This window comes from Alphaproteobacteria bacterium, from assembly GCA_015231795.1.
In the GTDB taxonomy this organism is placed as follows: Bacteria; Pseudomonadota; Alphaproteobacteria; order Rhodospirillales; family WMHbin7; genus WMHbin7.
Genome location: JADGAX010000011.1, coordinates 1 through 54502 on the forward strand (window position 1 = coordinate 1; position 54502 = coordinate 54502).

At 61.3% G+C, this 54502-nt stretch carries 57 protein-coding genes and 2 tRNA genes (1 of these 59 cut by a window edge); 23 read left to right on the top strand and 36 right to left on the bottom strand.

From position 1 onward, the window contains the following. From HQL44_16200 to HQL44_16215, 4 genes are all read right to left on the bottom strand, one after another. Positions 1-592, bottom strand: a 592-nt coding sequence (locus HQL44_16200; protein MBF0270127.1) for a hypothetical protein, incomplete at its 3' end; no start/stop codon positions are given. A gap of 84 nt (positions 593-676) precedes the next feature. Continuing rightward, positions 677-769, bottom strand: a tRNA-Ser gene (locus HQL44_16205). 119 nt (positions 770-888) lie between these two features. Further along, a complete protein-coding gene (locus HQL44_16210) occupies positions 889-2340 on the bottom strand; it encodes a CBS domain-containing protein (protein ID MBF0270128.1) in 1452 nt (483 codons plus the stop codon). Positions 2341-2354: 14 nt separating this feature from the next. Then, positions 2355-2777, bottom strand: coding sequence for a hypothetical protein (locus HQL44_16215; protein ID MBF0270129.1), 423 nt, complete (start codon positions 2775-2777; stop codon positions 2355-2357). A gap of 468 nt (positions 2778-3245) precedes the next feature. On the opposite strand from HQL44_16215, the gene HQL44_16220 reads away from it, so the two are divergent. The 4 genes from HQL44_16220 to HQL44_16235 all read left to right on the top strand — a co-directional run bounded on the left by HQL44_16220 (position 3246) and on the right by HQL44_16235 (position 6056). Continuing rightward, the gene (locus tag HQL44_16220) at positions 3246-3509 is read left to right on the top strand and encodes a DUF4212 domain-containing protein (protein ID MBF0270130.1); all 264 of its coding nucleotides are present in this window, start codon (positions 3246-3248) and stop codon (positions 3507-3509) included. A gap of 22 nt (positions 3510-3531) precedes the next feature. Continuing rightward, positions 3532-5367 carry a cation acetate symporter gene (locus HQL44_16225; protein MBF0270131.1) on the top strand — a complete coding sequence of 612 codons (1836 nt, stop codon included), beginning with the start codon at positions 3532-3534 and terminating at the stop codon, positions 5365-5367. Positions 5368-5433: 66 nt separating this feature from the next. Continuing rightward, positions 5434-5751 carry a hypothetical protein gene (locus HQL44_16230; GenBank protein MBF0270132.1) on the top strand — a complete coding sequence of 106 codons (318 nt, stop codon included), beginning with the start codon at positions 5434-5436 and terminating at the stop codon, positions 5749-5751. Then, positions 5748-6056, top strand: a complete 309-nt coding sequence (locus HQL44_16235) for a hypothetical protein (GenBank protein ID MBF0270133.1) — start codon at positions 5748-5750, stop codon at positions 6054-6056. The genes HQL44_16230 and HQL44_16235 overlap by 4 nt, the downstream gene beginning before the upstream one ends. A 96-nt stretch (positions 6057-6152) precedes the next feature. Here HQL44_16235 and HQL44_16240 read toward each other — a convergent pair whose 3' ends face one another. Continuing rightward, a complete protein-coding gene (locus HQL44_16240) occupies positions 6153-7304 on the bottom strand; it encodes an Mrp/NBP35 family ATP-binding protein (protein ID MBF0270134.1) in 1152 nt (383 codons plus the stop codon). Between the two features lie 128 nt (positions 7305-7432). Between HQL44_16240 and hflK the strand changes: the two genes are divergently transcribed. From hflK to HQL44_16260, 4 genes are all read left to right on the top strand, one after another. Continuing rightward, positions 7433-8617 (top strand): FtsH protease activity modulator HflK, encoded by a 1185-nt coding sequence (hflK, locus tag HQL44_16245; protein MBF0270135.1) that lies wholly within the window; start codon positions 7433-7435, stop codon positions 8615-8617. Continuing rightward, entirely contained in the window at positions 8614-9492 is an 879-nt protein-coding gene (gene hflC, locus HQL44_16250) for a protease modulator HflC (GenBank protein ID MBF0270136.1), read from the top strand. Before hflK ends, hflC begins: the two co-directional genes overlap by 4 nt. 75 nt (positions 9493-9567) lie before the next feature. Continuing rightward, complete coding sequence (locus HQL44_16255; protein ID MBF0270137.1) at positions 9568-11052, top strand: DegQ family serine endoprotease; 1485 nt, start codon at positions 9568-9570, stop codon at positions 11050-11052. A 150-nt stretch (positions 11053-11202) separates the two neighbouring features. Further along, the gene (locus HQL44_16260; GenBank protein MBF0270138.1) at positions 11203-12018 is read left to right on the top strand and encodes an ATP-binding cassette domain-containing protein; all 816 of its coding nucleotides are present in this window, start codon (positions 11203-11205) and stop codon (positions 12016-12018) included. A gap of 59 nt (positions 12019-12077) precedes the next feature. Here HQL44_16260 and HQL44_16265 read toward each other — a convergent pair whose 3' ends face one another. The 11 genes from HQL44_16265 to ffh all read right to left on the bottom strand — a co-directional run bounded on the left by HQL44_16265 (position 12078) and on the right by ffh (position 20073). Further along, positions 12078-12539 (bottom strand): hypothetical protein, encoded by a 462-nt coding sequence (locus HQL44_16265; GenBank protein MBF0270139.1) that lies wholly within the window; start codon positions 12537-12539, stop codon positions 12078-12080. Between the two features lie 92 nt (positions 12540-12631). Continuing rightward, entirely contained in the window at positions 12632-13036 is a 405-nt protein-coding gene (locus HQL44_16270; GenBank protein ID MBF0270140.1) for a type II toxin-antitoxin system VapC family toxin, read from the bottom strand. After that, on the bottom strand, positions 13036-13296 hold the full coding sequence (locus HQL44_16275) for a type II toxin-antitoxin system Phd/YefM family antitoxin (protein MBF0270141.1): 261 nt from the start codon (positions 13294-13296) through the stop codon (positions 13036-13038). The genes HQL44_16270 and HQL44_16275 overlap by 1 nt, the downstream gene beginning before the upstream one ends. 150 nt (positions 13297-13446) lie before the next feature. Further along, positions 13447-14550, bottom strand: coding sequence for a 3-isopropylmalate dehydrogenase (leuB, locus tag HQL44_16280; protein MBF0270142.1), 1104 nt, complete (start codon positions 14548-14550; stop codon positions 13447-13449). 25 nt (positions 14551-14575) lie between these two features. Then, on the bottom strand, positions 14576-15199 hold the full coding sequence (gene leuD / locus HQL44_16285) for a 3-isopropylmalate dehydratase small subunit (protein MBF0270143.1): 624 nt from the start codon (positions 15197-15199) through the stop codon (positions 14576-14578). Between the two features lie 2 nt (positions 15200-15201). Continuing rightward, positions 15202-16605 carry a 3-isopropylmalate dehydratase large subunit gene (gene leuC / locus HQL44_16290; protein MBF0270144.1) on the bottom strand — a complete coding sequence of 468 codons (1404 nt, stop codon included), beginning with the start codon at positions 16603-16605 and terminating at the stop codon, positions 15202-15204. 9 nt (positions 16606-16614) lie between these two features. Next, entirely contained in the window at positions 16615-17028 is a 414-nt protein-coding gene (gene rplS / locus HQL44_16295; GenBank protein ID MBF0270145.1) for a 50S ribosomal protein L19, read from the bottom strand. A gap of 1 nt (position 17029) precedes the next feature. Next, positions 17030-17695, bottom strand: a complete 666-nt coding sequence (gene trmD / locus HQL44_16300; GenBank protein MBF0270146.1) for a tRNA (guanosine(37)-N1)-methyltransferase TrmD — start codon at positions 17693-17695, stop codon at positions 17030-17032. Between the two features lie 38 nt (positions 17696-17733). After that, on the bottom strand, positions 17734-18285 hold the full coding sequence (rimM, locus tag HQL44_16305; protein ID MBF0270147.1) for a ribosome maturation factor RimM: 552 nt from the start codon (positions 18283-18285) through the stop codon (positions 17734-17736). Continuing rightward, entirely contained in the window at positions 18285-18674 is a 390-nt protein-coding gene (rpsP, locus tag HQL44_16310; protein MBF0270148.1) for a 30S ribosomal protein S16, read from the bottom strand. Before rpsP ends, rimM begins: the two co-directional genes overlap by 1 nt. A gap of 22 nt (positions 18675-18696) precedes the next feature. Continuing rightward, complete coding sequence (gene ffh, locus HQL44_16315; GenBank protein ID MBF0270149.1) at positions 18697-20073, bottom strand: signal recognition particle protein; 1377 nt, start codon at positions 20071-20073, stop codon at positions 18697-18699. Between the two features lie 199 nt (positions 20074-20272). Between ffh and HQL44_16320 the strand changes: the two genes are divergently transcribed. Together HQL44_16320 and HQL44_16325 are read left to right on the top strand one after the other, a co-directional pair. After that, entirely contained in the window at positions 20273-20596 is a 324-nt protein-coding gene (locus HQL44_16320) for a hypothetical protein (protein ID MBF0270150.1), read from the top strand. Positions 20597-20665: 69 nt separating this feature from the next. Continuing rightward, entirely contained in the window at positions 20666-20974 is a 309-nt protein-coding gene (locus tag HQL44_16325) for a 4a-hydroxytetrahydrobiopterin dehydratase (GenBank protein ID MBF0270151.1), read from the top strand. On the opposite strand, the gene HQL44_16330 is transcribed toward HQL44_16325, so the two are convergent. Then, the gene (locus HQL44_16330; GenBank protein ID MBF0270152.1) at positions 20975-21931 is read right to left on the bottom strand and encodes an ABC transporter substrate-binding protein; all 957 of its coding nucleotides are present in this window, start codon (positions 21929-21931) and stop codon (positions 20975-20977) included. Positions 21932-22007: 76 nt separating this feature from the next. Further along, on the bottom strand, positions 22008-23294 hold the full coding sequence (locus HQL44_16335) for a DEAD/DEAH box helicase (GenBank protein MBF0270153.1): 1287 nt from the start codon (positions 23292-23294) through the stop codon (positions 22008-22010). Between the two features lie 312 nt (positions 23295-23606). Between HQL44_16335 and HQL44_16340 the strand changes: the two genes are divergently transcribed. Beyond that, positions 23607-24032, top strand: coding sequence for a hemerythrin domain-containing protein (locus tag HQL44_16340; GenBank protein ID MBF0270154.1), 426 nt, complete (start codon positions 23607-23609; stop codon positions 24030-24032). 15 nt (positions 24033-24047) lie between these two features. Here HQL44_16340 and HQL44_16345 read toward each other — a convergent pair. The 4 genes from HQL44_16345 to HQL44_16360 all read right to left on the bottom strand — a co-directional run bounded on the left by HQL44_16345 (position 24048) and on the right by HQL44_16360 (position 28607). Next, positions 24048-24124, bottom strand: a tRNA-Ile gene (locus HQL44_16345). A 110-nt stretch (positions 24125-24234) separates the two neighbouring features. Next, complete coding sequence (gene rpoD / locus HQL44_16350) at positions 24235-26205, bottom strand: RNA polymerase sigma factor RpoD (GenBank protein ID MBF0270155.1); 1971 nt, start codon at positions 26203-26205, stop codon at positions 24235-24237. A 56-nt stretch (positions 26206-26261) separates the two neighbouring features. Then, on the bottom strand, positions 26262-28076 hold the full coding sequence (locus HQL44_16355) for a DNA primase (GenBank protein ID MBF0270156.1): 1815 nt from the start codon (positions 28074-28076) through the stop codon (positions 26262-26264). A 75-nt stretch (positions 28077-28151) separates the two neighbouring features. Continuing rightward, positions 28152-28607 carry a GatB/YqeY domain-containing protein gene (locus tag HQL44_16360; protein MBF0270157.1) on the bottom strand — a complete coding sequence of 152 codons (456 nt, stop codon included), beginning with the start codon at positions 28605-28607 and terminating at the stop codon, positions 28152-28154. Between the two features lie 255 nt (positions 28608-28862). Between HQL44_16360 and carA the strand changes: the two genes are divergently transcribed. Beyond that, positions 28863-30029, top strand: a complete 1167-nt coding sequence (gene carA / locus HQL44_16365) for a glutamine-hydrolyzing carbamoyl-phosphate synthase small subunit (GenBank protein MBF0270158.1) — start codon at positions 28863-28865, stop codon at positions 30027-30029. 3 nt (positions 30030-30032) lie between these two features. Here the strand turns inward: carA and HQL44_16370 are convergent, their stop codons facing one another. The 3 genes from HQL44_16370 to HQL44_16380 are packed head-to-tail and all read right to left on the bottom strand — an operon-like array spanning position 30033 to position 31690. Beyond that, on the bottom strand, positions 30033-30371 hold the full coding sequence (locus tag HQL44_16370; protein MBF0270159.1) for a HigA family addiction module antidote protein: 339 nt from the start codon (positions 30369-30371) through the stop codon (positions 30033-30035). Between the two features lie 9 nt (positions 30372-30380). Beyond that, positions 30381-30656 carry a type II toxin-antitoxin system RelE/ParE family toxin gene (locus tag HQL44_16375; GenBank protein MBF0270160.1) on the bottom strand — a complete coding sequence of 92 codons (276 nt, stop codon included), beginning with the start codon at positions 30654-30656 and terminating at the stop codon, positions 30381-30383. 44 nt (positions 30657-30700) lie between these two features. Beyond that, positions 30701-31690: a D-glycerate dehydrogenase gene (locus HQL44_16380; protein MBF0270161.1), complete on the bottom strand. Its 990-nt coding sequence runs from the start codon at positions 31688-31690 to the stop codon at positions 30701-30703. Positions 31691-31824: 134 nt separating this feature from the next. On the opposite strand from HQL44_16380, the gene HQL44_16385 reads away from it, so the two are divergent. Then, a complete protein-coding gene (locus HQL44_16385; protein MBF0270162.1) occupies positions 31825-32337 on the top strand; it encodes a hypothetical protein in 513 nt (170 codons plus the stop codon). Positions 32338-32526: 189 nt separating this feature from the next. Here the strand turns inward: HQL44_16385 and HQL44_16390 are convergent, their stop codons facing one another. The 4 genes from HQL44_16390 to elbB form a co-directional block, all read right to left on the bottom strand. Further along, on the bottom strand, positions 32527-32913 hold the full coding sequence (locus HQL44_16390; GenBank protein MBF0270163.1) for a type II toxin-antitoxin system VapC family toxin: 387 nt from the start codon (positions 32911-32913) through the stop codon (positions 32527-32529). Next, positions 32906-33154, bottom strand: coding sequence for an AbrB/MazE/SpoVT family DNA-binding domain-containing protein (locus HQL44_16395; GenBank protein MBF0270164.1), 249 nt, complete (start codon positions 33152-33154; stop codon positions 32906-32908). Before HQL44_16395 ends, HQL44_16390 begins: the two co-directional genes overlap by 8 nt. A 67-nt stretch (positions 33155-33221) precedes the next feature. After that, positions 33222-34103 carry a lauroyl acyltransferase gene (locus HQL44_16400; protein ID MBF0270165.1) on the bottom strand — a complete coding sequence of 294 codons (882 nt, stop codon included), beginning with the start codon at positions 34101-34103 and terminating at the stop codon, positions 33222-33224. Positions 34104-34108: 5 nt separating this feature from the next. Further along, on the bottom strand, positions 34109-34768 hold the full coding sequence (elbB, locus tag HQL44_16405) for an isoprenoid biosynthesis glyoxalase ElbB (protein MBF0270166.1): 660 nt from the start codon (positions 34766-34768) through the stop codon (positions 34109-34111). A 106-nt stretch (positions 34769-34874) separates the two neighbouring features. Here elbB and HQL44_16410 point away from each other — a divergent pair, with 106 nt between their 5' ends. The 8 genes from HQL44_16410 to HQL44_16445 are packed head-to-tail and all read left to right on the top strand — an operon-like array spanning position 34875 to position 43616. Then, a complete protein-coding gene (locus tag HQL44_16410) occupies positions 34875-35900 on the top strand; it encodes a glycosyltransferase (protein ID MBF0270167.1) in 1026 nt (341 codons plus the stop codon). Then, positions 35897-36856, top strand: a complete 960-nt coding sequence (locus HQL44_16415) for a glycosyltransferase family 9 protein (protein MBF0270168.1) — start codon at positions 35897-35899, stop codon at positions 36854-36856. Before HQL44_16410 ends, HQL44_16415 begins: the two co-directional genes overlap by 4 nt. Beyond that, positions 36853-37614, top strand: coding sequence for a glycosyltransferase family 2 protein (locus HQL44_16420; GenBank protein ID MBF0270169.1), 762 nt, complete (start codon positions 36853-36855; stop codon positions 37612-37614). The genes HQL44_16415 and HQL44_16420 overlap by 4 nt, the downstream gene beginning before the upstream one ends. Beyond that, the gene (locus tag HQL44_16425) at positions 37614-38648 is read left to right on the top strand and encodes a glycosyltransferase family 4 protein (GenBank protein ID MBF0270170.1); all 1035 of its coding nucleotides are present in this window, start codon (positions 37614-37616) and stop codon (positions 38646-38648) included. The genes HQL44_16420 and HQL44_16425 overlap by 1 nt, the downstream gene beginning before the upstream one ends. A 15-nt stretch (positions 38649-38663) precedes the next feature. Continuing rightward, complete coding sequence (locus tag HQL44_16430) at positions 38664-39695, top strand: glycosyltransferase (protein ID MBF0270171.1); 1032 nt, start codon at positions 38664-38666, stop codon at positions 39693-39695. After that, on the top strand, positions 39695-41461 hold the full coding sequence (asnB, locus tag HQL44_16435) for an asparagine synthase (glutamine-hydrolyzing) (protein ID MBF0270172.1): 1767 nt from the start codon (positions 39695-39697) through the stop codon (positions 41459-41461). The genes HQL44_16430 and asnB overlap by 1 nt, the downstream gene beginning before the upstream one ends. Then, entirely contained in the window at positions 41449-42771 is a 1323-nt protein-coding gene (locus HQL44_16440) for a dihydroorotase (GenBank protein MBF0270173.1), read from the top strand. The genes asnB and HQL44_16440 overlap by 13 nt, the downstream gene beginning before the upstream one ends. Next, positions 42765-43616, top strand: a complete 852-nt coding sequence (locus tag HQL44_16445) for a glycosyltransferase family 2 protein (protein ID MBF0270174.1) — start codon at positions 42765-42767, stop codon at positions 43614-43616. The genes HQL44_16440 and HQL44_16445 overlap by 7 nt, the downstream gene beginning before the upstream one ends. On the opposite strand, the gene HQL44_16450 is transcribed toward HQL44_16445, so the two are convergent. Genes HQL44_16450 through HQL44_16470 form a run of 5 tightly spaced genes read right to left on the bottom strand, consistent with a single transcriptional unit; the run spans position 43582 to position 50811 of the window. Beyond that, positions 43582-44802, bottom strand: a complete 1221-nt coding sequence (locus HQL44_16450; protein MBF0270175.1) for a tetratricopeptide repeat protein — start codon at positions 44800-44802, stop codon at positions 43582-43584. The genes HQL44_16445 and HQL44_16450 overlap by 35 nt on opposite strands. After that, positions 44795-46549, bottom strand: coding sequence for a tetratricopeptide repeat protein (locus HQL44_16455; protein MBF0270176.1), 1755 nt, complete (start codon positions 46547-46549; stop codon positions 44795-44797). Before HQL44_16455 ends, HQL44_16450 begins: the two co-directional genes overlap by 8 nt. A gap of 10 nt (positions 46550-46559) precedes the next feature. Further along, positions 46560-47414: a 4-(cytidine 5'-diphospho)-2-C-methyl-D-erythritol kinase gene (locus HQL44_16460; GenBank protein ID MBF0270177.1), complete on the bottom strand. Its 855-nt coding sequence runs from the start codon at positions 47412-47414 to the stop codon at positions 46560-46562. A gap of 9 nt (positions 47415-47423) precedes the next feature. Then, on the bottom strand, positions 47424-49136 hold the full coding sequence (locus tag HQL44_16465) for a tetratricopeptide repeat protein (protein MBF0270178.1): 1713 nt from the start codon (positions 49134-49136) through the stop codon (positions 47424-47426). A 31-nt stretch (positions 49137-49167) separates the two neighbouring features. After that, complete coding sequence (locus HQL44_16470; protein MBF0270179.1) at positions 49168-50811, bottom strand: electron transfer flavoprotein-ubiquinone oxidoreductase; 1644 nt, start codon at positions 50809-50811, stop codon at positions 49168-49170. Between the two features lie 101 nt (positions 50812-50912). Between HQL44_16470 and HQL44_16475 the strand changes: the two genes are divergently transcribed. Together HQL44_16475 and HQL44_16480 are read left to right on the top strand one after the other, a co-directional pair. Next, positions 50913-51725, top strand: a complete 813-nt coding sequence (locus tag HQL44_16475; GenBank protein ID MBF0270180.1) for a uracil-DNA glycosylase — start codon at positions 50913-50915, stop codon at positions 51723-51725. Positions 51726-51820: 95 nt separating this feature from the next. Then, positions 51821-53689 (top strand): lytic transglycosylase domain-containing protein, encoded by a 1869-nt coding sequence (locus HQL44_16480; GenBank protein MBF0270181.1) that lies wholly within the window; start codon positions 51821-51823, stop codon positions 53687-53689. On the opposite strand, the gene HQL44_16485 is transcribed toward HQL44_16480, so the two are convergent. Next, entirely contained in the window at positions 53678-54193 is a 516-nt protein-coding gene (locus HQL44_16485; GenBank protein ID MBF0270182.1) for a gamma-glutamylcyclotransferase, read from the bottom strand. The genes HQL44_16480 and HQL44_16485 overlap by 12 nt on opposite strands. A 5-nt stretch (positions 54194-54198) precedes the next feature. Next, positions 54199-54502: the end of a DMT family transporter gene (locus HQL44_16490; GenBank protein MBF0270183.1), read on the bottom strand. The gene runs 581 nt beyond the window's last position; the window shows 304 of its 885 coding nt (coding positions 582-885); the start codon falls outside the window, past its right edge — the gene reads right to left on this strand; the stop codon is at positions 54199-54201.

Below are 54502 nucleotides of genomic sequence, written 5' to 3' on the forward strand. Positions count from 1 at the left end.
CGTTGGAAACCAGTGCTCCAACCCGGATCAGTGGGTCGCTTGGGATATCCCTGAAGTCGCCGCCATCGCGGGCCAGCATGCGTTTATTAGCCTCGATCAGGGCCTGCATGAGGGCTTGGCCGAGCTTGTCGTAGTCTTTGCTGCCCTTGGCAATGTCGAGATTTTCTTCGGCTATCGCAGAATCCAGATATTGCTGCACGAAGCTGTGGTTGCCGTCAGCGATGGCGGCTTTGAACATACCGAGGGCTTGCTGGCGGTTGTCTTTCAGGCCGCCATGGAGGCATTGAGCATAAACCCCGCCCTTTGATCTGGCGCGAACGTCGTCGTCCAGATCCAGGCATTGTTCATAGAAGGCTCGAGCGATCCTTGTAATCTGGTTCGGTTTCAGCATGGGGTTCTCCCGAAGCGTCCTGAACCCGGTATAGGCGATTTGGCGAAGCTGTAAAGCGCGGAATCGGGCTTCCCTTTGGCTTGCCGTTCCCAACGACCGTTTGAGTTCCCGCCGACCGAAAAGGCCGATCAAATCGTCGGGCACCCGGATGCGGAAATAGTAGCGGCTGCCACGTCTGGCGATGTGCGTTTCCAGGCCCATGTGTACCACCTCTGTGTACCAGTGGTGAGGCCGTCCAGGTTTTGTGCCGGAAACGCATTGTAAATCAAGATATTGTGGGTCATTTGGCGGAGAGAGAGGGATTCGAACCCTCGGTACGGGTTTACCCCGTACAACGGTTTAGCAAACCGTCGCCTTCAGCCGCTCGGCCATCTCTCCGCAAGGCCACAGCTTCTAACCGACCCGCCCTTTGCCGTCAATGTCCTTGGTCCCTTTTCCGGGCATCAGGCACGGATAACAGGGGGCGAAAGCGGGAGGCGGGGAGGCGCCCGACCGGCTCAAACCGTCGACAGCGCGTTCTGCATCACCCAGGCCAAGGCATTCAGGCGCTTGAAACCGTCTTTCAGATAGGATCGTTCGGCCCGGCTCATGATCTTGGGATCGACCCGGTTGGAAAGTTCCAGGCCATTGTTGAGATCTGCCAATTGCTGACGAATTTGCAGGCCGATCATGAAGTCGTGCAGGCGCGACAGCGCCGCCGCCTCGTCGTCGCTCATATGCCCGCCCTTGGCAAGAGCGGCCAAACGTTCGCGCGTCGATTGGGCCTCGATGTGGTGTTTGACGGCCAGAACGCGCACGGCGCCCACCAGCAAAAGCAGGCCCGACATCTTGATGTCGAAGCGCCCCTCGACGGTCTTGATTTGCCCGAACAGTCCCAGGGGCGGGCGCATTTCGGCGGCCGAGCCAGCCAGCAGATGCAAGAATGGACCCGGTTTCCCCGCCCGCTCCAGCAGATGGGCGCGCAAGGGGTCGGCCAGATTTTGCGAGCCATAGACCGGCTTGAAATCGATGAAGATATCGATATTCAGAACGTCCTCGCCCTTGGCTTCGCGCATCCAGCGGTCGATTTCGGCCTTCCAGCCGTCGACCGAGCGCCGCCATTGCGTGTTCACGCACATCACGCCGCCCTTGCATTTGGGCACGCCCGCCTCGTCCAGCATGTCGCAGATGCGCCTGCTGATCTCGCCGTACCAGGGATCGGCTTCGGGACCGCCGTCATAGATGATGGCGTTGTCCTGATCCGCCTTGAACAAGGATTCGCCGCGCCCGCCGGACCCCAAAATCAGCAGGCAGCCGGGAACCGGCGGGCCGCCCCAGCCGTCTTCGGCCATGGCCTGCTCCGCCAATTCGGCGGCGCGCGCGGTAATGTCGCGCAGAACGGTGCTGACCACATTGGCGATGCCGGTCGGCTCGACGCCTTCTTCAAGCAGCGCTTTCGCAAGGGTGGGAACCTTGGCATGCGCCGCCGCCAGCGCCTTGGAGTCGGGCGCGCTGGCGATCTCGTCGCCCAGCGCCAGCGCCGACCCGGCGCGCAATTTCAAAAGCGAGCGGGCCGAAACCATGCCGACCGGACGTCCCAGTCGATCGACGACGCACAGATGGCGAATCTTCAAACGGTCCATGCGCCCCAGGGCCACGAAGACCAGCGCTTCTTCCTTGACGGTGGCGACCGGCGAACTCATGACGGCGCTTAGGGGCTGATGCATGCCGATGCTGCCCGTTTGCGCCACGGCGCGCAGCACGTCGCGTTCGGTGACGATTCCCAGGGCGGTCCCTTCGGGGCCGGTGACCATGATCGAGCTGATGCCGCGCTCGGCCATGATGCGCGCCGCTTCGACCAGGGTGGCCTTGGGTTCGATGGTGATCACCGGGGCGGTCATCACCTCGGCAACCTTATGCCGATAGGGGAAACTGTCGATGCGCTCCAAGGACGAGGTATCAAGTTTCATGTTTCTGAGTTCCCCTAAAGTCCTTCGACAATACGCGAAGGATCACACCGCTGTTCAAGCGTTTCGCGAAAAGTGGCGGCTCCGAAATGGAGCAGACCATCGATAACCTCAAAATCGTCGCCGCGCAAAGTTTCGTGGATGGGCAGCGAGTCATAGATAGGTTTGCAACTCATGGTAACCTGATCAACCGCCCGGCCGGGCGGGGCAAGGCGGGCATGCCCCAATCTTTCGGCGAACAGGCGCTTGAATTCGGAAAAGTCGTGCTGGGTCTCTTGCTTGTCCAGGGTGCGGACGTAAACATCCTCAAGCCAAGTCCAGAGCTTTTCCTGGGCCAGTCCATCCTGGGGGCGCAGATACGCTTCCACGATCATGCACAAATCGGCCAGCAGCATGGCGAAGGCGTTCCACCGGCAGACCTCAAGGGCGTCCAGGAACATCTTTTCGCGAAACAGAAAGCGAGCATTGCTTCCGGCTTTCGTATGGCAAAAGCCCACCGTCGACCTTTGGGAAAGCCTGGAAGTTTCTACGGACAGTAAATCCGCCAGTAACTCGGGAGTGTCCACCCGGCCCGGAAACAACCAATTCTTGATACGGCTTAACATAAGGATTTCCTAAAGTTCCCCGACGCTTCGTAGTATCCACAATGTCTCAAAGTGCATTCGATTTCTAGTGCTTGTTAACCAGGATGGCTCGTGATATCAACATTGCACAAACAAAGAAAACAAATGTCGCACTGAGGAGGTAAACGCAAACTCACGCCATTAATCTGTCCGCGCCTAATGCGGCAGGTGGGCTGCACAATCATCTCACGTTTGTTTTTTTTAACAGAGCCGATCCAAGGGCTTCGCTCAAGAGCGTCCTGGATCATGAACGAGTCAACTTGAGTGGAGAAGGAGCGTCTCAAGATGTCGGAATTTACTCCCGAAAAGGCCAAGGCCCATTGGGCCAAGACGTCGGGGCTAATGTGGACGATGCTGGCAATTTGGTTTTTCTTCAGCTTCGTGGTTCACATGTTTGCCCCCAGCCTGAACGCAATCAAGATCCTCAGCTTCCCCTTGGGCTTCTATATGGCCGCCCAGGGTTCGCTGATCGCCTTCGTTGTGGCAATTTTCTGGTACGCCAAGCGCCAGGACGCCATTGACGAAGAATTCGGCGTCGCCGAAGACTGATACGGTAAGGAGACAACGTCACATGGCTGCTAAAAGCAACAGTTTCATCGATAATCTGGGTAAGATCTACGCCTATTACACCGGCGGGTTCGTTGCCTTCACCATCATCCTGGCCATCCTGGAACAAATGGGTGTGCCCAACGCCATCATCGGCTACGCCTTCGTCTTTCTGACGGTGGCCGTCTACGCGCTGATCGGCGTGCTCTCGCGCACGGCGGAAGTGTCGGAATATTACGTGGCAGGCCGAGTCGTGCCCGCCTTCTACAACGGCATGGCGACCGGCGCCGACTGGATGAGCGCCGCCTCGTTCATCGGCATGGCGGGCACTTTGTACGTGATGGGCTATGACGGCTTGGCCTTCGTGCTGGGTTGGACTGGCGGTTACGTGCTGGTGGCCATTCTGCTGGCTCCGTATCTGCGCAAGTTCGGCCAATACACGGTTCCCGACTTCCTGGGCGCCCGCTTTGGCGGCAACTTGGCCCGTTCGATCGGCGTGATCGTGCTGATCACCGCTTCCTTCGCTTACGTCGTGGCGCAGATTTTCGGCGTCGGCATCATCGCATCGCGCTTCTTGGGCATTTCGTTCGAGTTCGCGGTGTTCGTTGGTCTGGCCGGCATTCTGGTCTGCTCGATGCTGGGCGGCATGCGCGCCGTCACTTGGACCCAGGTGGCTCAGTACATCATTCTCATCACCGCCTACCTGATCCCCGTGGTCTGGATGTCGGTGAAGGTGACGGGCGTTCCCATCCCCGAGCTGATGTATGGTCAGGCGTTGGAAATCATCGCCACCAAGGAGCAGGAACTGGGAATCTTAAAGGGTCATGCCATGGCGTTTGTGAACGCCAAGGGTGAATACGACTTCACCTCGGCCATGAACTTCTTCACCCTGATCCTCTGCTTGATGATCGGCACCGCCTCTCTGCCTCACATTCTGATGCGCTACTTCACCACGCCTAGCGTGAAGGCCGCTCGTCAGTCGGTGGGTTGGAGCTTGTTCTTCATCTTCCTGCTTTACTTCACGGCGCCTTCCTATGCCGCGTTCGCCAAGCTGGAAGTGTACCAGAACGTGGTGGGCCTCAGCATGGAAAGCCTGCCCGCCTGGATTGCGAACTGGGGCAAGGTTGGTCTGGTCGGCGCCTGTGATGCCGCCAATGCCGCCGAGCTATTTTCGATCTGTAAGGGTGTGGCCGGCAATGCCGACGGCATCTTGCAGTTGGCCGAGTTCAAGATCCATCCGGACGCCATCGTGTTGGCGACCCCGGAAATCGCGGGCCTGCCCTATGTGGTTTCGGGCCTGGTGGCCGCCGGTGGTCTTGCCGCCGCGCTCTCCACCGCCGATGGATTGTTGCTGGCGATCGCCAATGCGCTCAGCCACGACGTCTATTACCGCATGATCGACCCCAAGGCCGATACGAAGAAGCGTTTGATCGTCAGCCGCGTGCTGCTGATCGGCGTGGCCATCGTGGCGGCCTATGTGGCGGCTCAGAAGCCTTCGACCATCCTGGCGATGGTTGCCTGGGCCTTCTCGATCGCCGCATCGGGCTTGTTCCCGGCGCTGGTCATGGGCATTTGGTGGAAACGCACCAGCAATATCGGTGCGGTTGCGGGCATGGTCGTCGGTTTCGGCGTGTGCCTGTACTACCTGATCATGACCCAGTTCTATGGCATGCCGCTGTGGTTCGGCATCAAGAACATCTCTTGCGGCATGTTCGGCATCCCTGCGGCGTTCATTGTGACGTTCGTGGTGAGCCTGGTGACGCCTGCTCCTTCCAAGGAAATGCAGGACTTCATCGACAGCATCCGCGTTCCCAAGGGCGATGTCCGTCTGGCCGATGCCAGCGCGGATATCGACCACTAAGGGTCAAGAGTGCTAGTCTTGCGGGGCCCCTTCGGGGGCCCCGTTTTTTTTGAAGAGAGTTAGGGAATGCAAGGCAACGAATATTTCTGGAGCCATCTGCCCTTCTGGATCGTCATGTACGGTTTGGCCGTGGTGGCCTGGACCTGTCTGGGCCGTTTCGTTTTGGCCATCTTCGTCAAGGACTCGTCGAAGAACTATATCCTGCGCTGGTTCGAGCGCCTGACCGACTGGCCGATTGCCCTGATCGACTTGATCACGCCCAGGGCCGTGGCGCGCGGCCTGATGCCGTTGGTGACGGCGATCTGGTTCTTTCTGCTGCGCTTCATCGCCTTCATGGTCTTTCTCAATGCGGGCATGTTGCCCAAGATGGGAGTTTCGCCATGAGCCGCCAACACACGATGATGGGAATCTTGCTGCTCTGCCTGGGCAACGGTTTCATTTCCCCCCTGGTGATCATCGCCTATATGTGGGCGCCTTTCTGGTTTCCCAGCATCATTCCCATGAAGCAGGAATACCATCTGATCGGCTCCACGATGATCGTGGGCGTGCTGTCGATTTTGATCTCGGGGGTTCCGGCGGCTCTGTTCGAGCGCATCACCGGCCGCCAGGAAAGCGATTCGACGTCGCTGTACGTCTGGCTGGGCAGCGCGGTGCTGATCACCTTGCCGGGTTTGCTGCGGTTTATTTAGTCTGAAAAACGTCATGGCCGGACTTGATCCGGCCATCCATCTGGACCCCCGGGTCAGGCCCGGGGGTGACGGTAAAATGTGCCAATGGCGCCAATCTCACTCCACCACGATTTTAGGGGCGTGGCGGGCCGTCTTGCCGCTTTGGATCAAGAGCACCTTGTCCCACACTTTCTTGGCGATGGCGCGATAGGCTTCGGCGTGCGGGCTTTCGGGCTTCGAGGCCACGATGGGCTGGCCGCCGTCCGAGGTTTCGCGGATTTCGATATCCAGCGGCACTTCGCCCAGGAAGTCGCAGCCCAGGCGGGCGGCTTCCGACTTGGCGCCGCCATGGCCGAAGATATGCGCCTCGTGTCCGCATTTCGGGCAGTGGTAGTAGCTCATATTCTCGATCAGGCCCAAAACCGGCACTTCGACCTTGCGGAACATGTTCAGGCCTCGGCGGGCATCCAGCAGGGCGATGTCTTGGGGCGTCGAAACGATGACGGCGCCGGTCAGCGGCACCTTCTGGCTGATGGTCAATTGCGTGTCGCCGGTGCCGGGCGGCATATCGATCAGCATGACGTCCAACGCGCCCCATTCGACGTCGCGCAGCATTTGCTCCAGGGCGCCCATCACCATGGGGCCGCGCCAGATGACCGGCGCGTCTTCGGGCACCAGGAAGCCCATCGACATGCAGGCCACGCCATGATTGTGCAGGGGCAGGATCGACTGGCCGTCTTCCGACATGTCGGGCTGCTTGTCGATTCCCAGCATGCGCGGCATCGAGGGGCCATAAATGTCGGCGTCGAACACGCCCACCTTCAAGCCCATGCCAGCCAGCGCCAACGCCAGATTGACCGTGGTGGTCGATTTGCCGACGCCGCCCTTGCCCGAAGCCACGGCGATGATGGATTTCACATGAGGAACCAAGGGCTTCTCGGCCTCGGCGGCGTGGCCGTGCCCATGCCCATGCCCATGCCCATGCCCATGGCCGCCCTGTCCCTGGCCGTTGCCCTTCTTGCGCTCGCCGGTCAACACAGCCTGAACGGTCAGGACGCCCGGAAGCGCGTGGACGGCCTTTTCGGCCTCCTGGCGCACGGATTCCATGGATTTTGCCCTGGCGGGGTCGATTTCGATGGCGAAGGCGACATGGCCATCCTTGATGGCGACGCCTGAAATCATGCCCAGGCTGACCAGATCGGCGCCTTTCTCGGGGTCCTTAATCGCAGACAGCGCCTTCAAAAGAGCTTCCTGGGTCACGTCGGACATGCTTGAAACCTCCCACAACTTGCCGATATAGGTTATTCCGGTGCCTGCCGTTGCTAAAGGCCCGGCTGGTGTCATATAAGGCGCTTCTGATATTTTGCAAAGGCGCAATCGGAAAAAGGATCATACAGATGGCATTGAATTCCGGCGGCGGCGGTCCTTGGGGCGGCGGAAGTGGCGGTAGCGGCGGCGGAAGCGGCGGCGGCGGCGGTCCCTGGGGCAGCGGCGGCGGCGGCAATAATGGCGGTTGGGGTGGCAATCCTTGGGGACGCGGCAACGGCCCCGGCGGCCAGATGCCAGATCTTGACGATCTGATCAGAAAGGGCCGCGACCGTTTCAATGGCCTGTTCTCCAATGGATTCAAGGGGATTGGCGTTCTGGCGGCCATTCTGGTGGCTGGCTGGCTGGCCACCGGCCTTTACCGCGTACAGCCCGATGAGCAGGGCGTCGTGGTCGTCTTCGGCCAATGGACCGACACGACCCAACCCGGCCTGCATTACAATTGGCCCTCGCCGATCGGCAAGGTTTACAAGCCCAAGGTGACGCGTTCGAACCGGGTCGAGGTGGGTTTCCGCTCGACGGCGGAGCGAAGCAACAAAAGCACCAGCGTCAACAGCAACGTCAATGAAGAAAGCCTGATGCTGACCGGCGACGAAAACATCGTCGACATCGATTTCATCGTGCTGTGGAAGATCAAGGATGCCGGACAGTTCCTGTTCAAGATCCGCGATCCGCAGGGCACCGTGAAGGTGGCCGCCGAAAGCGCCATGCGCGAAGTGATCAGCCAGACCCCCATCCAGATGGCCTTGACCGAGGGACGGCGCCAGGTTGAGCAACAGACGCGCGGCCTGCTGCAAGACATGCTGGATTCGTACGAGTCGGGCATCGAGGTCATGGAAGTGCAGATGCAGAAGTCGGACCCGCCCGCCCAGGTGGTGGACGCCTTCAACGACGTGCAGCGCGCCAAGGCCGACCGCGAGCGCTTGAGCAACGAGGCCGAGGCTTACCGCAACGACATCATCCCCAAGGCTCGAGGCGACGCTGAGAAACTGCTGCAAGAATCGCAGGCCTACAAGGAGCAGGTCGTCAATATCGCCCAAGGCGAGGCCAGCCGCTTCCTGTCGGTCTACAACGCCTATGTCAAGGCGCCCAACGTCACGTCGCAGCGCATCTACTACGAAAACATCGAGCAGATTTTGCATGGAACCAACAAATTGATCATCGATCCAAGCGCCGCCAAATCGGGCGTGCTGCCCTATCTGCCCTTGAACGAGTTGAAGGCCAAACCCGAAGGCGCCCAGGGAGGCAAGCCATGAACCGCACCTTAGGAATCGCCGGCGCCGCCTTCATCGTTCTGGGCATTCTGGCCTGGGACTCGCTGTTCATCATCGCGCAGCAAGAACAGGCCATTATCCGCCAATTGGGCGCGCCCAAGCGCCTGATCCAGGAACCGGGCCTGAAGATGAAGCTGCCGTTCTTCCAGGACGTGGTCATCTATGACAAGCGCCTCTTGGATATGGACCCGCCCGCCGAGCAGGTGATCTTGTCCGACCAAAAGCGATTGGACGTCGACACCTACACCCGCTACCGCATCTCGGATCCCTTGAAGTTCTTCCAGTCGCTGGGCACCGAAGAGGCGGCGCGCTCGCAGCTTCGCCAGATCGTCAGTTCGGCGCTGCGCGGCGTGTTGGGCAACATCACCATGTCCAGCCTGCTGTCGGCCGAGCGTTTGAAGATCATGAACGAGATACAACAGCAGACCAACACCAACGCCGAGCGTTTCGGCATTCAGGTGGTGGATGTGCGCATCCGAAGGGCCGATCTGCCCGAAGAGACCAGCCAGGCCATCTACGAGCGCATGAAGTCGGAACGCGAACGCGAAGCCCGCGAGAACCGCGCCCAGGGTTCCGAACGCGCCCAACAGATTAGGTCCAGGGCAGAACGCGAACGCACGGTCATTCTGGCCGAAAGCCAGAAAATGGCCCAGATCACCAAGGGCCAGGGCGACGCGGAAGCCAACCGCATCTATGCCGAGGCCTATGGCCGCGATCCGCAATTCTTCTCATTCTACCGGGCCATGCAGTCTTATCGCCAAGCCATCGGCGACAAGGACACCACGCTGATCTTGTCGCCCGATAGCGACTTCTTCAAATATCTGATGGGCCCAAGCGGAGCGGGCCGGGCCAGATAACCGCAATTTCGCCATCTTTTAGGTATTAGGGTATAAGGCCCGATATGGGTTTGACGTGAGGGTTCGGTAGACATCATGAAGACTTGCGGACTATTGAAGCCATTGGCGCGTGCCGGACTGGCCCTGTCTCTTTTGGCTTTCGCGGCTGGGCCGCTCAATGCCCAGCCCCAGGGCGCGCCCACCAGCTTTGCCGATCTGGCCGAATCCTTGCTGCCTGCCGTGGTCAACGTCTCGACCACCCAGACGGTGTCGGCCAAGGGCGGCCCGGAAATGCCGCAATTCCCCCCCGGCTCGCCCTTCGAGGAATTCTTCAAGGACTTTTTGGAGAAGCAGCGGCCCGATGGGGCAAGGCCCCACAAGGCCACGTCGCTGGGGTCGGGCTTCATCATCGATCCGGATGGGCTGGTGGTCACCAACAACCATGTGATCGCTGACGCCGATGAGGTGAACGTCATCTTGCACGACAATTCGACCCTGAAGGCCGAGATCGTGGGGCGCGACGCCAAAACCGACATCGCGCTGTTGCGCATCAAGCCCAACAGGCCGCTGACCGCCCTTAAGTTCGGCGATTCCGACATTATCCGGGTCGGCGACTGGGTGTTGGCCATCGGCAATCCCTTCGGCCTGGGCGGCACGGTGACGGCGGGCATCATTTCGGCCCGCCAGCGCGACATCAATTCAGGCCCTTATGACGATTTCTTGCAAACCGACGCCGCCATCAATCGCGGCAATTCGGGCGGTCCGATGTTCAACATGAAGGGCGAGGTGATCGGCATCAACACCGCCATCTATTCGCCCTCCGGCGGATCGGTGGGCATCGGTTTCGCCATCCCCTCAACCCTGGCCAAGCCGGTGATCGAGGATTTGAAGAAGTTCGGCCGCACCAAGCGCGGCTGGCTTGGCGTGCACATCCAGACCGTGAACGACGAGATCGCCGACAATCTGGGCATCAAGGACAAGGATCACCGCGGCGCCCTGGTGGCAAGCGTGACGCCAAAGGGACCGGCGGAGAAGGCGGGCATCAAGGGCGGCGACGTCATCTTGTCGTTCGACGGCAAGAAGGTGACCGAAATGCGCCGCTTGCCGCGCATCGTTGCCGAAACGCCGGTTGGCAAAAGCGTCGATGTCGTGCTGCTGCGCCAAGGCAAGACGCAGACCGTGAAGGTGACGGTGGCCGAGCTTGAGGACGATGAGTCCAAACCCGGCAAGAGAACCGACAAGAAAAAGGACAAGAGCGATACCGGCCCGGCCAGCAAGAAGGTGGGCGAATTGGGCCTGTCCGTCTCCCCGCCCACGGCCGAGGTTCGCCAGAAGTTCGAACTGGCCGAGGAAACCAAGGGGCTGGTCGTCACTTCGGTCGATCCTTCTGGTCCGGCGGCGGAAAAGGGCATCAAGCCCGGCAACGTGATCTTGGAAGCCGGGCAGACGCCGATGAGCCAGCCTGGCGATCTGACCAAGAGGGTCGAGGACGCCAAGTCATCTGGCGCCAAGACACTGCTGCTGTTGATCGACGGCCCCAACGGCCCGGGCTATGTGGTGTTGAAGCTGGACAAGAAGTAACCCGTTTTACCAAGAAACGTCATGGCCGGGCTTGGCCCGGCCATCCACGTCTTGCCATCAATGCCGCCGAAAAAATGCGTGGATGCGCGGATCAAGTCCGCGCATGACGTGGGGTGTCAATAACTCCTTGTTTTGGTGTATCCTGTACATATGGTCGATTTGGCGCCGTCAGATACCGAAATCCGCATCGAGGGCCTGACCAAGGCTTTCGATGGCAGGCCGGTTCTGCAGGGCGTCGATCTGACGGTGCAGGTGGGCAGCTTCATCGCCATCGTGGGCGGATCGGGTTGCGGCAAGACGGTGCTGCTCAATCATATCCTGGGATTGTTGACGCCCGACAGCGGGCGCATCTTCGTGCGCATGCAAGGTGAACTGGTCGATCTGGCGGGGCTGGACGGCGAACAGCTCGACGATTTGCACACACATTGGGGCGTGGTGTTCCAGCGCAACGCCCTGTTCTCGGGCACGGTGCAAGGCAACATAGCCCTGTGGCTCAAGGAAGTGCGCCATCTGGGCGACGAGGCGATCGAGACCATCGCCGCCAAGGTTCTTGAGTCCGTGGGCTTGCCGACCGACCGCGAGTTTCTGGACAGTCCCGTCGAAAGCCTGTCGGGCGGCATGGCCAAACGCATCGCCATCGCCCGCTCGCTGGCCATGAAGCCGGATTGCCTGTTCTTCGACGAGCCGACCACCGGCCTTGATCCGGTCAACGCCTCGCAAATCCAAGATCTGCTGCTTTCGACCCATGTCGATCAGGAAGCGGACGGCAAGCCTCGCACCACCATCATCGTCACTCATGACAAGGATTTGTTGGTTCGCCTAAAGCCCCAGATCGTGATGCTGCACGAAGGCAGCGTGTCGTTCAACGGTCCGTTCGATGAATTCATGACCTCGACCTCGCCCATCATCCGCCCCTATTTCGACCTGATGCCGGTGCTGCATCAGCGCGATGGGGGAAAGATCTAGAAGCAAAAGCGCCCCCGTATTAAGGGGGTGTTTTGCATCTTGACGAAGTCTGTGGGCTGTCAGCGTCTCGCAGCACCTCTTAGAATATCCAAGATGACGTTGGTGGCCGTGTCGATCAGGACGACATCGTCGCCGACGATGGATCTTTCGCGGTTCCATGCCGGATTGCCCAAACGATCTTCAAGGTCGCTGGGCAGGCTTCGCTTGGCCAGCCCAGGCGGCAAAGTGTCGCGCTTGGCGAGGCCAGGAGGCAACTTGCCTTTTTTTGCCAAGCCGGGTGGAAGCGTGTCGCGGCTTCGCTTCTCGGCGCGTTGGCCTTCCTTGTTGTCGGCGCGGGAGGTTTTGAAATAATCGCTGATCGCCCGCTTCTGTTCGGGCGTGAACATGTCGTTTGCCATGGTTTCGGCGGCGTTGCCTACGGCTCTGCCGATGACCCTGCCGACGGGGTCGTTCGTGTCATATTGCGCCAGGAGGGGGAAGGGGAGCAGAGAAAGGCAAAGGGTGAAGATGAGCCTGCGCATGCGAAGCTCCTTTCCAAAGATGAGCATCAATCATAGTCATTGTCGATGCCGCATCCTAGGAATACGAGACCGCAGACGCCTGCGGAATCTGCCTACTCTCCGAACGGATTGACGACGGCAACAGCCAGCGGCGCAAAATGTCGATGGTTGCGGGTGACGATCTTCAAACCATGTGCCTTCGCCGTGGCGGCGATCAGCTTGTCGGTCGCGTTGCCCGAGGCGGGGTCGAAATTGCCCCATATTCTTGCGACATCGACGGTGATGGGCAGAATGCGCTCGCCATAATAATCGATGACTTCGTCCAGCCAGACATCCAGCGACGCGGCAAAAGAAAGATCGGACTTACGCTGCTTGGCGACGCCCGCCTCGATCTCGCCGATGGTGACGACGCTTAAGTACATCTCGGCCTTCTTGTGCTTTTGCAGCCAAGCGGAGACATTCGAAGGGATGCGTTGCTTGCGCAGTTCCGACAGGATGCAGGTATCGAGCAGAAACATCAGAACTCGACATCGCGCAAGGGCGTTTCGATGCGCTCGAACGCACTATCGTCCTTGGGCATGGCCAGCAGCAGATCGACAAAGCTGGGACGCTTTTTCTTCTCATTGGCGGCCATGCGTTCATAGGTCTTGGCCTCGACGACCACTACAGCCGGACGGCCATGCTTGGTGACAAGTTGCGGCTTGCCCTTCTCCGCCGCCGCCACGACGGCGGAAAAGCTGTTCTTGGCATCCTGCAAGGGCCACGAAGCGCGGGACATGGGGTGGCTCAATCTAGCTAGAATTCTAGACAGATTATGCGGCGCGTCCGAGCATCCGTCAAGATGTCCTTGCAACAAAAAACGCCCCCGTTTAAGGGGGCGTTTTGCTGAGTGCTGAAAGCTGACTGCTGAAGGCTGATAGCTAACCGATCACCCAATTTTATCCAACTCGCGCAGGATGGATTCGCCCATCACGCCGGTCGAGACCCGGGCCTTGCCGGGCGACATGATGTCGGCGGTGCGAAGCCCGCCGGCCAGCACGTTCTTGGCGGCCTGTTCGATCAGGTCGGCCTCGGCCTGCATGTCGAAGGAATAGCGCAGGCACATCGAGAAGGACAGGATGGTGGCCAAGGGATTGGCGATGTCCTTGCCCGCGATGTCGGGGGCCGAACCATGCACCGGCTCGTACATCGCCTTCATCTTGCCGTTGGCGTCGGGCGCTCCCAGCGAAGCCGAGGGCAGCATGCCCAAGCTACCGGTCAGCATCGAAGCGGTGTCGGACAGAATGTCGCCGAACAGGTTGTCGGTGACGATCACGTCGAACTGCTTGGGATTGCGCACCAGCTGCATCGAGCAATTGTCGGCGAACATGTGGGACAATTCCACGTCGGGATATTCCGGCCCCAGCTTGGTCATCTCTTCGCGCCAAAGCACGCCCGACATCATCACATTGGCCTTCTCGACCGAGCACAGTTTCTTGCCGCGCTTGCGGGCCAATTCGAAGGCCACGCGGCCAATGCGCACGATCTCGCTGGTCGTGTAGGTCTGATTGTCGAAGCCGCGCTTCTGGCCGTCGGGCAAGGTCTCGATGCCCTTGGGCTGGCCGAAATATACGCCGCCGGTCAGTTCGCGCACGATCATGATGTCCAGGCCCTGCACCACCTCGGGCTTCAGGGTCGAGGCTTCGACCAGGGCGTCGAACACCATGGCGGGGCGCAGATTGGCGAACAGGTCCATATCCTTGCGCAGGCGCAACAGGCCGCGCTCGGGCTTGACCTCGAAGGGCAGATTGTCCCATTTGGGGCCGCCGACGGCGCCCAGGATGACGGCATCCGATTCTTGCGCGCGCGCCATGGTGGCGTCGGTCAGGGGAATGCCGTGCTTGTCGTAAGCGGCGCCGCCCACCAAATCCTCGGTCACGTCGAACTTGATCTGACGCTTCTTGGCCATCCAGTCGATGACGCGTTTGACTTGCGCCATCACTTCGGGGCCGATCCCGTCGCCAGGCAGCAACAGCAGCTTCTTGTTGGACATTTTCTATCCCCTATATTTTTGAAAGTTAGCGCGAACCGGTGGCGGCCAGCCAAGGCGACTGCTGGGCGCGTCTGGTCTCGAAGTCCTCGATCTTGGCCTTCTTTTCCAGCGTCAGGCCGATATCGTCCAGCCCGTTCAGCATGCAATGCTTGCGGAAGGGATCGATTTCAAACTTGATGACGCCGCCGTCGGGACCGCGAATTTCCTGGGCTTCCAGATCGACGGTCACGGTGGCGTTGGCGCCGCGTGACGCGTCGTCCATCAGCTTGTCGACATCGGCCTGCGCAAGTTTGATCGGCAGGATGCCGTTCTTGAAGCAGTTGTTGTAGAAAATGTCGGCGAAGCTGGTCGAGATCACGCAGCGGATGCCGAAATCCATGATCGCCCAGGGCGCATGTTCGCGCGAGCTGCCGCAGCCGAAATTGTCGCCCGCCACCAGAATCTCGGTCTTGCGGTATTGCGGCTTATTCAGCACGAAGTCGGGCTTCTCTTTGCCATCGGCGTCGTAGCGCATTTCATGAAACAGATTCTTGCCCAGGCCCGAGCGCTTGATGGTTTTCAAGAACTGCTTGGGGATGATCATGTCGGTATCGACATTGATGATCGGCATGGGGGCGGCGACGCCCGTGAGCTTGGTGAATTTCTGCATGGTTACAGCTTCCTCACGTCCGTCAACTTGCCGGTGACGGCGGCGGCCACGGCCATGGCCGGGCTGACCAGATGGGTGCGGGAATCGCGGCCCTGGCGGCCTTCGAAATTGCGGTTCGAGGTGGAGGCGCAGCGCTCGCCCGGATTCAAACGGTCGGCATTCATGGCCAAGCACATCGAACAACCCGCATCGCGCCATTCGAAACCGGCATTGGTGAAGATTTCGTCCAATCCCTCGGCTTCGGCCTGCTCCTTGACCAAGCCGGAACCCGGCACCACCAGCACCTGCACGCCAGCGGCCACCTTGCGGCCCTTGGCGAGTGCGGCGGCGGCGCGCAGATCTTCGATGCGGCCATTGGTGCAAGAGCCGATGAAGACGTGATCGATCTTGATCTCGGTCATCGGCGTGCCTGCCGTCAGGCCCATATAGGCCAGGGCGCGTTCCATGCCCGCCCGCTTGGCCTCGTCAGGGGCCGACTTGGGATCGGGAACCTTGTCGGTGATCGCCACCACGTCTTCGGGGCTGGTGCCCCAGGTGACCATGGGGGCGATGTCTTCGGCCTTGAAGCGATGAATGGTGTCGAACTTGGCACCTGCGTCGGTCTTCAGCGTCTTCCAGTAATTGACGGCGGCTTCCCAATTGGCGCCCTTGGGGGCCATCGGACGGCCCATCAGATAATTGAAGGTCACGTCGTCGGGCGCGATCAGTCCGGCCCTGGCCCCGCCCTCGATGGTCATGTTGCAAAGGGTCATGCGCCCTTCCATCGACAGGCCAACCACGGCGTCGCCCGCGAATTCGACCACATGGCCGGTGCCGCCCGCCGTGCCGATCTTGCCGATGACGTAAAGCGCTAAGTCCTTGGCGGTGACGCCTTGGGGCAGCGTGCCGGTCACTTCGATCAGCATGTTCTTGGCCGGGCGCTGCAACAGCGTTTGCGTGGCCAACACATGTTCGACTTCGCTGGTGCCGATGCCGAAGGCGAGCGAGCCGAAAGCGCCGTGCGTCGCGGTGTGGGAGTCTCCGCAGACGATGGTGGCGCCCGGCAGCGTGAAGCCCTGCTCGGGACCTACGATGTGAACGACGCCCTGGCGGATGTCGCTCATCGGGAAATAGGGCACGGCGAAGTCGCGGACATTGGCTTCCAGGGTTTCCACCTGGATGCGGCTTTCCTCTTCGGCGATGCCCTTGTCGCGGTCCTTGGTCGGCACGTTGTGGTCGGCCACGGCCAGCGTCTGTTCGGGCTTGCGCACCTTGCGTCCCGCCACCCGCAGGCCTTCGAAGGCCTGGGGGCTGGTCACCTCGTGCACGAGATGGCGGTCGATATACAAAAGGCAGGTGCCGTCTTCCTGGCGGTCCACCAGATGGGCCTGCCAGATTTTGTCGAACAGAGTGCTGGGCGTAGCCATGGGGCTTGCTTACTCCTTGGCCTCGGAAGGGGCGCTGGCCGGGGCCTCGTCCTTCTTCAGCCACGAACCCTGGGCTTCGGCGATGCGGGCCGATTTGCCGCGACGGTCGCGCAGGAAGTACAGCTTCGAACGGCGCACGGCGCCACGACGCACCACCTCGATCGAGGCGACGGTGGGGGCATACAGCGGGAAGACGCGCTCGACGCCCTCGCCATAGCTGATCTTGCGCACCGTGAAGGCCGAGTTCACGCCGTTGTTCTTGCGCGCGATGCACATGCCTTCGAAGGCCTGCAGGCGGGTGCGGTCGCCTTCAACCACCTTGACGTTCACGCGCAGCGTGTCGCCGGGGCGGAAATCGGGCACCGGACGCTCGGCAACCAAGCGTTCCATTTCGCGCTGTTCAAACTTCTGCAAAAGATTCATGTCACTTATCCTTCTTTCCAAGACCATCTGCGTAGGCCTTCCATAAATCGGGCCTGCGCGCTTTCGTTACCTGTTCAGCCTGGGCAAGTCGCCAAGCCTTGATCTTCGCATGGTGGCCCGAGGTCAGAACCTCTGGCACCTCCCGGCCCTCCCACACTTGCGGCCGGGTATAGTGGGGATATTCCAACAATCCCCGCTCGAAACTTTCCTCGGACAGCGATTCCTCGCTGCCCATGACGCCTGGGCACAAACGCACGCAGGCGTCGATCAGGGCGAGTGCGGCCGGTTCTCCGCCCGACAAAACGAAATCGCCCAAACTAAGCTCCAGCGCCTCGTGGGCGTCCAGCACCCGCTGGTCCATGCCTTCGAAGCGCCCGCACAGCACCGTCATTCCCGGCCCCTGCGCCAGCTCCTTCACGCGCTCTTGCGTGATCGGCCAGCCCCTGGGGGTCAGATACACCAGCGGACCTGGCCCGCGGGCTGCCAGGATCGCCGCATTCACGACATCGGGGCGGATCACCATTCCGGCGCCACCCCCAAAGGGGGTGTCGTCAACGGAACGGTGTTTATCGCAGGCGAAAGCCCTGATGTCCACCGATTCCAACGCCCAAATGCCCCGTTCCAGCGCCCGTCCGGCCAGCGATAAACCCAGGGGTCCCGGGAACATTTCCGGGAACAGGGTCAGCACCACCGCCTTCCAGGCGCTCAAACCGTCTTCTCCTTGTCTTCGTCCGCCTTTTTGGCTTCGTCAAGAAGCCCCAAAGGCGGGTCGATCACCACAAAACCTTGCGGCACATCCACCACCGGCACCACAGCCTTGGTGAAGGGCACCAGTGCCGTCCGTCTCTGGTCCTGAAGGCGGATTTCGAGCAGGTCGCCTGCTCCGAAATCCACCGCCCTGACCACCGATCCAAGGGCCGAACCATCAAGAAGTCTGGCTTCCAGGCCGATCAGATCGGCGTGATAGAAGCCTTCTTCCTCCTCGTCCAGCTTGGGCAGGGCGCTTCGGGGCACGTAAAGTTCCGTTCCCCGAAGGGCCTGCGCCTGATCGCGATCGGCAATCCCCGACAACGAGAGCAGCACATTGCCCCTGGCCATGCCCTTGAACCGGGCCTTGAAGCTGCGTCCATCCCCGCTTTCCAAGGGGCCGTAGGAGGCGATGGCTTTGGGATCGGCGGCGAAACTCTTCACCTTGACCTGACCCTGAACGCCATGAGCGCCTTCCACCACGCCCAACAGGACGCGGGAAGCGGACATTACGCTTCGGCGGGAGCGGCAGCCGCTTCAGCGGCCTTGGCGGCGGCTTCTTCAGCCGCAGCGGCTTCCATCTTCATGCGCTCCTGGGCCTTGGCCTTGGGCTTGTCCTTCTTGGTCTGCGAAGGATAGGCAGGCTTGGCCATCAGACCGGCGGCGGCGAACATGCGCTGGCAACGGTCGGAGACCACCACGCCATTCTTCAGCCAATGCTGAATGCGCTCGGCCTTCAGAACCACGCGCTCGGCGTGATCTTGCGGCAATTGGGGATTGTAGGTGCCGACCTTCTCGATGAAGCGACCGTCGCGGGGGCTGCGCGTGTCGGCCACCACGATGCGGTAGTAGGGGCGCTTCTTGGCGCCGGCGCGGGAAAGGCGAATGGAAACGGGCATTGATCGATTGCTCCTTGGTTAATCAGTGAAATTGGAAAGGATTGTTGCCGCCGCGCCCCATCAGCGCGGACATGCCGTGGCGCATCAGGCCCTTTTGGCCCAACTTGCCCAGTTTCTTCATCGCATCGGCCATCTGCTGATGCTGTTTCAGAAGTTTGTTGATGTCCTGGACGCTGGTCCCCGATCCCTTGGCGATGCGCTGCTTGCGCGACGCCTTGATCAGGTCGGGGTTGCGCCGTTCTTTGGGGGTCATCGAGGACAGGATGGCTTCCTGTCTGGCGATCATCTTGTCGTCGATTTTGGCGTCGGCGATCTTGTCCTTGAATTTGGCGGCCCCTGGCAGCATGCCCAGCATGCCCTTCAAATCGCCCATCTTGCGCATCTGCTTAAGCTGGCCCGCCAGATCGTCGAGATCGAATTTGCCCTTCATGGCGCGGGCCGCCAGCTTTTCGGCGTCGGCCTGCTCGATGTTCATGGCCGCTTTTTCGACCAGCGACACCACGTCGCCCATGCCCAGGATGCGCCCGGCGATGCGGTCGGGATGGAAAACTTCCAGCGCGTCCAGCTTTTCGCCCGCACCCAGGAACTTGATGGGCTGACCGGTGACGGCGCGCATGGAAAGCGCAGCACCACCGCGCGCATCGCCATCGACGCGGGTCAGGACGATGCCGGTGATGCCCACTTTTTCATTGAAGGACTGCGCCAGGGTGACGGCATCCTGGCCGGTCATGGCGTCGGCGACCAGCAGGGTCTCGATGGGTTGGGCGGCGTCGCGCACCTTGGCGACTTCGTCCATCAGCGCTTCGTCGATATGCAGGCGACCAGCCGTATCCAAGATGACCACGTCATAGCCTTCAAGACGGGCGTTCACCAGGGCGCGTTTGGCGATATCGACCGGCTTTTGGCCCGCCACGATGGGCAGACTGCCCACCTCGGCTTGGGCGGCCAGAATGGCCAACTGTTCTTGCGCCGCCGGGCGATAGACGTCGAGCGAAGCCAGCAGCACCTTCTTCTTGTCCAGCGTTTTCAGGCGCCTTGCGATCTTGGCCGAGGTCGTGGTTTTGCCCGAACCCTGCAAGCCGACCATCAGCAGAACGGCCGGAGGGGCCGTGTTCAAATTGATTTCGACGCCAGCACTTCCCAGCGTTTCGACCAAATGGTCATGGACGATCTTGACCACCATCTGACCCGGCGAAACCGAACGGATCACTTCCTGGCCGATGGCGCGTTCCTTCACCTTGGCCACGAAATCCTTGACCACGGGAAGCGCCACATCGGCTTCCAGAAGGGCGATGCGCACCTCGCGCAGCGCTTCGCCGACGTCGTCCTCGGACAACGCCGCCTTGCGCTTCAAACGCTCGAACGTTTGCGAAAGTTTGTCGCTTAAACTCTCGAACATGCGCGGGCCAAAACTCCAAAACGGTTTCGCGCCCGTGCGCGACTATCGCGGACGGGCGTGCCCCCTCGGGGGCGAATTCCCTCAAGCTGCCTTGAAGAGGGGGGATTTCTAGGCCCTTGGCGACATAAAGTCAAGATTAAGGATGCTTTTGCCCGTCAACGCCCTGATTTCGCCATGAATTCAGGCCAGGATGGCCAGCATGAAACACAGCCCCCCCTTTCTGATCCTGCTGATCCTGGCCCTGGCTTCCTGCGGCCCGCCCATGGCCTGGGACAAGCCGGGCATAAGCCTGGAGGCCAAGGCCAATGACCGGACGGATTGCGAACGCTTGGCCTGGCGCCAGGCAGTGGATGTCGAGAATGACATGTTCTTTAACTACCGCATGTCGTCTGGCCGCTACGCGCTTCGTCATGGCTATTATCCGCAGCCCAATTTCGACCGCTATGGCTGGGAAGACCGTTTCTATTCCACCTGCATGCAGGCCAAGGGCTACCGCCTGGTTCCGATGACCCAGGGGGGATGACAAAGCCCTTGCGGCTTCCCACCTGCATAGGACTGGGGTGGGTCAGATTGCAAGAGGACGTCCATGAGCATGAGGGAAAAGCTCTCGCCCGAGACTGTGCGCGAACACCTTGATCGCCTAAGCGGCTGGCGCGAATTTCCGGGCCGCGACGCCATCCGCAAAACCTATCAGTTCAAGAATTTCTCCGAGGCCTTCGGCTTCATGACCCGCGTGGCCATGATGGCGGAAAAGCTCGACCATCATCCGGAATGGACCAATATCTACAATCGCGTCGACATGGTTCTGTCCACCCATGACGCAAAAGGCGTCACCGAGACAGACTTCGTGCTGGCGCAAGCAGCCGATCAGGCGGCGCTGGGGAATCGCCCTCAGGATTAGTCATTGGGGAAGCAGAAAACCCTTCAGCGAGAAGTTCGCGGGCATCAGGCCAGCGGCGGCGAAACCGTCGGCGATTTTACGCCATCTGTTCTCGCTCATGAAACCGATCTCGATGATGTCGGCAGCGATCATAAGCGCGGTTTGCTTGGCCTCGAATTCCAGAAGTCCGCGATCCAGGCCGGGCGCATAGCTGCCAATCATGAGATCGATGATTTCAGACTGATGATCCAGGGCGTAGCGCCAGCCTTTAAGCGAGGCCTTGCGAAAGGCGCCAGCCAGCGCCGGGTCGCGCTTGAGCAGGTCTTCGGTCGTAAACAACAAATCACCATAGAAATCGATGTCGGAGGAACGCGGGCTGAAGACCCGGAAAGGCGTTCCTTGCTTGTGCATCAGATAAGGTTCCAAGGTCGAATAGGCCGTCATGGCGTCCACTTGGCCGCGTCCGATTTCGATGACCCGGCCCGAATGGGGGATGATCTTCAGACTGTTTGGCGGCACTTTCTCGGCATGGAGATAGGCCAGCAATTCGTCGGCATGTTCCTCCACCATCATCGTCTTGCCGACCAGATCGCGGGGGCTGGCGATATTGGCCCCCTGGCGAGCCATGATGATGTAAGGGGAATGCTGAAAAACGGCGGCCAACGCCACCACCGGCTTTCCCCGGCTGCGTTCGATCAGCAGCGATGAATTGCTGATCCCGAAATCGGCCTTGCCTTCAAGAACCGAAGTCGTCGGACTGATGTCGGGGCGGCCTTCCAGGATCACGGCATCGATCCCGGCCTCGGCGTAATAGCCCTTCGCCTTGGCGGCGTAATAGCCCGCGAATTGGAACTGGTGCGTCCATTTCAGCTGCAGGCGCACCTGGCGCAGCTCTTGCGGCTGTGCGGCCTCTGCGGAGCATGTTGCATAAAGGATGCAGAAAATCTGGGCCAGCCAGAATAGGCGGCAAAAGCGCATGACGGTTCTCCCTAGAAGGGAGCGTCAGGCTATCAATTCTCCAGATAAAATCAATAGCCTGACGATTCTATGACAATTAGGCCCGCTTGCGCTGCTTGTCGCCCTTGTAGTTCGAGGACTTTCCAGGGTTTGCGCCCTGATAGCCCTGGCGCTTCCTGCCGGCCTGACCCTGGCGCTTCTGCGCCGGGCGGGCCGAGGTGGAATGGCGCATGCCCGCGATGCCTTCGGCATGGTAGGCGTGATCGTCGTGCGACGGAATGGATTGGCGGATCAGGCGTTCGATGGTTTTCAGATAGCCCACTTCCTCGGCGTCGCAGAAAGAAAGCGCTATGCCGTCGGCGCCAGCGCGCGCCGTGCGGCCGATGCGGTGCACGTAGCTTTCCGGCTCGTTGGGCAGTTCGAAATTGATGACATGGGTGATGCCGTCGACATCGATGCCTCTGGCCGCGATATCGGTGGCCACCAAGGCCCGCACATCGCCGCGCCTGAAGGCTTCCAGGGCCTTCTGGCGGGCCGACTGGGTCTTGTTGCCATGGATGGCCTGGGCGGAAACACCGGTTTTCTCCAACTGCTCGGCCACCCGGTCGGCGCCGTGCTTGGTGCGCGTGAAGACGATGGCGCGCTTGACGTCATGCTGCTTGAGCACCTGGGCCAAAAGCGGGCGCTTGTTTTCCTTGGTGACGAACAGAACCTTCTGCTCGATGCGCTCGACCGTGGTGGCGGCGGGCGTGACCTCGACGCGCTCGGGATTGTTCAGCAATCCAGCGGCCAGTTCTTCCACCGATTTCGGCATGGTGGCCGAGAACAAAAGGGTCTGACGCTGCTTGGGCATGCGTTCGGCGATGCGCTTCACGTCGTGGATGAAGCCCATGTCCAGCATGCGGTCGGCTTCGTCCAACACCAGCATTTCCACGAAGTCCATGCGCACATGGCCCTGATTCATCAGATCCAGCAGGCGGCCGGGGGTGGCGATCAGCACATCGGTGCCGTTGGCCAGCGAGCGGACCTGGGGCACTTGGCCGACGCCGCCGAACACCAAAGCGCGCTTGAAGCGTATGTTGCGGCCATAGGTGGCGAAGCCTTGCGAAATCTGCACCGCCAGCTCGCGGGTGGGGGTCAGGATCAGGGCGCGGGGCGAACGCGGCACATAGCGCGTTTTCGTAGTGGCGATGCGCTGCAAGATGGGCAGCGCGAAGGCCGCCGTCTTGCCGGTGCCGGTCTGGGCGATGCCCAGAACGTCGCGGCCCTCAAGCAGCAGCGGAATGGTGGCCACCTGGATGGGGGTGGGGGTGGTGTAGCCTTCGCTCGTCAAAGCGGTCAACAGCGTCTCGGCCAGGCCGAGTTCGGCAAAAGTGGCAGTCATCAGAATTTTTTAACTTTCAAAAACAGATCCCGCGCGCCAGCCACAGCGGCCAGCGCGGAAGATGAAGGTTGCAAGCCCCTGGGGCACGCGACCAGCGGGAAACGGATGGGGGGTATTCGGGAGACGCCGGGCGGATGTTCATCCACCCCTCGTGCGCGATCGCCGGAACCGAAGCAGGCCGAAACCTGTCGTGCGCGGATTATATCAGAGTGCGCTTAAGATAACAACATCTCATTGTCGCCTGCCGTGGCGGGCCGGATTCTGCTAGACTTCAACTCAAGAGATAGTGATTGCAGGCCTTGGGGGACGGGAATGGTCGAGCTGGTTTGGCAAAAATGGTTTGAAGTCGGTCATGAAGCCATCGATTTCGAGCACAAAATCTTCTTTACGCTGATTCACAAGCTGCAATGCGTGACCGCCGAGTCCGAGGACAAGGCGGAGCGGCGGCGCGTGATGGAAGAGATATTCAAATATGCCGACTTCCACTTCACCAGCGAAGAAAACATCATGCAAGATTCCGAATACGGGAATGTCGATGCCCACAAGACGATTCACCGGAACCTGCTGCGCGACCTGCGCGAGGCCATCGCGGCCTATGACGTCCATAGCGACAATGCCGAGGAGATCGTGACTTTTCTTTTCAACTGGCTGCTTGAGCACACGATTTACGAAGACCTGAACATTTCGAAATCGGTCAAGGAAAAGCAGCTTCGGCAGTTCTTCAAATCGGCCGGGTAACAGCGGCGGAGAATTTGGTGGGCCCGGTAGGACTCGAACCTACGACCAAGCGGTTATGAGCCGCCCGCTCTAACCAACTGAGCTACAGGCCCTGTTTCACGTCATGCCCGGACTTGCTCCGGGCATCCATGGATCGCCGGGTCAAGCCCGGCGATGACGGAAAGAGGAAACGTCCCCAAAAATCAACCTTAAAACCCCGTCCTCAATTGTCCAGGAAGCTGCGCAGTTTGCGCGAGCGCGACGGATGCTTGAGCTTGCGCAGCGCCTTGGCTTCGATCTGGCGGATGCGTTCGCGGGTGACCGAGAACTGCTGGCCGACTTCTTCCAAAGTGTGATCGGTGTTCATGCCGATGCCAAAGCGCATGCGCAGCACGCGCTCTTCGCGGGCGGTCAGCGAGGCCAGGACGCGGGTGGTGGTTTCGCGCAGATTGCCCTGGATGGCGGCATCCAGCGGCAGCACGGCGTTCTTGTCCTCGATGAAATCGCCGAGATGCGAATCTTCCTCGTCGCCGATGGGCGTCTCGAGGCTGATCGGCTCCTTGGCGATCTTCAAGACCTTGCGCACCTTCTCGAGCGGCATTTGCAGCTTTTCCGCCAGTTCCTCGGGCGTCGGCTCGCGGCCGATTTCGTGCAACATCTGGCGAGACGTGCGCACCAGCTTGTTGATGGTCTCGATCATATGAACCGGAATGCGGATGGTGCGGGCCTGATCGGCGATCGAGCGCGTGATGGCCTGCCTGATCCACCAAGTGGCGTAGGTCGAGAATTTGTAGCCGCGCCGGTATTCGAACTTATCGACGGCCTTCATCAGGCCGATATTGCCTTCCTGGATGAGATCCAGGAACTGCAGGCCGCGGTTGGTGTATTTCTTGGCGATGGAGATGACGAGACGCAGGTTGGCCTCGATCATTTCCTTCTTGGCCTTGCTGGACTCGCGCTCGCCCTTCTGCACGGTGGCGACGATGCGCCGGTATTCCGAGATGGGCAATCCAGCCTCGGCGGCGATGTCACCGATCTTGGTGCGCAGGTCCAAGATGTCCTTGCCGTGCTTGGGACCGGTGAATTCCTTCCAGCCCTTGCCGGGCTTGACCTTCAGCTTGTCGATCCAGTTGGGGTCAAGCTCGCTGCCGAAATAGGAATCGAGGAATTCCTGGCGCTTGATCTTGCAGCTTTCGGCAACGCGCAGCAGGCGGCCCTCAAGGCCGATCAGGCGGCGGTTCAGATGGTTCAGTTGCTCGACCAGGAATTCGATGCGCGACTGGTTGAGATGGATGCCCTCCATCAGCTCCACCAGTTCCTGCTTCATCTTAGAGAAATTCTTTTCGGTGGCGGCGGGCACCTTTTCATCGCTCTGCAAGGCTTTCAGGCGCTTTTCCTGAATCTTGCGCATTTTCTTCGAGGTTTCGGCGATGCGCTCCAGGGTTTCCAGCACCTGGGGCATCAGCTCCAGTTCCATGGCGGCCAGCGAAATGGAGGATTCCTCGCCTTCCTCGGCCTCGCTCTCGGCGCCGGGTTCGACCTCGGGTTCTTCCTTTTCGGCTTCGGCTTCGGCTTCGGCTTCTTCGCCTTCGCTCTCTCCCGCTTCGACGGCTTCTTCCTGGAAACCCGACCCGTAGGTGGCGTCAAGGTCGATGATGTCGCGCAGCAGCATCTGGCCGTTGACCAGCTTGTCATGCCAATCGACCAGCGCATGAATGGTCAGCGGGCTTTCGATAATGCCGCCGATCATCATTTCACGCCCGGCTTCGATGCGCTTGGCGATGGCGATTTCGCCTTCGCGCGACAGCAGTTCCACCGAACCCATTTCGCGCAGATACATGCGCACCGGATCGTCGGTGCGGCCCAGTTCGGCCTCATCGACATTGCCCGCCGTGGATTCTTCTTCCCGTTCCGTGGTGTCGTCGTTGGCGGCTTGGGTTTCCTCGGCTTCCTCGTTCTCGACCACGTTGATGCCCATTTCGGACAGCATCGACATGGTGTCTTCGATCTGCTCGGACGAGAATTCCTCGGGCGGCAGGGCGGCGTTGATTTCGTCATAGGTGACGTAGCCGCGCTCCTTGCCCTTGGCGACCATGCGCTTGACGGCGGCGCCCAGGGTGTCCAGCAACGGGCTGTCCTGGGTGTCTTCCGAGGCTTCCTGATTTTCGGTGGGCTGGGCGGCCTGCTTTGCCATAGGCTTACGTCTCCCGGTCGGGGGATTGAATTCCAGATTGTCTGTGGAAGGACGGCTTAAACGTCTTCGTCATCGTCGACATGATCAATCGTGTTCAGCTCGTCCTGTAACGTTTTCAAGGCTTCCCAGGTTTCGTCGCTGGCCTGTTCGCCCAAACGGCGCTCAGCCTCGACAATCGCCTGGACTATTTCGGGGCGGCGCAGCCGTCCCAACGCGTGCAGCATCCCTTTTTTCGCTTCGTCTCGCCCGGCTCCTGCCTTGGCAAAACGCGCCAGTGTCGTACGCAGCAACGAATCGACGGCCTCTTTGCACCCGTGGGCTTCTAGGTGGTGCCTGAGAGCGTCGGAATCAAGGCCGGGACTTTGAGCGAGGAGGTTTAGAACCTCCTGGCGAAGCCTGTCAAGGGCTGGATCGGAAAAGGTCAGGTGGCCGAGCGCTTCGGCGGCCTCGTCGATCAGGTCAGGATGGCTGATCAGACAGGCCAAAAGCAGACGTTCCAGCTTGGGTTCGGGGGCCGAAGGCTGGGCCAGGGGCGAGCTGCGGGGTGGAAACTGCGAAAAATTGTCTTTTCCTTTGAATGACTTGCCGCGCGGGGGGCGCGGCGGAAAGAAAAGGTTGCGCAATCTGGCCCGGATGTCGCCCCGGTAGTGATATTGCACCTGCTGGTCCTGAATCTGGCGGGTTTGCTCCTCCAGGCGCTTTTCCAGGGCGGCGCGGCGCTCGGGCGTGTCGATCGGGTGGGATTGGGTTTCAGTTATCCACAGGCGTTCGAGCAGGGACTGGGCGCCGCCTAAGATAGCCTCCATTCCCTGCGCCCCTTGTTTGGCGACCAGCGTGTCGGGGTCCTCGCCCTCGGGCAGGGTGGCGAAACGCAGGCTTAGGCCCGGTTTCAGCAGCGGCAAGGCGCGTTCCAGCGCCCGCCCGGCCGCCCTTTGGCCAGCGCCGTCGCCGTCGAAACATAAAATGGGTTCCGGGGCCAGACGCCACATTTCCTCGATCTGGGCTTCGGTCAGCGCCGTGCCCAGGGGAGCCACGGCCTGATCCAGACCGGCTTGATGCAGCGCGATGACGTCCATATAGCCCTCGACCGCGATCAGACGCCCGGTGGCCCTGGCTCCTTCCCTGGCCTGGGCCAGGGCGTAAAGCTGGCGCCCCTTGTGGAACAGGGGTGTTTCCGGCGAGTTCAGATATTTCGGCTCGCCCGCCCCCATGATGCGCCCGCCGAAGGCGACCACCCGGCCCCGCTTGTCGGTGATGGGAAACATCACACGGCCCCGAAAGCGGCCATAAGGCTCGCGCCCGCCATCTTCCGGCTGGATCAACAGGCCCGCTTCGATCAGCATTTCCTTGGTGATGGTTTCACCCAGTAAAGCCACCTTCAACTCGTTGCGGTCTTCGGGCGCAAAACCCAGGCGGAAGCGGGCGATGGTTTCGTCGGTCAGGCCACGGCCCTTCAGATAGGCCAGCGCCTCGCGGCCCTGGGGGCTTCTGAGATGGGCTTCGAAATGCCTGCAGGCCAGTTCCATGACCTCATAAAGCGAGGCTTCGCGCTTGGCCTGTTCGCGCTCTTCCGGCGAAGCCTTGGGCACTTCCATGCCCGCTTCGCCCGCCAGCCGCTCGACGGCTTCGGGGAAGGGTAGGCCCCCGGCGCGCATCGTAAAGCCGATCACGTCGCCATGCGCCCCGCAACCAAAGCAGTGATAGAAGCCCTTTTCGTCGGAAACCGAAAAGCTGGGGGTTTTTTCGTTGTGGAAGGGGCAGCAGCCCCATTGTTCGCGTCCCTTGCGCGTCAGCTTGACCTTGCGCCCCACCACCTCGGTGATCGACAGGCGAGAGCGCAATTCCTCGAGGAAGCGGGGCGGGAAGGACATGGCCCTCAGCTTAAACGAACGTTCAAAAGCTGCAAACGCCCTTCACGCGGGCAAGGCCCGCGCGGCGATCGAAGGTCAAGACAAAAGACTTTTTACCAGTCCGCTGGCCTTGCCGAAATCCATTTGGCCGGCATGGCGCTCGCGAAGCGCCGTCATGACCTTGCCCATGTCCTTCAGTCCCTTGGCCTCGACATCGGCCATCACCGCCTTGATGGCGGCGTCGGTTTCCTCGGCGCTCATCTGGCGAGGCAGAAAGCGCTCGATGACGACGATTTCCTCCTGCTCCTGCTGGGCCAGTTCCAAGCGCCCGCCTTGTTCGTAAAGCGTGATGCTTTCCTTGCGCTGCTTGATCATGGATTGCAACATGCCCAGGATCTCGTCTTCGGAAATGCCGTCCATATTGCCCTTCGAACGCGCCGCGATATCGCGGTCTTTCAAGGCGGCCAGGATCAGGCGCACCGTCGAGACCGCCCTGGCTTCCTTGGCCAACATGGCGGTTTTCAGTGCTTCGTTCAAAGCCGTGCGCAGCATGGCAATTCCCTTAGTCCATGAAGAAACTGTGAAAGCGGGACGTTATCTTGCCTTGCGGCCGGGCGCAAGATTTGATTAGTTCATTGAATTAGAACGATAATATATCTTGATCCGGGGCTTGACCGACTTGTCATGCCTCTGTAAAAGAGGCGCAACGGACATTCACGAAGCGAACTCGCTGCCAAGACCGCACAGCCATCTGGCCGGAGCGGCGCATACTTGCAGCCGGGTCTTTTGCTTAGGCGAAGGAAAAACATGAGCGACATCGCCCCTCCCAACCCGGCCACGGACAGGATGACCGGGGCATTGGTGTTGGCCGACGGAACGGTTTTCTGGGGCAGGGGCATCGGCGCCGTGGGCCATAAGGTGGGCGAGGTCTGCTTCAACACCGCGATGACCGGCTACCAGGAAACATTGACCGACCCTTCCTATGCCGGGCAGATCATCACCTTTACCTTTCCGCATATCGGCAATGTGGGCGCCAATGCCGAGGATATCGAAACCCTGAATCCGGCGGCGCGCGGGCTGGTGATCAAGGCCGACATCACCGAACCTGCCAATTGGCGTTCGGCCCAGCATCTCGATGCTTGGCTGAAATCGCACGACATCCCAGGCATTTGCGGCATTGATACGCGCCAACTGACGAGGCGCATCCGCGATCTGGGCGCTCCCAACGGCGTCATCGTGCATGCGCCCGAAGGCAAGATCGACGCCGCCAAATATCTGGCCTTGGCCAACGATTGGCCGGGCTTGGAGGGCATGGATCTGGCCAAGGACGTCACCTGCCGCCAAAGCTATTCCTGGGACGAATCGGCCTGGGTGCTGGGCCAAGGCTACGGTCGGCAGGCCGACCCTAAATTCCATGTCGTGGCGTTGGATTACGGCGCCAAACGCAATATCTTGCGCTGCTTGGCGGAATCCGGCTGCAAGGTGACCGTGTTGCCCGCCCAAAGCAGTTTCGAAGACATCATGCGCCATCAGCCCGACGGCGTGTTCTTGTCGAACGGTCCTGGCGATCCGGCGGCCACGGGCAAATATGCCGTGCCGGTGATCAAGCAGGTCGTTGAATCGGGCACGCCCCTGTTCGGCATTTGTCTGGGTCATCAAATGCTGGGCTTGGCGCTGGGCGGCAAGACCCGCAAGATGGGGCTTGGACATCGCGGCGCCAATCATCCGGTCAAAGACCTGGCCACCGGCAAGGTGGAAATCACCAGCCAGAATCACGGCTTCATGGTGGATGAAGACAGCCTGCCCAAGAGCGTTTCCGTCACCCATCGCTCGCTGTTCGACGGCTCGGTCGAGGGGTTGAAGTTGGAAGGCAAGCCGGTCTTCTCGGTGCAGTACCATCCCGAAGCCTCGCCCGGCCCCAAGGACAGCCATTACCTGTTCGCCCGCTTCGTCGAGATGATGGGGAAGCGGTAGGGTTTACGCCGCCTTCTTGACCTTGGGCGAGGGGATGGCGGCGATGATCTTGGCCATTTTCTGCTTGGCCTTCCACAAATCATGGGCGGTTTGCATATTCAACCATAGGTCAGGGCCGTTTCCGCAGAACTTGCCTAGGCGCAGCGCCATCTCGGGCGAGATCGAGGCGCTTTCAGCAAGAATGCGGTGCAGGGTCTGGCGGGCCACGCCCAGCTTTTGCGCCGCTTCGGTCACCGAAAGCCCTAGGGCAGGCAACACTTCCTCGCGCAGCAGAACACCGGGATGGGTCGGGCAGCGTTTGGGGCGGCGCGTGACGAAATACTCGCGTGCTGCTTTCTTCATGTTGGCCTCCTAATGGTACTGCTCCAAGTCGATCCGCAGCGCATCGCCGTCTTCCCACTCGAACGTTAGACACCATGGGCCATTTACATGAACTGTATAGCGCTTCGGCATTCCTTGTAGACCGTGGAAATTGAAGCCGGGCAAATTCATGTCTTCAGGCTTTTGGGCTTGATCGAGGGCATCCAATCTAAGAAGAAGACGTTTTCTTAGGGCGGGCGCGACTTTCGCGCTCTGCCCTTCCATGAACAATTCTTCCAAACCCTTGTGCCTGAAGCTGCGAATCATGGATTACTGTAACGCATGACGCGACAGATGGCAATTGGTCTCGCTCACATCCCCTGGCTGGTCAGCACGCGGTCGGGCGGCGGGAAGCCGTCCCAGAAGGCTTTGATGTTCACGATCACCTTCTCGCCCATGTCGGCGCGGCTTTCGATCGTGGCCGAGGCCAGATGCGGCAGCAGCACCACATTGTCGAGCGCCAGCAGCTTCGGATTCACCGCAGGCTCGTGCTCGAAAACGTCCAGTCCGGCGCCCGCCAATTCGCCTTTGATCAGCATGCGGGTCAGCGTGTCTTCGTCCACCACCTCGCCTCTCGAGACATTGACCAGATAGGCGTGTGGTTGCAGCAGCTTCAGTCGTCTGGCCGACAACAGGTGATAGGTCGAAGGTGTGTGCGGACAATGGATCGAGACGATGTCCATGCGGGCCAGCATCTGGTCCAGGCTTTCCCACCAGGTGGCTTCCAATTCGGCCTCGATCTCGGGATGAACGCGGTTGCGGTTGTGGTAGTGCACCGAGATGCCGAAACCCTTGGCGCGTCTGGCCACCGCCTGGCCGATGCGCCCCAGGCCGATGATGCCCAGACGTTTGCCCCAAATGCGGTGGCCCAGCATGAAGGTGGGACTCCAGCCGTCCCACTTGCCCGATCGCATCAGGCGCTCGCCCTCGGCCAGACGCCTAGGCACCGACAAGATCAAGGCCATCGTCATGTCGGCCGTGTCCTCGGTCAGCACATCGGGCGTGTTGGTGACCAGGATGCCCTTCTCATGGGCCTTCAATAGGTCGATATGGTCGATGCCGGTGCCATAATTGGCGATCAGGCGCAGATTTGGCCCGGCGGCTTCCAGAATTCCGGCGTCCAGCCGGTCCGTCACCGTGGGGACCAGAACATCGGCTTCCTGCATGGCCCGGATCAGTTCGGCCTTGCCCAGGGCCTGTCCGGTCAGATTCAGGCGCAAGTCGAACAATTCCATCATCCGGGTTTCCACGGAGGCGGGCAGCTTGCGGGTGACGACGACGATAGGGCGCTTGGGCAACATAGGCATCTCCCTGAAAAGCCTTCTTAAGGGCTATATAGGGATAATCTAAGCCTAAATCTTGACTCTCTGGAAGAAGGGACGGCTATTATGGCCCCTGTCCTGAAACCGGGGGGAGCGCAGGGTCCTCAGTGCCTATGCCGTCGCGACGATTATTGTTCATTGTTTTGCTGGCGCTAGCCGTCATGGCGGGAATATCGGTTCCCGCCCTGGCGCAGCAATCGGCCAGCGGCTTGCCCTTGCCGCGTTTCGTGTCTTTGCGGGCGGAAGAGGTCAATTTGCGCACCGGACCCGGCGTGCGCTATCCCATCGAATGGGTGATCACCAAGCGCGAACTGCCGGTTGAGATCATTGCCGAGTTCGATACCTGGCGTAAAATCCGCGATGCCCAGGGCACCGATGGCTGGGTGCATCAAACCATGCTGACCGGCAGGCGCACCATGCTGGTGATCGGCAACGGCATCCGCAAGCTAAGGCGTTCCGACTCCGACGAAGCGGCGCCCCTGGCCAATGTCGAATCTGGGGTCATCGGTCGCCTGCTGCAATGTCCCCGCAACAGTCAATTCTGCCGCGTCGAAGTCGATGGATATCAAGGCTGGCTGAAACGCGATGAATTCTGGGGCGTCTATTCTGGCGAATATATAGAATAGCTTGATAAATAACTTGGTGTGATTGTCGTCACTTTCAGCTTGTGACTTGGATCACTTCGAAGATCCTCGGAACCTGCGAGAATTCTCCTCAGTTCCAAGAGACAAGGCTTTCGGAAGTTTCCGTCCTCCAACGATCCGAAAGCCCGGAACCGCAAAGCCGCCGGAAGTCCTACCGGCGGTTTTCGCTTTTTATGCCCTGATGACCTTGACTTCGATGTCCAGATTCAAGCCGCTCCAAGCCCGGTCGGCGGTCAGGGCGGGAACCTGAAGCGAGCGCGCCAAAGCCAAGCAAGCGCGGTCCCCCAAAGAAAGCCCCGCATGGCGAGTAAAGGGAAGCAAGGCGGCTGTGGCCAACGCCAGATTATCGTCGAAGGCAACGACCCGAAGAGGCAGGCCAGTCAATATTGATCGCGCCGTTTCTTCGGGCATGCCGATGCGGATGAGCACGCATGCTGTCTCGGACAGGTTGACGGCGGAGATCACCGCCTCGCCTAGGTAGGCCAGAACAACGTCGGCGCCCGGTTCATCGTTCAGGAAAGCCAGCAGAGCCGAGGCATCGAGAACCGTTTCAGCCACGAAGCTGTTCCTCGCGACGTTCGGCGATCAACTGGTCGGCCAGCGACGATTGGCCTTTGGCATAGCGTTTGACGGCATCCTTGGCCCGTTGGATGGACTTCTCGACGCTTAGAATGTGCAATTCGTCACCATCGACGCGCAGCATCACGTCGTCGCCGGGTTTGATGCCCATGGCCTTTCGGAAACTGGCAGGGATCACCAGCCGTCCACTTTCGCCAAGTCGCGCCATTGTTTCGTTCATTCGCCACACTCCATGAATAATGGCGGAATGTTAGCATATTGGCGCAAATTGGTCCAGATGGCTGGAGCTAGAGGTTATCCGTCTTGGCCCATAGTTTCTGCATCCAGAACCACTGTTCGGGGCGTTCCTTGATCCAAACTTCGAACTGGCTGGCCACTTGCTGGGTTAAGACCTGCAGCACGTCATGCGTGGCGTCGCCCTTTTGCGGTTCGATGGGTTGGGCCAGGGTGGCGCGGAAATGCGCCCCGCTGATGCGCTCCATGCGCGTGCAGATGATGGGGGCGCCAAAGCGCCTGGCCAGCAGGGCCGCCGTATGGGCGATGCGCGCCTGGCCGCCCAAAAGATCGACCGGCAATGTGTCGGAATAGCGATGATCGGTCAAAAAGCCGATATAGCCGCCCTTGGACAGATGGCGCATCACATCGCGCATGCCGACATGGCTTTTGGCGATATAGGTGACGCCCTTGGTGGGCCTTAACTGCTGAACCAAGTCGCGCACATGGGGATTGTTGGGGGCGCGGTAGAGCAGCAGGATATGGCCGCCCAACCGGTCCATGACCAGGGGGAACAGTTCCCAATTGCCCAAATGGGCCGCCACGAAGACGCAACCTTTGCCCAGCGATTTGACGCGGTCGAAATTTTCCGCGCCGGCAATCTGGATGCGTTCCGGATCGTCGGCCAGCCTGCGCAGATGGGGATATTCGAAAACCACCCGGCCCAGATTAGCCCAGATGGCGGGCAGCAGGCGCTTGGCTTCGTCTTCTGGGAAAACCCGCATCAGATTGCCAAGCGCTACTTGGCTTGGCCTGCCTGCCAGGGGGCCAAGGCGCGACATCAGCTTGGCCCCGAGATTCGACGAGGCGTCCAGGCTAAGCGGTCGAAGGCCGCCAATCAGAGTTCGAAGGCCCAGCTCTTCCAGCCGGTAACGAAAAGAACGAAAATCCGCCATGCTGCCTACCGGATCATCCCCACCAAGGTCTTGATGGTGTTCTCGGCCCCCTGGGCGATCTGGCCGATAGTGGCGTCCAGCATGTAACAAGGGCTGGTTGCCAGCTTGAGAACGGGGTCCACCACCACCTCGCCATGGCCGCGGGCATGATGCTTTCCGCCCATTTTCTCAATGGCTTGCGCGGTTGAGGCGTCATCGCCGATGGTCACGTCGCCGCCATGCAGGATGCGAGCTATCAGGGCCGGGGCGATGCACAGGGCGCCAATCGGCTTTTCGGCCGCATGCATCGATTTGACCGCCTTCTCGACATCCGGGTCGACGGCGCAATCGGGGCCGTCAAAGGCGAAACCGCACAAATTCTTGGCCGCCCCGAAGCCGCCCGGAAAGACCAGGGCGTCGAATTGGGCGGCGTCGAAGGCGCTGAGAGGGGCGATTTTGCCCCTCGCGATCCTGGCCGATTCGGCCAGAACATTGCGGGTTTCCTGACTTTCCTGGCCGGTCAGATGGTTCACCACATGATGTTGGGCGATGTCGGGCGCAAAGCAGGCATAGCTGCCGCCCAGCCTGTCGATGGCCAGAAGCGTCAGCACCGCTTCGTGGATTTCCGCCCCGTCATAGACCCCGCAGCCTGACAGCACGACGGCAAAGGCTGGTTTCTTGCTCATGAAAGCCTCCCCGGCTGAAATTTGCAGGCTGAGAAAAGCATGTTCCCCCGCCAAAAAGCAAGGGTCCGGGCTTGTTTGGGGGGGAGTCTGGCTCTATAAACCCCGCATGCGCATCGTCATGGTCGATGATTCAGTTCCCTTCGACGGCTACACCTCGGGCCACCAGCCTTTGGGCGGGGCCGAAAAGGCGTTTGCGTCGCTGGCTTCCGCTTTGGCGATGAAGGGCCACGAGGTTCGGGCCTTTAACCGTTGCCGCTTCAAGATGACCATCGAAGGCGCCAAATGGGAGCCATGGGAACAGCCCAGGCCCTTCGATGCCGATCTCTTGATCGCCTGGCGCAAGCTGGGCCTGTTGACCTCGGTGCGCCAAGCCGCCAAGCGCCTGCTGTGGGTGGCGGCCAGCCCTGGTTATCTGGAACGCCCGGCCAACCGCGAAATGATCGAATCGACCGGCGCCAAACTGGTCTTTCAAAGCAAGGCCCAACTGGCCGGGTTCAAAAGCTGGAAAGGGGCCGGCGGAGCCGTTATCGCGCCCGGCGTGCGCTCGGAATATCAGTACGAAGCCGCCATTCAGCCCGTTCAGCCGCCGCTGGCCATTTGCACCACCCATCCTCTGCACGGCATGGACTGGTTGTTGGACCTGTGGCCGAAGGTGCGCGCCAGGGTGCCCGAGGCCAGGCTGGCCCTCTATTCGGCGGCGCTCGACAAGGGGCGCCAGGGCGCCGATGTACCCCCAGACATACGCCCCATCCTGGACAAGGCCGTGGGGTTGGAATGCCAGGGCGTGGTGATAGAACGTCCGTTGGGCGATCACGATATGCCAAGCGTTTGGCGCCAGGCGCGCGTGCATCTGTTTCCCGGCCATGCCGATGACTGGCTGGCGACCACGCTTTCGGAATCGCAGGCTTCGGGCATTCCCGGCGTCGCCAGGCCCCTGGGCGCAGCACCCGAGCGCTTGCAAGACGGGCAGACGGGGCAACTGGTTCCCGATGCCGACGCCTTCGCCAACGTCGCCGCCGAAATCATGAGCAACGATCAATTGTTCTGGTCGATGAGCCGGGACGCCAAGATCCATCAGGCCGGTCGCGGCTGGGACGTGGCGGCGACCGAGGTCGAGGCCTTGGCGAAATGAGAATCCTGTTCATCACAGCGACGCGCATCGGCGATGCCGTGCTTTCCACCGGTCTGCTGGATCATCTGATCCGACAGCATCCCGAAGCCAGGGTGACGGTGGCCTGCGGACCCGATGCCGCCCCCCTGTTCGCCGAGATGCCCAATCTGGACCGCCTGATCCCCATGCCCAAGGAACGCTGGTCGATGCATTGGGTGCGCCTGTGGTGGGCTTGCGTGAACATCCACTGGGATCTGGTGGTGGATTTGCGCAAGTCGGTGGTGGCTTACATTTTGTCATCGACCAATCGTTACACCCTGGCCAACAGCAAGGAACCCGTGCATCGGGTGCGCCTGATCGCCGATGTCATGGGTCTGCCCGAAACGCCGATGCCGCACATCTGGATCAAGGACGAACGCAGGGTCGAAGCAGCCGGGTTGCTGCCCAACCGCCGCCCGGTTCTGGCCGTGGGGCCAACCACCAATTGGGTGGCCAAGACCTGGCGGGCCGAGAATTTCGTGGCGTTGATCGAACGCTTGACGGGTCCATCGGGCATCTTGCCCGGAGCGCAGGTGGCGGTTTTCGGAGCGCCCCATGAGCGGCACCAGGCCCAGCCGGTGATCGACGCCTTGCCCGCAGATCAGGTGATCGATCTGGTGGGCAAGATCGATCTGCTGACCGTTTACGCCTGCCTGGAGCGCTGCGCCTTCTATGTCGGCAACGATTCGGCCCTGATGCATCTGGCCGCTGCGTCAGGCATTCCCACCCTGGGGCTGTTCGGCCCCAGTTCGGAAGTTTTCTATGCGCCCTGGGGCTGGTATGCCGCCGTGGCCCGCACGCAAGAATCCTTCGACACCATCTTTCCGAAAGACTTCGACCACCGCAGTTCCGGCACGTTGATGGATAGCCTGACCGTCGACGCGGCGGAAGGCGAAGCCAGAAGGCTGTGGGCGCGGGCGACTGCGAGGGCGGCATGACCAAACCCAGCCTGTCCGCAGTGGTCAGCGTGAAGAACGAAGAACGCCAATTGGCGGATTGCCTAGCTTGTTTGAAATTCGCCGACGAAATCGTGGTGCTGCTCGACAAATGCACCGACGGCTCGAAGGCGATCGCAAAAACATTCACTGACCGGGTGATCGAGGGCGACTGGGCGAAGGAAGGCGAACGCCGGAACGCCGCCATCGCGGCCTGCGCCAAAGATTGGGTGCTGGAAGTCGATGCCGACGAACGGGTGACAGAGGCCCTGGCCCGCGAAATCCGCGCCATCATCGAAGCCACGCCCTTCGACTGGCACGAAATTCCGGTCGACAATTACGTGGGCGCGCGCTTGGTGCGTCATGGCTGGGGAGCCTCTTTCGGCAAGGCGGCCTATCCCGGCTTGTTCAAGCGGGGCGTCAAAACCTGGGGGCCTGAGCGCGTGCATCCGTCGCTTTCCTGGCGCGGACGCAAGGGGCCAATGCTGAAGGAACGGCTGGTGCATTACGTGGACCGCAATCTGTCCGACATGCTCAAGCGCCTGGACAGTTATTCTACCGCCAAGGCCAAGGACCTGCGAGACAAGGGCGAAACCTGGGGCGGCACGGGTCGCAATGTCGTTCGTTTTCTGTCGCGCTTCTTCAAATGCTATGTCAGGCGCAAGGGATATCGCGAAGGCGGCTATGGGCTGATGGTCGCCTTGTGCGCGGGCCTCTATCCGCTGGTGTCGCATCTGAAGGCCAAACTGGAGAAAGAGTAATGGCGCGCATTTTGATGGCCGATGATGGAATCGCCTTTGACGGCACGACGCCCGAGAAGGGGCCGTTGGGCGGCGCCGAAAGCTCCTTCGTCAATCTGGCCGAAACCTTGGCCCAGCGCGGCCATTCGGTCGAGGTGCGCAACAAATGCGAGCGCGACATTGATCACAAGGGCGTCGCCTGGCGCAGGATCGATCAGCCCTGGCCGGAAACCGCCGACCTCTATGTCGCCAATCGGGGCGACAAAATGATCCTGCGCATGCCTGGTGCACGCAAAACCATTTTCTGGACCCACAATCCCGCCACTTACATGATGAAGTGGCGCTATTTGTGGAAGATGGCCGTCAAGCGTCCTGACATCGTTTTTATCGGCACCTATCACGCCACCACCTATCCGGCCTGGGCGCCGGGCGGCAAGCGGGTGGTCATTCCTTACGGCATTCCCGAGATGTTCCGTTCCGCCGAACCCGGCAGGGAAGTGCCGCCGCCCAGAGCGGTCTTTACCTCCAATCCGCTGCGCTCATTGGATTGGCTACTCGACTTGTGGGCCAATCGGATTCAGCCCAAGGTGCCGACTGCTGAGTTGCATGTTTTTTCGGGCGCCGCCACCTATGGATCGGTGGGTGATTCGAAAGCCGACGCCATGCAAAAGGTGCTGGCCAGGGCGCAATCCTTGAAGGAGAAGGGCGTGGTATTGCGCGGCCCGGTTCCCAAGGCACAATTGGTCGATGAATTCAGAACCGCGCGTTGTCTGCTTTACAAGGGCGACATCAACGAAACCTTCTGTCTGGCCGTGGGCGAAGCCCAGGCCATGGGTGTGCCCGCCGTGGTGCAGCCCATCGGTTCGGTGGTGGAGCGGGTGGTGGATGGCCGCACGGGCCATATCGCCGCCAGCGACGAGGCTTTCGCCGATGCCGCTGTCAAGCTCTTGGCGGATGAGGCGCATTGGCGCACACTGCACGATGGCGCGTTGGCGCTGCAGCGGCGCTGGGGCTGGCAAGATGCCGCCCAGGCTTTCGAATCTTTGCTGCCGTAAAGGGGATAAGCGGGAATGATACGCGTGATCCAGGCCATGGCGGGCGCTCAGTTTGGCGGCGCCGAGGCGTTCTTCGTCCGCCTGGCGATCGGCTTGCACAACAAGGGCCTCGATCAGCGCATCATCATCCGCAAACATCCGGCGCGCGCCGCCTTTCTGCGCGATCACGGGCTTGAGGTGATCGAACTGTCCTTCGGCGGACGCTTCGACTTCAAGACCCGCTTCGCCTTCAAGAAGGCGGTGGCCGAGTTCAAGCCCAAGCTGGTGCTGACCTGGATGAACCGCGCCACCCAATTCTGCCCGGATGGCGATTTCGTGCATGTCGGTCGGTTGGGCGGCTATTACGATCTTAAATATTATCGACGCTGCAAGCATCTGATCGGCAACACCGAGGATATCGTCGACTATCTGAAGAAGGAAGGCTGGCCAGCCGAACGCGCGCATTATCTGCCCAATTTCGTCTCGGCCGAGAACCTGCCGCCCATCGACCGCAAAAGCCTGTTCACGCCGCCGAACGCCCCGCTGATTCTCGCCTTGGGACGGATGCACAAGAACAAGGCCTTCGATGTTCTTCTGAAGGCGATGGCGCAGGTGCCCGACGCCTATCTGTGGCTGGCGGGCGATGGCGAGCTTCGGGCCGAGCTGGAAGCCCTGGCCCAGCAGGTGGGCGTCAAGCCGCGGGTGCGCTTTTTAGGATGGCGCGACGACGTGGCGGCTCTTTATGCAGCCGCCGATATTTTCGTTTGCCCGTCGCGCCACGAGCCTTTGGGCAATGTGGTCATCGAGGCCTGGGCGCAGGCCAAACCGGTGATCGCCGCCGACAGCCTTGGCCCTGGCACGTTGATTTCGCATGGCGAGAATGGGTTGTTGGCCCCGGTGGACGACGCCTTGGCGCTGGGCAAGGCCATGCAATGGATGATCCGCAACCCCGAGGACGCCAAACGCATGGCGGATGCGGGCCGGCAGGCCTATGAGGAACAGTTCACGGAAGGAGCCGTGGTCGAGCGCTATATCGAATTCTTCGAAAGCGTGACCGGGGGGGCTTGATGTGCGGCATCGCTGGCATCGCAACGCTTGACGGCAAGAATCCCGATCCATCCGTTCTGGATGGGCTGGCCCAGGCGCTGGCCCATCGCGGCCCCGACGGCAGCGGGCGATATCTGGATCACGGTGTCGGCTTGGTTCAGGTGCGTCTAGCCATCATCGATCTGGAGGGCGGGCGTCAGCCCTTGCACGAGCCGGGCGGGGCCGTGCTGATCGGCAACGGCGAGATTTACAACTACCGCGAACTGGCGGCCGATCTGCCGGATGTAGTTTTTGCCACCGCGTCCGACTGCGAACCGCCCCTTCATTTGTGGCGGCGCGCCGGAAACGGCTATGCCCAACGCCTGCGCGGCATGTATGCCCTGGCGATTTTCGATCCCGCCTCAAAACGCCTGACCTTGTCGCGCGACCCTTTCGGCATCAAGCCGCTTTACTGGGCACAAACGCCGCAAGGTTTCGTTTTCGCGTCCGAAGCCCAGGCGCTGGTCGGCGCCGGGCTGATTGAAGCCAGGGAAAATCCCCGCGCCAGGGCCGAGCTTTTGCAACTGCAATTCACCACTGGAAGCGAAACCATCTTTCAGGGCATCAACCGTTTGCAGCCCGGCGAGACGCTGGTGATCGAGAGGGGCCGCATCGTCGAGCGCCATCGCCTGAACGCCCTGCCGGCGGGCGGCGTCGTCAACAAGTCGCAAGACGCTCTCTTGTATGAACTTGACGCGGTCCTTTCCGAGAGCGTGTCCTTTCATCAGCGCTCAGATGTGCCTTACGGCATGTTCCTGTCGGGCGGCATCGACAGTTCCGCCCTGCTGGCCTTGATGGCGCGTTTGAACGAGCGTCCGGTGCTGGCTTTCACCGCCTATTTTCCGGGGACCAAGGCCAAGGACGAGCGCGGCTATGCGGCGCGCGTGGCCAAGGAATTGGGGGCCGAACGCATCGACGTCGCCTTCGGCGAAGAGGATTTCTGGCAACTGTTGCCCGCCGTCGCCGCCGCCATGGATGATCCTGCCGCCGATTACGCCTGCCTGCCCACTTTCAAACTGGCCGCCGAGGCCAGAAAGCATGTGAAGGTGATCTTGTCGGGCGAAGGCGGCGATGAATTGTTCGCAGGCTATGGGCGTTACCGACAGGCCATGCGCCCCTGGCCCTTCACGAGGCGCATGCGCCGTCATGGCGGTTTCGACAAGCTGGGCGTGCTGAGGGAAAATCCCGACCGTTGGCGCGACGGCATTGCCCAGGCCGAGCGCGAGCAGGCGTTGGATGGGCGCACGCGCCTGCAAATTGCCCAGGCGGTCGATTGCGACGCCTGGCTGCCCAACGATCTGCTGACCAAATTGGATCGTTGCCTGATGGCGCATGGCGTCGAGGGGCGGGTTCCCTTCCTTGACCCGGCGGTGGCGTCCTTCGCCTTTCGTCTGCCGGATCGCATGAAGGTGCATAAGGGGATGGGCAAATGGATCCTGCGCCGCTGGTTGGACAAGGTTCTGCCGGTGGCGGGCGCTTTCGAGAAAAAGCGCGGCTTTACCGTGCCGGTCGGCGACTGGATCGCCGCCAAGGGACATATTCTGGGGCCGCTAGTGGCGGCTCAGCCTTCCATCCAAGCGCTTTGCCATCCCCATGAGGTGGAAACGCTGTTCCGTCATGCGGGCAAACAAGGCTTTGCCGCCTGGACGCTTCTTTTCTATGCTCTGTGGCATGGACGGCATATGCTGGGCCATCGCCTTAAGGGCGACGTTTTCGACAGCCTGGATGCCATGAAATGTTCGACCTGATCGTCAAGGGCGGCATCGCCGTCACCCCCAACGGCACCGAAGAAGCCGACATCGCCATCAAGGATGGGCGCATCGCGGCCATCGGGTCGCTGGACGCCGGTCGGGCGGAACAGGCGATCGACGCCAAGGGACTGCATGTGCTGTCCGGCGTCATCGACACCCAGGTGCATTTGCGCGAACCCGGCATGGAACATAAGGAAGACCTGTCCACCGGCACGGCTGCGGCGGCGCTGGGCGGCGTAACGGCGGTTTTCGACATGCCCAACACCAAGCCTTCAACCACGACGCCCGAGGCTTTGGCCGAAAAGCTGAAGCGCGCCCAGGGACGCGCCTGGGTCGATCACGCCTTTTATCTGGGCGCGTCGCCCGACAATGCCAGCCAGCTTGGCCAGTGGGAAAGCCTGCCCGGTTGCGCTGGCGTCAAGGTGTTCATGGGGTCCTCCACCGGCTCGCTGCTGGTCGACGACAAGCAGGTGCTGCTGCAGGTCGCCAGAAACGGCAAGCGGCGCATGGCCGTGCATGCCGAGGACGAGGCGCGCTTGAAGGAGCGCCGCCATTTGGTTGATGGCGACAAAGCTTCGCCCGCCCTGCATCCTTTGTGGCGCGACGAGGAAACCGCCCGGCTGGCCACGGCGCATCTGTTGGAAATCGCCCGCCAGGCCAACCGGCTTGTGCATGTTTTGCACATCACGACGGCCGAAGAGTTGGAAATCCTGGCAAACTACCGCGATGTCGCCAGCGTCGAAGTGACGCCTCAGCACCTGACCCTGGCCGCTCCCGAATGCTACGAGCGCCTGGGCACTTATGCGCAGATGAATCCGCCCATTCGCGAGGCCCGCCACCGCGAGGCTCTGTGGAAGGCGGTGCGCCAAGGACTGGTCGATTGCCTGGGGTCGGACCATGCGCCGCATACGCGCGAGGAAAAGGACAAACCCTATCCGCAAAGCCCGTCGGGCATGCCGGGCGTGCAGACGCTGGTTCCCCTGATGCTGGACCATGTGAATGCCGGGCGCCTATCGCTCGAACGGTTCTCGGATCTGACCAGCGCCGGTCCCGCCCGCCTGTTCGGCTTGGCGGCCAAGGGACGCATCGCGCTGGGCTATGACGCCGATTTGACGCTGGTCGATCTGAAGGCGAAAAAGACCATCACCAATCAGTGGATCGCCAGCCGCTGCGGCTGGACGCCCTTTGACGGAATGCAAGTCACTGGCTGGCCGATGGCGACTTTGGTGCGCGGCCAAGTGGCGATGTTCGAAGGCCAGCTTCAAGGCCAGCCGATGGGCCAGCCCTTGCGCTTTTCTGGATGTTAAGGCTAGGCCCGCCCCGCCTCAGTTTCGTCATTCCCGCCTGGAATCAGGAACGTTTCCTGGCGGCCTCGCTGGGCAGCGCGCTGTCGCAAACCGTGCATGCCATTGAAGTGATCGTGGTCGACGACGCCAGCACGGACGCGACGGCGCATATCCTGGAAGCCATCGACGATCCCAGGCTGGTCACCTTGCGTTCGGAAACGAACTTGGGGCCGGGTGGCGCAAGAAATCTGGGGCTGGAAGCGGCGCAGGCGTCCATCGTCGCCTTTCTCGATGCCGACGACATGGCGGCGCCCGAACGGGCCGAACGCCAATTGGCCTTTTTCGACTCCCATCCCGATCATGTGCTGGTGGGATCGGCTTATGGCGTGATCGATCAGAACGACAATGTGCTGGGCGTCGAGCGCCCCGCCTTGCTTGAAGACGCCGATCTGCGCTTTTCGTCCCTGTTCCTAAGTCCCGTGCATCTGACCACGTCGGCCATCCGGGCCGATGTCGCCAGGGCGCATGACTTGCGTTTTCCGACAGATTCGAAAATCGTCGAGGATTATCGCTTCGTCTCAAGCCTGATCCGACATGGTAAGGTTGCGAACCTGCAAGAGGTGCTGACCTATTACCGTCGCCACGACGCCATGACGTCGCGTCTGTTCGAGCAAGAAGGCTGGCAGAGTTTCGCCGAAGCGTCGGCGGCCAATATCCGCGCCCTGGGCGTCGAATGCGATGGTCCCTTGGCGGCGCGCCTGACCCAGGCGCATTTGGCCAAATTGCAGGGTTTGGAAACCGATCCTCTGCTCGATCAGCTTTACGAAACGCTCAAGGCGCTGCACGCATCGCAAGCAGCGCCCTAAGGGCCAGCGCCATGTTGGCCATGGGCGCGTTCCAATCGTACATCTGTTCTTGGCGGAACAGCTTCATCGACGGGTACCAGGGCGATTCCTTGCCTGCGTCGCCCCAGCGCCAATCGCCGCCCAGGCGCAGGCCAACCCAGCAGGGCTTGTTCATGGCGCCGCACAGATGGGCCAGCGCCGTGTCGGGCGTAATCACCAGATCGAGATATGAGACGACGGCGGCGGTTTCGGAAAAGTCGGTCAATTGATTCGTGAAATTTTCGACCTGGGGCGGCGGTTCCCGCCCGGCGCCGGTTTGCAGCGATATGAAACGGACGCCTTCGACGGCCAGCAGCGGGGCCAGGGCTTCCAGGCCGTACGAGCGTCTGTCGTCGGCGGGATGTTCCGGATTGCCCTTCCAGGCCAGGCCAATCTTGAAATCGCTTCCGCCCAGGCGCAAACGCCAAGCCTCAATGCGCTCGGGTTCGGCCTGCAGATAGGGCGGCGTTGGGCCGAACACGCCGAAAAGACCGGCCAGCGACATCAGGGGAATATGGCGCTCGGCCTCGACCGGGTAGCCCAGGGCCAAGACGTCGATGGCGGGAAAATTGTGCTTCAGCAGCAAGACCAGTTCGGGATGAACGAGAAGAATCACCTTCCTGACGCGCTCGGCGACGGGGGTCAGATAGCGGGCGAAGTGCAGGGCGTCGCCGATCCCTTGCTCGGCCCAGACGCAAAGCGTGCCGTCGAAGGGCAAGCCGTCCCAAAGCGGCGCTTCGACGGGGGGCTGCATGGCTTGCGTCAGCAGAAGCCTTGTTTCGAACAGGCGAAGGCCTTGCTTCCAGTCACCCTGTCGCAGCAGAACCAGCGATTTGTTCCAAGCGCCCTGGAGCGAAGCGGGGTCCAGTTCCAATGCTTCATCAAGAATGGCCTTGGCATTCGCGGTTTGACCAAGATCGAGCAGGATCGATCCCAGGCTGACCCTGCTGTCGGCGCGCTTGGGGTCTATCTCGATGGCGTCCAGGAAATTCTGCGCGGCTTCAAGCGGGCGTCCAAGCGTCGCCAGGGCGTTGCCCAGATTGTGTCTGGCATCCGCCGAGGCGGGATCGAGAACCGTCACCATGGCCCAGGCGATGGCGGCCTGCTTGCTGTCGTTGCGGGCGTTGGCGGCCTCGGCCTGTTTGACCCAGCCCATCAGTTCAGACATCGAGACTCCTTAGTCGTTCGGCGATGGCGGACACGGGAGTTGCCCAGTCGCCAGCCTTGGGCTGGCGGAACAACGTGACCGAAGGGTACCATGGCGAGCCGCTTCCTTCCATCAGCCAGCGCCAGTCGGGAATGAAGGGCAAGAGCAGCCATAAGGGTTTGCCAAGCGCCCCGGCCAGGTGAGCGATGGCGCTGTCCGACGCCACGATCAGGTCCAGCGCCGCGACAAGGGCCGCCGTTCCATCGAAACCGGTTCCGACATCCGGGTCTTCCTCATTGCCGAAATCGATCGGCCCTTCGCTTAGCTTATGAAGCTGCTCGCGCCCGATGCCGCTTTGCAGCGAGGCGAGCCGAATGCCCGGAACGTCGAGCAGGGGCAGCAAGGGGGCCAGCCCGGGCGAGCGTCTGCGGTCGGCGTGATAGCCGGGATTTCCTTGCCAGGCCATTCCCACCCAGGGACCTTGCCCCAGTCCCGCCAGCCTTTTCTTCCAGTTGGCGACGCGGGTCGGGTCCGGCGTCAGATAGGGGCCGGATTCCAGGGGCGCGCCCAGGAAGTGCGGCAAAGACATCAAGGCGACATGGGCGCTGGACCGGGGCAGCGGCTGACCCTGCTCGACGATGGTGACCGAGGGAAAAGAACGGGCGAACAGGCTGGCCTGCTTGGGGTCGGCTTCCAACACGATTTCTCCCGCCAGCGAAGCCAATTTGGGAATGTAGCGCACGAACTGGAAGCCATCGCCCAATCCCTGCTCGGCATGGACCAGCAACGTGCCGCCATGGGGCAGGGGCTTCCCATCCCAGGCCGGACAGCCGAAATCGCGCCTTGGCGTCGTGAAATTGGACATGTCCCAGCGCCATTCCGCTTCCTCGAATCCTTCCTTCCATCGGCCCTGCAGGAAATGGATGGTCGCCAGATTCCAGCGCGCTTCGGCAAAATCGGGTTGGCTTGCGATCGCTTGGCGCAGAGCGTCTTCGGCAAGGTCAAGCCGTCCCTGTTCCTTGAGCGCGATGGCCAGATTGTTGGCCAGACGCGCATCTTGCGGCGCTTGCTGGTGCGCCATGGCGAACAGACCGGCCGCCATTTCGAAATCGTCGGCGGCCATCGCCAGATTGCCCAGATTGAACAGGGCGGGCGCGTGGCCGGGGGCGACGTCGAGCGCCTTGAGGTATAGGGCCTGAGCCGCCGCCTGATCGTGATGGGCCAGTTTCACATTGCCCTGCATGACCAGCGGCAAGGGATTCTCGGGATCGAGCAGAGCGGCGAAATGCAGCAGATTCTCGGCTTCGTCGAAGCGCAGCTTGCGCATCAGCAACTCGGCCAATGCGGTCATGGCCGCGGGGTCGTTTTCGTCGATGGACAGGTAGTTGCGCCAAGCCATGATCGCTCCATCGACGTCGTTGATGGCGGTCATGGCCAGGGCCAGTCCATAATGAGCCTGCTTGGAATTGGGATCGATCAGGGCCGCTTTTCTGAAATGCGCGATCGCCTCGCCATCTCGTCCCAGCGCCGCCAGCGAGCGGCCCAGCCCCAGGCGGATATCGAAATCTTCGGGCGAGAAATCGTAGCCGTTGCCGAAGAAATCGAAGGCCTGAGCGGGCTGTCCCAGCTTGAGAGCGATCTGGCCCAGGCGAGACCAAGCCTTGGGCTGGCGGGGATTGGCGCGCAGTTGCGCCCAAAAGGCCGCCTGGGCCTCCATCAGTTGCCCAGCCTCAAACAGCGCTTCGGCAGCGGCAAGTTTGTCGGTCATGCGAAGAAAGTTAGCCGATCAGCGGGGCTGGCGCTACCCACCAGCTGGGCTGGCCGACCGAGAGGGACCGGGCGGCCGTTCTGGCCTCTTCCTCGTGGGCGAACAGGCCAAAACAGGTGGCGCCGCTGCCCGACATGCGGGCCAGCAGACAACCGTTCTGGGTTTCCAGGGCTTTCTTGACGTCGGCGATGGCCGGAACCAGCGAGATGGCGGGTGGGGCCAGATCGTTCCTGCGCTCGCGCAGCAGGCGGACCAGATCGTGGATGCCGTTGGGGGCGGTTTCGAAGGTGGCGGGGGCCGAGAAAGGACCGCTGCGGGCCTTGAAGACCGGCGGGGTCGCCAAGGGAATGCCGGGATTGACCAGCACCAGCCAGGCTTCGGGAAGACTGGGGGCCGGCGTCAGCTTCTCGCCGATGCCTTGCATGAAGACGGCCTTGCCCTTCAGGCAGACCGGCACGTCAGCGCCCAATTTCAGGGCCAGCGACAAAAGCTGATCGTCGCTGGGCTTTAAGTGCCACAGCCGGATCAGCGCCTTCAGGGCGGCGGCGGCATCCGCCGATCCGCCGCCGATGCCCGACGCGATGGGCAGCGACTTCTCGAGATCGAGGCAAGCACCTGTCTTGACTGCGAACATGTCGGCCAGCAGCTTGGCCGCCTTCATGACCAGATTGTCCGGCTCGTTCTGCAAGCCCTTGGCCATCGGACCTGACAGCGTCAGCGACAAGTCGTCGCTTTGCTTGGCCAGCACGCGATCGCCGACGCCCGCAAAGACGACCAAGCTGTCCAATTCATGATAGCCGTCGTCGCGCCGTCCCACGACATGCAGATACAGATTCAATTTGGCGGGCGCGAATTCAGAAATCACGAATGAAAATCACTTCTTGCCGTTGCGTCCGTTCGGACCATGTTCAAGTTTGGCTTTGGCCGCTTCGGCGACCTCGGGTTCCGGATCGAAGATCAGGGTCTTCTTCCACTGGAAGCGGGCTTCGTTCCTGCGGCCCACGGCCCAGTAGACATCGCCCAGATGATCGTTGATCACCGGGTCCTCGGGCTGCAACTCGATGGCGCGCTCCATGAAGCGCACGGCGCCCTTCATGTCGTTCAGGCGGTACAGCACCCAACCCAGGCTGTCGGCGATATAGCCGTCGGTGGGGCGAAGATCGACGGCGCGTTCGATCATCTTGCGGGCCTGAACCAGATTGGTGCCCTGTTCGACCCACGAATAGCCAAGATAGTTCAGCACATAGGGCTGCTCGGGTTCGAAGACCAGCGCTTGCTTGAAGTCGGCCTCGGCCTTCGGCCATTGCTTCGAGCGCTCATAGGCGATTCCCCTGGCGTACAGGATGGGCCAGTGGCGCTTTTCCAGGTTGCCGATGCGCTGAATGGCCTTGGTGTAGGAATCTGCGGCGGCTTCGAACTTTTTGGCCTGACGCTGAATGTCGCCCAGGCTGATCAGGGCGTCATAGCGCTGGGGGCGCTCGCTCGACAGTTGCTCGAGCAGCTTTTCGGCCTGATCCACCTTCTTCAGGCGGTTGTAGTTTTCCGCCTGACGGATGCGTACCGGCCAGGAGGCGGGATCGGATGTCGGTATGGTTTCGTAGACGGCGTTGGCATCGTCAAGCCGGTTCATGTCTTCCAGAATGCCGCCGATCAGCACCTTGAGCAGGGGAAAATCCGGCTGTAGCCCCTGGGACAGGCGGCAGAGCATCAGCGCCGTATCGGCGGCCCCCGCCTGCTTAAGCGAAGCTGCGGCGCCGAACAGGGCTTCGGCCATGCCTTCCGAGGCTTTGGAGATCGGCTTGCCGCCCTTGGCGATCACTTCGGCTTCGGCCTGTGGGTCCAGCATGGCCGAATCAGGATTGTCCGTCCGATAGCGTTCGAACAAGGCCTGTGCTTTGTCCTTTTCGCCGCGCGCCAAGTGGAAGGCGCCAACCACGCGCACGGCGCGCAAGGTCAAGCCAGCGGGACTGGCCAGGGTGCTTTCGTAAAGATGGGCCGCCGCCTGGGTGCGCCCGGCCAGTTCGTTGATCAGCCCGGCGTGAAAGCCGTAAAGCGGAGCCAGCGCGCTCGATTCCTTCAAGGGGGCCAACGCCGTCAGCGCCTTGTCGGTCTGGCCGTCGCCGTAATAGGACCAAGCTTCCAGCAAGGGGATCATGAAACTATTCAAGCCGCGGCGCGGCTGGGTGGAAAGCCTGGACGCGGCGCGGGCGAAGTCGCCCTTCTTGGCGTCGCGCACGGTCAGGATGTAGACGGCCGGCCCCGCCTCGGGATCAAGCGAAATCAGCCGCTCGGCCAAGGCTTCGGCCCTTGCGGTGCGTTCCTCGGCCATCATCAGCACGCTGGCCCGGGTCAGCAACTCGACATTGTTGGGGTCCTTGCTTAGCGCCTGATCGTAGGAACTGGCGGCCTCTTTGGTGTCGTGCTTACGCGTGGCGTGGCGCGCCGCCAGATACTGGCCCGATCCCGATTCGCCCACCAAGGTCGGCCCGTATGCGGATGTGGACATGCCCGCTTCGGTCGTAACGCAAGCCGAAAGCCCCAGGATCAGGGGAGAGGCCAGCAGGGAAAAGCGCATGAAGGACGTCATCTAAACTCCGAAAGGAAGCAAAAGCGCTGGCTTACATATTGGGATAATTCGGCCCGCCGCCACCCTCGGGCACCTTCCAGACGATATTTTGCGTGGGATCCTTGATGTCGCAGGTTTTGCAATGCAGGCAATTCTGGGCATTGATGACCAAGCGGGGCTTGCCCGATTCGCCATCGCGCAGGATTTCATAGACCCCAGCCGGGCAGTAACGGGTTTCCGGCGAATCGTAAAGCGACAGGTTGACCGAAATCGCTACGTCGGGATGTTTCAAGGTCAGGTGCGCCGGTTGGTTTTCCTCGTGGTTGGTGTTCGAGATGAACACGCTGGAAAGCCGGTCGAAGCTGACCAAGCCGTCGGGCTTCGGATAGTCGATCTTCGGCCAGTCCTTGGCTTTTCCCAATTGGCTGTGATCGGCTTTGTGATGCAGGGTCCAGGGCGCCTTGCCGCCCAGGATATAAGTGTCGATGGCCGAATAGGCCAAGCCCGCCCACAAGCCGTAATGGAAGGCGGGGCGGATGTTGCGCACCTGCTTCAATTCGTCCCACAGCCAGCTTTGGCGCAGCGCTTCGGGATAGGCGATCACTTCAATCCCGTGGCTCTCGTCATGGGGGCGGGTGAGCGCTTCGAAGATGGCCTCGGCGGCCACCATGCCCGACTTCATGGCGGTATGCGATCCCTTGATCTTGGCGACGTTCAGGAAACCCGCCGCGTCGCCCACCAGCACGGCGCCCGGAAGGGTTAGGCGCGGGATGGACTGCAAACCGCCTTCCGACAGCGCCCTGGCGCCGTAGGCGATGCGCCGCCCCCCCTCGAAGGTGGGGCGGATGGACGGATGGGTCTTGAAGCGCTGGAATTCCTCGAAGGGCGACAGATAGGGGTTGGGATAGTCGAGGCCGACCACGAATCCCACCGCCACCTGATTGTTTTCAAGGTGATACAGGAACGAGCCGCCATAGGTGTTGGCTTCCAAGGGCCAACCGATGCTGTGCATGATGTGGCCGGGACGGTGTTTGGCGGGATCGACTTCCCACAGTTCCTTGATGCCGATGCCGTAGGTCGGCGGATCGCTGTCTTTCCTTAGGCCGAACTCTTCGCACAATTGGCGGGTCAAGGAACCCCGGCAGCCTTCGGCGAACACCGTCTGCTTGGCGCGAAGCTCGACGCCCCTGGTGAAATTGGCCGTGGGTTGTCCATCCTTGCCGATGCCCATGTCGCCGATGGCCACGCCCGCCACCGAACCGTCGTCCCTGTACAAAAGCTCGGCGGCGGCGAATCCGGGATAAATCTCCACCCCCAGCTCTTCGGCCTGGCTTGCCAGCCAGCGCACGACGTTGCCCAGGCTGACGATGTAATTGCCCTTGTTGTGCATCGAAGGCGGGGTCGGCAGTTGGTAAGACTTCGACGCCGTCAGGAAAAGGAAACGGTCCTCCCCGGCCGGGGTCAGAAGGGGGGCACCCTTGTCCTTCCAATTAGGGATCAGTTCGTTCAAGGCCCGGGGTTCCAGAACCGCGCCGGACAAAATGTGCGCCCCCGCCTCGCTGCCCTTTTCGATCACGCAGACCGACAGTTCCTGGCCCTTTTCAAGACAAAGCTGTTTCAGGCGAATGGCCGTGGCCAAGCCGGATGGGCCCGCGCCCACGACCACCACATCGAATTCCATCACCTCGCGTTCCATGGCGCGTCCCCGTTAGCAACTTTACCGAAAGGGTATTGGAGGGCTTTTCCGCCCCCGGTCAAGACCTGTTTCAATTCCCGATATGATGCTAGCTTGTCGCCATGAATGCAATCGAAGCCGCCATGCCCCCCTTTGAGACCCTGCGCTGGTACCTGGACGCTGGCGTGGACGAGTGCGTGGGCGAGGTGGCGGCCAACCGTTTTGCAGCCCTTCCGGCACCCACAGCCCCCCCCGCTTCCTTGGCGGCGCGCCAGCCAGTCGTGTCCGAAGTCCGGCCAGCTTCTTCCAAGCCTGCGGCTGCGCCGCCGCGCCCCACCGCCCCCAGCATCGCCGCCGGAGCCAAGACGCTAGACGAGTTGAAGACGGCATTGCTGTCGCTGGAAGGCTGCGCGCTCAAATCCACCGCTACTCAGTTGGTTTTTGCCGACGGCAATCCAGAAGCCAAGGTGATGTTCATCGGCGAGGCGCCCGGCGCCGACGAGGATCGCATCGGCAGGCCCTTTGTCGGCCAAGCGGGGCGGCTGCTCGACAAGATGCTGGGTTCGATCGGCCTTGACCGAGACAAAGCCTATATCACCAATCTGCTGGTCTGGCGTCCACCCGGCAACCGCACGCCCACCCCACAGGAGGTGGCCTTACTGCTGCCCTTCCTGGAGCGCCATATCGAACTGGTCGATCCCGAACTGGTGGTGCTTCTGGGCGGTACGGCGGCCCAGGCCGTGCTGGCCAAGTCCGAGGGCATCACCAAGCTGCGCGGCAAGTGGTTCGATTATGCGACACCCGGTCTGGTGCGCCCCGTCCATGCCCTGGCCACCTTCCATCCAGCCTATTTGTTGCGCCAACCTGCCCAGAAACGCGAGGCTTGGCGCGATCTGTTGATGTTGCGACGTAAGCTAGACGAGCTTGGCGTCTGAATAATAACGGTGAATCGTCCTTATCCACAGGAAAGACTCTGCCCTGGGGCGCTTTCCCTTGCCCGTCCAGGGGGGATCAGTTACGAGTCCCGGCCATGACCTGGACCGACCGGATAGAACAAGCAGTTCCGGCAGTGGTCCGCGTTCTGGCTTTGGTGGCTCTGTTTGCCGCCCAAGACGCAAGGGCAGATACCTTGCGGGACGCGGCGCCGGTCACCGGTGATGGACAGCCAGTGAGAACGGCCTCTGTTACGGGTGAGCTTGAACGATTAGGCCGAGTAACCAGCCTGCCCGAAATTCTTTCGGCGGAGGATGCGCAGCGCTATGCGAACGCCGTCTCGTTTCAAGAAAATGGTAGTTGGGCCGCCGCCGACAAGGAATTGGCGCGGGTAACCGATCCCATCTTGAAGGGCACCTTGCTGGCCGACCGTTATCTATCCGGCCGCTACAAGCCCAAGGCTGCGGAAATCAAGGAATGGATGGCCAAATACGCCGACCATCCCGACGCGACCCTGGTCTATAAGATGATGGGCAAGGGGGCTGCGGCTGTTCGCGGCGTCAAGCGTCCGGTGCAGACCGGCTATCTGCGCGGCTTCTCGGAAGGTTCCGGCATCGACGAGGAAGTCGGCTCGTGGAAAGTGGCCGAGAAGAAGTCCGACAAGCCCTTGTCGGCCAAGGAACGCGCCCTGGAAAAGTCCTGGAGCGGCGATTTCCGCAAGCAATTGCGAAGCGGCGAGGTCGATCAGGCGCGCCGTCTGCTTGAAAGCCCCAAGGCGCGCCAGCTTCTGGACGACGTTACCTATGACGAAGCCAGAATCGCTTTAGCCACCGGCTATTTCCTAAGAACCCGCGACGAGGACGCGCTGGAGCTTGCCAGCCAGGCCGCCCAGCGCTCGGGCGACGAGGTGCCGGGCGCCCATTGGATCGCGGGCTTGGCCGCGTGGCGTCTGGGGCGCATCGAGAATGCCAGGATTCACTTCGAAACTCTGGCCAATCGCGAGAATGCGCAGCCTGGCCTGATGGCCGCCGCCGCTTTCTGGGCGGGCAGGGCCAACCTGACGCTCAAGCGTCCCGAAATGGTCGATTACTGGTTTACCATCGCGGCCAGTCAGCCGCGCAGCTTCTATGGATTGCTGTCGCATCGCATGCGCGGCCTGTCGATCCGTTTCGAAGATTCGAACGTTTTGTTCACCGAAGATGACGCCGCCCTTTTGATGAACCATGCCGGGGCTAGACGCGCCTTGGCGCTGCTTCAAGTTGACGAGACCGAGCAAGCCGAACGCGAATTCAGGAAACTGTATTCTGGGGCGACGCCCAGTCTGGCCAAGGCGTTGCTGGGCGCTTCCAAACTGGCTGACATGCCGGGGCTGGCCATTCGCCTTGGCGGCGTGATGAGCGACCGCGACGGGCGCATGCATGATTCGGCCCTGTATCCCCTGCCGCCTTGGAAGCCGGATGGCGGATGGCGGATCGACCGCGCTCTGGTTTATTCGCTGATGCGCCAGGAATCGGCCTTCAACCCGTCGGCCAAAAGTCGGGCCGGCGCCAAAGGGCTGATGCAGTTGATGCCCGCCACGGCGCGGCTGGTCGGCGGCAAGGCGGGCGCCAAGCAGGTCATGGACCCTGAAACCAATATCGAGCTGAGCCAGCGTTACATCCAGAGCTTGCTGAAAGACCCGGGCATCGACGGCAATCTGTTCCTGCTGGCCGCCGCCTATAATGGCGGGCCGGGCAAGGCCCTGCGCTGGGAGCGTCAGTCGGACCATCGCGACGACCCATTGCTGCTTTTGGAAAGCATTCCGTCTCGCGAAACCAGGGCTTATATCAAACGGATCATGTCCAATCTGTGGATGTATCGCGCCAGACTTCGCCAGCCCAATCCGGAACTGGACATGCTGGCGGCAGGCGAATGGCCGATCTATGCCGGTCTCGACGCCCTTCCGGCAACGGTTTCAAGCCGCTAATTTTAGTATCCGCTTCAACTTGGCGTCATGGATGCCCAGCTTGTCCATGCAAGCCAGCGTCGATTCGAGATATTCGTAGGCGCGGCCCTTTTCGCCCAAGCCGTGGCGAATGCGCTGGGCGGCGTCTTCTTCCTTCAGGCGGCAATATTGCGGGTGGTCGCGTTTGGCCACGAAAGCCAGGGCCATGACCTGCGAGCCATCCTGAAGGCGCGTTCTCAAATGGCGCGGTTCGTAGACTTCGGTCGGCATTTCGCGTTCATGCAGCATGTCCGACACGATCTTTTCTTCGCCCCGCTTGACCAGATGCGCCAATCCCTGGCACGAGCCGCCCAGGTCAAGTCCCATGACCAGACCAGGATTCTCCATGGTTCCGCGATAGCGGACGGACAGAATGCAAAGCGCTCGGTGGTAGCCGTTGATCCAGGCGGCGCTGGTTCTTTCAGGCTGAAAGCCGGGATACCACATCAGCGAGGCATAGGCGAAAACCCAAAGCCGCTCCGCCATCGCGCTCAGGCCCGGTTGGCCAGCGCCACGCCCGCCGCCACCACGCCCATGCCGAGAAGCGCAATCCAAGACAGGGTTTCGTCGAACAGGAAATAGGCGATCAAGCTGGTGGCCGGAGGAACAAGATAGAAGAAGCTGGCGACCTTGGCGGCAGCTCCGGCGCGGATCAGGCGGTAGAGAAGCGTGATGGCGCCGACCGACAAGACCAAGCAAAGCCAAGCCAGAGCGAAAATGAACTCGCCGCTCCAGGTGATGACGCGGGTCTCCAGCGAAAAGGCCATGACGGCCATGGCCGTCCCGGCGGCCGCA

What these genes read in the sequence shown, in the direction of transcription:
- HQL44_16210 (MBF0270128.1), bottom strand. Translation starts at nt 2,340, where the DNA reads ATGAAACTTGATACCTCGTCCTTGGAGCGCATCGACAGTTTCCCCTAT.
- HQL44_16215 (MBF0270129.1), bottom strand. Translation starts at nt 2,777, where the DNA reads ATGTTCCTGGACGCCCTTGAGGTCTGCCGGTGGAACGCCTTCGCCATG.
- HQL44_16220 (MBF0270130.1), top strand. Translation starts at nt 3,246, where the DNA reads ATGTCGGAATTTACTCCCGAAAAGGCCAAGGCCCATTGGGCCAAGACG.
- HQL44_16225 (MBF0270131.1), top strand. Translation starts at nt 3,532, where the DNA reads ATGGCTGCTAAAAGCAACAGTTTCATCGATAATCTGGGTAAGATCTAC.
- HQL44_16230 (MBF0270132.1), top strand. Translation starts at nt 5,434, where the DNA reads ATGCAAGGCAACGAATATTTCTGGAGCCATCTGCCCTTCTGGATCGTC.
- HQL44_16235 (MBF0270133.1), top strand. Translation starts at nt 5,748, where the DNA reads ATGAGCCGCCAACACACGATGATGGGAATCTTGCTGCTCTGCCTGGGC.
- HQL44_16240 (MBF0270134.1), bottom strand. Translation starts at nt 7,304, where the DNA reads ATGTCCGACGTGACCCAGGAAGCTCTTTTGAAGGCGCTGTCTGCGATT.
- hflK (MBF0270135.1), top strand. Translation starts at nt 7,433, where the DNA reads ATGGCATTGAATTCCGGCGGCGGCGGTCCTTGGGGCGGCGGAAGTGGC.
- hflC (MBF0270136.1), top strand. Translation starts at nt 8,614, where the DNA reads ATGAACCGCACCTTAGGAATCGCCGGCGCCGCCTTCATCGTTCTGGGC.
- HQL44_16255 (MBF0270137.1), top strand. Translation starts at nt 9,568, where the DNA reads ATGAAGACTTGCGGACTATTGAAGCCATTGGCGCGTGCCGGACTGGCC.
- HQL44_16260 (MBF0270138.1), top strand. Translation starts at nt 11,203, where the DNA reads ATGGTCGATTTGGCGCCGTCAGATACCGAAATCCGCATCGAGGGCCTG.
- HQL44_16265 (MBF0270139.1), bottom strand. Translation starts at nt 12,539, where the DNA reads ATGCGCAGGCTCATCTTCACCCTTTGCCTTTCTCTGCTCCCCTTCCCC.
- HQL44_16270 (MBF0270140.1), bottom strand. Translation starts at nt 13,036, where the DNA reads ATGTTTCTGCTCGATACCTGCATCCTGTCGGAACTGCGCAAGCAACGC.
- HQL44_16275 (MBF0270141.1), bottom strand. Translation starts at nt 13,296, where the DNA reads ATGTCCCGCGCTTCGTGGCCCTTGCAGGATGCCAAGAACAGCTTTTCC.
- leuB (MBF0270142.1), bottom strand. Translation starts at nt 14,550, where the DNA reads ATGTCCAACAAGAAGCTGCTGTTGCTGCCTGGCGACGGGATCGGCCCC.
- leuD (MBF0270143.1), bottom strand. Translation starts at nt 15,199, where the DNA reads ATGCAGAAATTCACCAAGCTCACGGGCGTCGCCGCCCCCATGCCGATC.
- leuC (MBF0270144.1), bottom strand. Translation starts at nt 16,605, where the DNA reads ATGGCTACGCCCAGCACTCTGTTCGACAAAATCTGGCAGGCCCATCTG.
- rplS (MBF0270145.1), bottom strand. Translation starts at nt 17,028, where the DNA reads ATGAATCTTTTGCAGAAGTTTGAACAGCGCGAAATGGAACGCTTGGTT.
- trmD (MBF0270146.1), bottom strand. Translation starts at nt 17,695, where the DNA reads ATGTTCCCGGGACCCCTGGGTTTATCGCTGGCCGGACGGGCGCTGGAA.
- rimM (MBF0270147.1), bottom strand. Translation starts at nt 18,285, where the DNA reads ATGTCCGCTTCCCGCGTCCTGTTGGGCGTGGTGGAAGGCGCTCATGGC.
- rpsP (MBF0270148.1), bottom strand. Translation starts at nt 18,674, where the DNA reads ATGCCCGTTTCCATTCGCCTTTCCCGCGCCGGCGCCAAGAAGCGCCCC.
- ffh (MBF0270149.1), bottom strand. Translation starts at nt 20,073, where the DNA reads ATGTTCGAGAGTTTAAGCGACAAACTTTCGCAAACGTTCGAGCGTTTG.
- HQL44_16320 (MBF0270150.1), top strand. Translation starts at nt 20,273, where the DNA reads ATGAAACACAGCCCCCCCTTTCTGATCCTGCTGATCCTGGCCCTGGCT.
- HQL44_16325 (MBF0270151.1), top strand. Translation starts at nt 20,666, where the DNA reads ATGAGGGAAAAGCTCTCGCCCGAGACTGTGCGCGAACACCTTGATCGC.
- HQL44_16330 (MBF0270152.1), bottom strand. Translation starts at nt 21,931, where the DNA reads ATGCGCTTTTGCCGCCTATTCTGGCTGGCCCAGATTTTCTGCATCCTT.
- HQL44_16335 (MBF0270153.1), bottom strand. Translation starts at nt 23,294, where the DNA reads ATGACTGCCACTTTTGCCGAACTCGGCCTGGCCGAGACGCTGTTGACC.
- HQL44_16340 (MBF0270154.1), top strand. Translation starts at nt 23,607, where the DNA reads ATGGTCGAGCTGGTTTGGCAAAAATGGTTTGAAGTCGGTCATGAAGCC.
- rpoD (MBF0270155.1), bottom strand. Translation starts at nt 26,205, where the DNA reads ATGGCAAAGCAGGCCGCCCAGCCCACCGAAAATCAGGAAGCCTCGGAA.
- HQL44_16355 (MBF0270156.1), bottom strand. Translation starts at nt 28,076, where the DNA reads ATGTCCTTCCCGCCCCGCTTCCTCGAGGAATTGCGCTCTCGCCTGTCG.
- HQL44_16360 (MBF0270157.1), bottom strand. Translation starts at nt 28,607, where the DNA reads ATGCTGCGCACGGCTTTGAACGAAGCACTGAAAACCGCCATGTTGGCC.
- carA (MBF0270158.1), top strand. Translation starts at nt 28,863, where the DNA reads ATGAGCGACATCGCCCCTCCCAACCCGGCCACGGACAGGATGACCGGG.
- HQL44_16370 (MBF0270159.1), bottom strand. Translation starts at nt 30,371, where the DNA reads ATGAAGAAAGCAGCACGCGAGTATTTCGTCACGCGCCGCCCCAAACGC.
- HQL44_16375 (MBF0270160.1), bottom strand. Translation starts at nt 30,656, where the DNA reads ATGATTCGCAGCTTCAGGCACAAGGGTTTGGAAGAATTGTTCATGGAA.
- HQL44_16380 (MBF0270161.1), bottom strand. Translation starts at nt 31,690, where the DNA reads ATGTTGCCCAAGCGCCCTATCGTCGTCGTCACCCGCAAGCTGCCCGCC.
- HQL44_16385 (MBF0270162.1), top strand. Translation starts at nt 31,825, where the DNA reads ATGCCGTCGCGACGATTATTGTTCATTGTTTTGCTGGCGCTAGCCGTC.
- HQL44_16395 (MBF0270164.1), bottom strand. Translation starts at nt 33,154, where the DNA reads ATGAACGAAACAATGGCGCGACTTGGCGAAAGTGGACGGCTGGTGATC.
- HQL44_16400 (MBF0270165.1), bottom strand. Translation starts at nt 34,103, where the DNA reads ATGGCGGATTTTCGTTCTTTTCGTTACCGGCTGGAAGAGCTGGGCCTT.
- elbB (MBF0270166.1), bottom strand. Translation starts at nt 34,768, where the DNA reads ATGAGCAAGAAACCAGCCTTTGCCGTCGTGCTGTCAGGCTGCGGGGTC.
- HQL44_16410 (MBF0270167.1), top strand. Translation starts at nt 34,875, where the DNA reads ATGCGCATCGTCATGGTCGATGATTCAGTTCCCTTCGACGGCTACACC.
- HQL44_16415 (MBF0270168.1), top strand. Translation starts at nt 35,897, where the DNA reads ATGAGAATCCTGTTCATCACAGCGACGCGCATCGGCGATGCCGTGCTT.
- HQL44_16420 (MBF0270169.1), top strand. Translation starts at nt 36,853, where the DNA reads ATGACCAAACCCAGCCTGTCCGCAGTGGTCAGCGTGAAGAACGAAGAA.
- HQL44_16425 (MBF0270170.1), top strand. Translation starts at nt 37,614, where the DNA reads ATGGCGCGCATTTTGATGGCCGATGATGGAATCGCCTTTGACGGCACG.
- HQL44_16430 (MBF0270171.1), top strand. Translation starts at nt 38,664, where the DNA reads ATGATACGCGTGATCCAGGCCATGGCGGGCGCTCAGTTTGGCGGCGCC.
- asnB (MBF0270172.1), top strand. Translation starts at nt 39,695, where the DNA reads ATGTGCGGCATCGCTGGCATCGCAACGCTTGACGGCAAGAATCCCGAT.
- HQL44_16440 (MBF0270173.1), top strand. Translation starts at nt 41,449, where the DNA reads ATGTTCGACCTGATCGTCAAGGGCGGCATCGCCGTCACCCCCAACGGC.
- HQL44_16445 (MBF0270174.1), top strand. Translation starts at nt 42,765, where the DNA reads ATGTTAAGGCTAGGCCCGCCCCGCCTCAGTTTCGTCATTCCCGCCTGG.
- HQL44_16450 (MBF0270175.1), bottom strand. Translation starts at nt 44,802, where the DNA reads ATGTCTGAACTGATGGGCTGGGTCAAACAGGCCGAGGCCGCCAACGCC.
- HQL44_16455 (MBF0270176.1), bottom strand. Translation starts at nt 46,549, where the DNA reads ATGACCGACAAACTTGCCGCTGCCGAAGCGCTGTTTGAGGCTGGGCAA.
- HQL44_16465 (MBF0270178.1), bottom strand. Translation starts at nt 49,136, where the DNA reads ATGACGTCCTTCATGCGCTTTTCCCTGCTGGCCTCTCCCCTGATCCTG.
- HQL44_16470 (MBF0270179.1), bottom strand. Translation starts at nt 50,811, where the DNA reads ATGGAACGCGAGGTGATGGAATTCGATGTGGTGGTCGTGGGCGCGGGC.
- HQL44_16475 (MBF0270180.1), top strand. Translation starts at nt 50,913, where the DNA reads ATGAATGCAATCGAAGCCGCCATGCCCCCCTTTGAGACCCTGCGCTGG.
- HQL44_16480 (MBF0270181.1), top strand. Translation starts at nt 51,821, where the DNA reads ATGACCTGGACCGACCGGATAGAACAAGCAGTTCCGGCAGTGGTCCGC.
- HQL44_16485 (MBF0270182.1), bottom strand. Translation starts at nt 54,193, where the DNA reads ATGGCGGAGCGGCTTTGGGTTTTCGCCTATGCCTCGCTGATGTGGTAT.